The 56,104-nt window shown below is 70.0% G+C and carries 48 protein-coding genes and 5 pseudogenes (2 of these 53 running past the window's edge); 27 read left to right on the top strand and 26 right to left on the bottom strand.

The annotated features are described in order from the left end of the window. Positions 1–555, bottom strand: the 5' portion of a protein-coding gene (locus AC5DRG_RS11885) for an alpha/beta fold hydrolase (RefSeq protein WP_491809991.1). Its footprint begins 336 nt before the window's first position; only the first 555 of its 891 coding nucleotides appear in the window; the start codon lies at positions 553–555; the stop codon falls past the left edge of the window. A 90-nt stretch (positions 556–645) separates the two neighbouring features. Here AC5DRG_RS11885 and AC5DRG_RS11880 point away from each other — a divergent pair, with 90 nt between their 5' ends. Further along, positions 646–1,548, top strand: a complete 903-nt coding sequence (locus AC5DRG_RS11880) for a slipin family protein (protein WP_491809989.1) — start codon at positions 646–648, stop codon at positions 1,546–1,548. Positions 1,549–1,827: 279 nt separating this feature from the next. Beyond that, the gene (locus tag AC5DRG_RS11875) at positions 1,828–2,910 is read left to right on the top strand and encodes a S1 family peptidase (RefSeq protein ID WP_491809987.1); all 1,083 of its coding nucleotides are present in this window, start codon (positions 1,828–1,830) and stop codon (positions 2,908–2,910) included. Positions 2,911–3,040: 130 nt separating this feature from the next. Here AC5DRG_RS11875 and AC5DRG_RS11870 read toward each other — a convergent pair whose 3' ends face one another. After that, the gene (locus tag AC5DRG_RS11870) at positions 3,041–4,087 is read right to left on the bottom strand and encodes an ABC-2 transporter permease (RefSeq protein ID WP_491809985.1); all 1,047 of its coding nucleotides are present in this window, start codon (positions 4,085–4,087) and stop codon (positions 3,041–3,043) included. A 323-nt stretch (positions 4,088–4,410) separates the two neighbouring features. Here AC5DRG_RS11870 and AC5DRG_RS11865 point away from each other — a divergent pair, with 323 nt between their 5' ends. After that, complete coding sequence (locus AC5DRG_RS11865; protein WP_491809983.1) at positions 4,411–7,860, top strand: DNA polymerase III subunit alpha; 3,450 nt, start codon at positions 4,411–4,413, stop codon at positions 7,858–7,860. After that, positions 7,857–8,837 (top strand): DNA polymerase Y family protein, encoded by a 981-nt coding sequence (locus AC5DRG_RS11860; protein ID WP_491809981.1) that lies wholly within the window; start codon positions 7,857–7,859, stop codon positions 8,835–8,837. The genes AC5DRG_RS11865 and AC5DRG_RS11860 overlap by 4 nt, the downstream gene beginning before the upstream one ends. Positions 8,838–8,937: 100 nt before the next feature. Here AC5DRG_RS11860 and AC5DRG_RS11855 read toward each other — a convergent pair whose 3' ends face one another. Continuing rightward, positions 8,938–9,702 (bottom strand): SDR family NAD(P)-dependent oxidoreductase, encoded by a 765-nt coding sequence (locus AC5DRG_RS11855; RefSeq protein WP_491809979.1) that lies wholly within the window; start codon positions 9,700–9,702, stop codon positions 8,938–8,940. A gap of 106 nt (positions 9,703–9,808) precedes the next feature. Between AC5DRG_RS11855 and AC5DRG_RS11850 the strand changes: the two are divergent. Then, a pseudogene (locus AC5DRG_RS11850) lies at positions 9,809–10,717 on the top strand (NADPH:quinone reductase); the annotation flags it as partial. Between the two features lie 168 nt (positions 10,718–10,885). Here the strand turns inward: AC5DRG_RS11850 and AC5DRG_RS11845 are convergent. Next, positions 10,886–11,305, bottom strand: a complete 420-nt coding sequence (locus AC5DRG_RS11845) for a (R)-mandelonitrile lyase (RefSeq protein ID WP_491809978.1) — start codon at positions 11,303–11,305, stop codon at positions 10,886–10,888. A gap of 69 nt (positions 11,306–11,374) precedes the next feature. Next, positions 11,375–12,220 carry an SDR family oxidoreductase gene (locus tag AC5DRG_RS11840; RefSeq protein WP_491809977.1) on the bottom strand — a complete coding sequence of 282 codons (846 nt, stop codon included), beginning with the start codon at positions 12,218–12,220 and terminating at the stop codon, positions 11,375–11,377. A 221-nt stretch (positions 12,221–12,441) separates the two neighbouring features. On the opposite strand from AC5DRG_RS11840, the gene AC5DRG_RS11835 reads away from it, so the two are divergent. From AC5DRG_RS11835 to AC5DRG_RS11825, 3 genes and pseudogenes are all read left to right on the top strand, one after another. Beyond that, on the top strand, positions 12,442–13,311 hold the full coding sequence (locus tag AC5DRG_RS11835) for a helix-turn-helix domain-containing protein (protein ID WP_491809976.1): 870 nt from the start codon (positions 12,442–12,444) through the stop codon (positions 13,309–13,311). Between the two features lie 60 nt (positions 13,312–13,371). Then, complete coding sequence (locus tag AC5DRG_RS11830) at positions 13,372–14,484, top strand: NADH:flavin oxidoreductase/NADH oxidase (RefSeq protein WP_491809975.1); 1,113 nt, start codon at positions 13,372–13,374, stop codon at positions 14,482–14,484. A 42-nt stretch (positions 14,485–14,526) separates the two neighbouring features. After that, positions 14,527–15,401, top strand: a pseudogene (locus AC5DRG_RS11825) (ISL3 family transposase); the annotation flags it as partial. 62 nt (positions 15,402–15,463) lie between these two features. Here the strand turns inward: AC5DRG_RS11825 and AC5DRG_RS11820 are convergent. Continuing rightward, positions 15,464–16,045: a dihydrofolate reductase family protein gene (locus AC5DRG_RS11820; protein ID WP_491809974.1), complete on the bottom strand. Its 582-nt coding sequence runs from the start codon at positions 16,043–16,045 to the stop codon at positions 15,464–15,466. Between the two features lie 66 nt (positions 16,046–16,111). After that, on the bottom strand, positions 16,112–16,951 hold the full coding sequence (locus AC5DRG_RS11815) for a helix-turn-helix domain-containing protein (protein WP_491809973.1): 840 nt from the start codon (positions 16,949–16,951) through the stop codon (positions 16,112–16,114). A 485-nt stretch (positions 16,952–17,436) separates the two neighbouring features. Here AC5DRG_RS11815 and AC5DRG_RS11810 point away from each other — a divergent pair, with 485 nt between their 5' ends. Then, positions 17,437–18,303 carry a helix-turn-helix domain-containing protein gene (locus AC5DRG_RS11810; protein WP_491809972.1) on the top strand — a complete coding sequence of 289 codons (867 nt, stop codon included), beginning with the start codon at positions 17,437–17,439 and terminating at the stop codon, positions 18,301–18,303. A gap of 36 nt (positions 18,304–18,339) precedes the next feature. Here the strand turns inward: AC5DRG_RS11810 and AC5DRG_RS11805 are convergent, their stop codons facing one another. The 4 genes from AC5DRG_RS11805 to AC5DRG_RS11790 form a co-directional block, all read right to left on the bottom strand. Next, positions 18,340–19,488: an XdhC family protein gene (locus tag AC5DRG_RS11805; RefSeq protein ID WP_491809971.1), complete on the bottom strand. Its 1,149-nt coding sequence runs from the start codon at positions 19,486–19,488 to the stop codon at positions 18,340–18,342. Positions 19,489–19,637: 149 nt separating this feature from the next. Continuing rightward, on the bottom strand, positions 19,638–21,830 hold the full coding sequence (locus AC5DRG_RS11800) for a xanthine dehydrogenase family protein molybdopterin-binding subunit (RefSeq protein WP_491809970.1): 2,193 nt from the start codon (positions 21,828–21,830) through the stop codon (positions 19,638–19,640). Beyond that, a complete protein-coding gene (locus tag AC5DRG_RS11795) occupies positions 21,827–22,807 on the bottom strand; it encodes an FAD binding domain-containing protein (protein ID WP_491809969.1) in 981 nt (326 codons plus the stop codon). The genes AC5DRG_RS11800 and AC5DRG_RS11795 overlap by 4 nt, the downstream gene beginning before the upstream one ends. A gap of 12 nt (positions 22,808–22,819) precedes the next feature. Continuing rightward, complete coding sequence (locus AC5DRG_RS11790; protein WP_491809968.1) at positions 22,820–23,470, bottom strand: (2Fe-2S)-binding protein; 651 nt, start codon at positions 23,468–23,470, stop codon at positions 22,820–22,822. Between the two features lie 405 nt (positions 23,471–23,875). Here AC5DRG_RS11790 and moaA point away from each other — a divergent pair, with 405 nt between their 5' ends. The 4 genes and pseudogenes from moaA to AC5DRG_RS11770 all read left to right on the top strand — a co-directional run bounded on the left by moaA (position 23,876) and on the right by AC5DRG_RS11770 (position 26,757). Next, positions 23,876–24,898, top strand: coding sequence for a GTP 3',8-cyclase MoaA (moaA, locus tag AC5DRG_RS11785; RefSeq protein ID WP_491809967.1), 1,023 nt, complete (start codon positions 23,876–23,878; stop codon positions 24,896–24,898). Positions 24,899–25,000: 102 nt separating this feature from the next. Then, a pseudogene (locus tag AC5DRG_RS11780) lies at positions 25,001–25,162 on the top strand (DDE-type integrase/transposase/recombinase); the annotation flags it as partial. 216 nt (positions 25,163–25,378) lie between these two features. Continuing rightward, complete coding sequence (locus tag AC5DRG_RS11775; RefSeq protein WP_491809966.1) at positions 25,379–25,942, top strand: dihydrofolate reductase family protein; 564 nt, start codon at positions 25,379–25,381, stop codon at positions 25,940–25,942. Between the two features lie 509 nt (positions 25,943–26,451). After that, positions 26,452–26,757 (top strand): hypothetical protein, encoded by a 306-nt coding sequence (locus tag AC5DRG_RS11770; protein ID WP_491809965.1) that lies wholly within the window; start codon positions 26,452–26,454, stop codon positions 26,755–26,757. 219 nt (positions 26,758–26,976) lie between these two features. Here AC5DRG_RS11770 and AC5DRG_RS11765 read toward each other — a convergent pair whose 3' ends face one another. Together AC5DRG_RS11765 and AC5DRG_RS11760 are read right to left on the bottom strand one after the other, a co-directional pair. Continuing rightward, positions 26,977–27,708, bottom strand: a complete 732-nt coding sequence (locus AC5DRG_RS11765) for a dienelactone hydrolase family protein (protein ID WP_491809964.1) — start codon at positions 27,706–27,708, stop codon at positions 26,977–26,979. Positions 27,709–27,888: 180 nt separating this feature from the next. Then, the gene (locus AC5DRG_RS11760) at positions 27,889–28,500 is read right to left on the bottom strand and encodes a TetR/AcrR family transcriptional regulator (RefSeq protein WP_491809963.1); all 612 of its coding nucleotides are present in this window, start codon (positions 28,498–28,500) and stop codon (positions 27,889–27,891) included. Positions 28,501–28,575: 75 nt separating this feature from the next. On the opposite strand from AC5DRG_RS11760, the gene AC5DRG_RS11755 reads away from it, so the two are divergent. From AC5DRG_RS11755 to AC5DRG_RS11735, 5 genes are all read left to right on the top strand, one after another. Next, positions 28,576–29,517 carry an aldo/keto reductase gene (locus tag AC5DRG_RS11755; protein WP_491809962.1) on the top strand — a complete coding sequence of 314 codons (942 nt, stop codon included), beginning with the start codon at positions 28,576–28,578 and terminating at the stop codon, positions 29,515–29,517. Between the two features lie 139 nt (positions 29,518–29,656). After that, the gene (locus AC5DRG_RS11750) at positions 29,657–30,625 is read left to right on the top strand and encodes an RNA polymerase sigma factor (RefSeq protein ID WP_491809961.1); all 969 of its coding nucleotides are present in this window, start codon (positions 29,657–29,659) and stop codon (positions 30,623–30,625) included. Between the two features lie 102 nt (positions 30,626–30,727). Continuing rightward, positions 30,728–31,627, top strand: a complete 900-nt coding sequence (locus AC5DRG_RS11745) for an alpha/beta fold hydrolase (protein ID WP_491809960.1) — start codon at positions 30,728–30,730, stop codon at positions 31,625–31,627. Between the two features lie 134 nt (positions 31,628–31,761). Continuing rightward, entirely contained in the window at positions 31,762–32,451 is a 690-nt protein-coding gene (locus tag AC5DRG_RS11740) for an alpha/beta fold hydrolase (RefSeq protein ID WP_491809959.1), read from the top strand. Positions 32,452–32,592: 141 nt separating this feature from the next. Further along, positions 32,593–33,450, top strand: coding sequence for a GNAT family N-acetyltransferase (locus AC5DRG_RS11735; protein ID WP_491809958.1), 858 nt, complete (start codon positions 32,593–32,595; stop codon positions 33,448–33,450). Between the two features lie 30 nt (positions 33,451–33,480). Here the strand turns inward: AC5DRG_RS11735 and AC5DRG_RS11730 are convergent, their stop codons facing one another. Further along, entirely contained in the window at positions 33,481–36,264 is a 2,784-nt protein-coding gene (locus AC5DRG_RS11730) for a helix-turn-helix transcriptional regulator (RefSeq protein ID WP_491809957.1), read from the bottom strand. Then, positions 36,264–37,580, bottom strand: a complete 1,317-nt coding sequence (locus tag AC5DRG_RS11725; RefSeq protein WP_491809956.1) for an amidohydrolase family protein — start codon at positions 37,578–37,580, stop codon at positions 36,264–36,266. Before AC5DRG_RS11725 ends, AC5DRG_RS11730 begins: the two co-directional genes overlap by 1 nt. A gap of 146 nt (positions 37,581–37,726) precedes the next feature. Here AC5DRG_RS11725 and AC5DRG_RS11720 point away from each other — a divergent pair, with 146 nt between their 5' ends. Beyond that, complete coding sequence (locus AC5DRG_RS11720; RefSeq protein ID WP_491809955.1) at positions 37,727–38,668, top strand: AraC family transcriptional regulator; 942 nt, start codon at positions 37,727–37,729, stop codon at positions 38,666–38,668. Here AC5DRG_RS11720 and AC5DRG_RS11715 read toward each other — a convergent pair. Next, positions 38,649–39,626, bottom strand: a complete 978-nt coding sequence (locus AC5DRG_RS11715; RefSeq protein ID WP_491809954.1) for a phosphotriesterase family protein — start codon at positions 39,624–39,626, stop codon at positions 38,649–38,651. The genes AC5DRG_RS11720 and AC5DRG_RS11715 overlap by 20 nt on opposite strands. 255 nt (positions 39,627–39,881) lie before the next feature. Here AC5DRG_RS11715 and AC5DRG_RS11710 point away from each other — a divergent pair, with 255 nt between their 5' ends. Further along, complete coding sequence (locus AC5DRG_RS11710; RefSeq protein ID WP_491809953.1) at positions 39,882–40,721, top strand: DNA polymerase Y family protein; 840 nt, start codon at positions 39,882–39,884, stop codon at positions 40,719–40,721. A 27-nt stretch (positions 40,722–40,748) separates the two neighbouring features. Here AC5DRG_RS11710 and AC5DRG_RS11705 read toward each other — a convergent pair whose 3' ends face one another. After that, positions 40,749–41,123 carry a cupin domain-containing protein gene (locus tag AC5DRG_RS11705; protein WP_491809952.1) on the bottom strand — a complete coding sequence of 125 codons (375 nt, stop codon included), beginning with the start codon at positions 41,121–41,123 and terminating at the stop codon, positions 40,749–40,751. A gap of 96 nt (positions 41,124–41,219) precedes the next feature. Between AC5DRG_RS11705 and AC5DRG_RS11700 the strand changes: the two genes are divergently transcribed. Then, entirely contained in the window at positions 41,220–41,663 is a 444-nt protein-coding gene (locus AC5DRG_RS11700) for a MarR family winged helix-turn-helix transcriptional regulator (protein WP_491809951.1), read from the top strand. Positions 41,664–41,809: 146 nt separating this feature from the next. Beyond that, positions 41,810–42,670 (top strand): esterase/lipase family protein, encoded by an 861-nt coding sequence (locus tag AC5DRG_RS11695; protein ID WP_491809950.1) that lies wholly within the window; start codon positions 41,810–41,812, stop codon positions 42,668–42,670. 57 nt (positions 42,671–42,727) lie between these two features. Here the strand turns inward: AC5DRG_RS11695 and AC5DRG_RS11690 are convergent, their stop codons facing one another. Then, positions 42,728–43,774: a lytic polysaccharide monooxygenase auxiliary activity family 9 protein gene (locus tag AC5DRG_RS11690; RefSeq protein ID WP_491809949.1), complete on the bottom strand. Its 1,047-nt coding sequence runs from the start codon at positions 43,772–43,774 to the stop codon at positions 42,728–42,730. Positions 43,775–43,943: 169 nt separating this feature from the next. Here AC5DRG_RS11690 and AC5DRG_RS11685 point away from each other — a divergent pair. Continuing rightward, a pseudogene (locus AC5DRG_RS11685) lies at positions 43,944–44,126 on the top strand (GNAT family N-acetyltransferase); the annotation flags it as partial. A 251-nt stretch (positions 44,127–44,377) separates the two neighbouring features. Here the strand turns inward: AC5DRG_RS11685 and AC5DRG_RS11680 are convergent. Continuing rightward, complete coding sequence (locus AC5DRG_RS11680; RefSeq protein WP_491809948.1) at positions 44,378–44,512, bottom strand: hypothetical protein; 135 nt, start codon at positions 44,510–44,512, stop codon at positions 44,378–44,380. 139 nt (positions 44,513–44,651) lie between these two features. Here AC5DRG_RS11680 and AC5DRG_RS11675 point away from each other — a divergent pair, with 139 nt between their 5' ends. Then, positions 44,652–45,266: a class I SAM-dependent methyltransferase gene (locus AC5DRG_RS11675; protein ID WP_491809947.1), complete on the top strand. Its 615-nt coding sequence runs from the start codon at positions 44,652–44,654 to the stop codon at positions 45,264–45,266. A gap of 13 nt (positions 45,267–45,279) precedes the next feature. Here AC5DRG_RS11675 and AC5DRG_RS11670 read toward each other — a convergent pair whose 3' ends face one another. Both AC5DRG_RS11670 and AC5DRG_RS11665 read right to left on the bottom strand, forming a co-directional pair. Next, positions 45,280–45,780 (bottom strand): ribonuclease FAU-1 family protein, encoded by a 501-nt coding sequence (locus AC5DRG_RS11670; RefSeq protein ID WP_491809946.1) that lies wholly within the window; start codon positions 45,778–45,780, stop codon positions 45,280–45,282. Further along, a complete protein-coding gene (locus AC5DRG_RS11665; protein ID WP_491809945.1) occupies positions 45,761–46,690 on the bottom strand; it encodes a GNAT family N-acetyltransferase in 930 nt (309 codons plus the stop codon). Before AC5DRG_RS11665 ends, AC5DRG_RS11670 begins: the two co-directional genes overlap by 20 nt. Positions 46,691–46,787: 97 nt before the next feature. Here AC5DRG_RS11665 and AC5DRG_RS11660 point away from each other — a divergent pair, with 97 nt between their 5' ends. Then, entirely contained in the window at positions 46,788–47,168 is a 381-nt protein-coding gene (locus AC5DRG_RS11660) for a GntR family transcriptional regulator (protein ID WP_491809944.1), read from the top strand. On the opposite strand, the gene AC5DRG_RS11655 is transcribed toward AC5DRG_RS11660, so the two are convergent. The 3 genes and pseudogenes from AC5DRG_RS11655 to AC5DRG_RS11645 all read right to left on the bottom strand — a co-directional run bounded on the left by AC5DRG_RS11655 (position 47,157) and on the right by AC5DRG_RS11645 (position 50,295). Then, the gene (locus tag AC5DRG_RS11655; RefSeq protein ID WP_491809943.1) at positions 47,157–47,927 is read right to left on the bottom strand and encodes a DUF72 domain-containing protein; all 771 of its coding nucleotides are present in this window, start codon (positions 47,925–47,927) and stop codon (positions 47,157–47,159) included. The genes AC5DRG_RS11660 and AC5DRG_RS11655 overlap by 12 nt on opposite strands. A gap of 37 nt (positions 47,928–47,964) precedes the next feature. Then, positions 47,965–49,059 carry a DUF5925 domain-containing protein gene (locus tag AC5DRG_RS11650; RefSeq protein WP_491809942.1) on the bottom strand — a complete coding sequence of 365 codons (1,095 nt, stop codon included), beginning with the start codon at positions 49,057–49,059 and terminating at the stop codon, positions 47,965–47,967. Between the two features lie 152 nt (positions 49,060–49,211). Then, positions 49,212–50,295 (bottom strand): annotated as a pseudogene (locus tag AC5DRG_RS11645) (RNA-guided endonuclease InsQ/TnpB family protein). A gap of 126 nt (positions 50,296–50,421) precedes the next feature. Here AC5DRG_RS11645 and AC5DRG_RS11640 point away from each other — a divergent pair. Further along, positions 50,422–50,628, top strand: coding sequence for an Arc family DNA-binding protein (locus AC5DRG_RS11640; protein WP_491809941.1), 207 nt, complete (start codon positions 50,422–50,424; stop codon positions 50,626–50,628). Positions 50,629–50,705: 77 nt separating this feature from the next. After that, positions 50,706–52,130 (top strand): GH39 family glycosyl hydrolase, encoded by a 1,425-nt coding sequence (locus AC5DRG_RS11635; RefSeq protein WP_491809940.1) that lies wholly within the window; start codon positions 50,706–50,708, stop codon positions 52,128–52,130. A gap of 54 nt (positions 52,131–52,184) precedes the next feature. On the opposite strand, the gene AC5DRG_RS11630 is transcribed toward AC5DRG_RS11635, so the two are convergent. Together AC5DRG_RS11630 and AC5DRG_RS11625 are read right to left on the bottom strand one after the other, a co-directional pair. After that, positions 52,185–55,907, bottom strand: a complete 3,723-nt coding sequence (locus AC5DRG_RS11630; protein WP_491809939.1) for a lipopolysaccharide biosynthesis protein — start codon at positions 55,905–55,907, stop codon at positions 52,185–52,187. Beyond that, a protein-coding gene (locus tag AC5DRG_RS11625) for a polysaccharide deacetylase family protein (protein WP_491809938.1) crosses the window boundary here: on the bottom strand, positions 55,900–56,104 show its 3' end. 596 nt of this gene lie beyond the right edge of the window; 205 of the gene's 801 nt are visible here — the last part of the coding sequence; the start codon falls outside the window, past its right edge — the gene reads right to left on this strand; its stop codon occupies positions 55,900–55,902. The genes AC5DRG_RS11630 and AC5DRG_RS11625 overlap by 8 nt, the downstream gene beginning before the upstream one ends.

The following is a 56,104-nucleotide window of genomic DNA, read 5'->3' as shown; positions in this document are numbered from 1 at the left end:
GTCGGCGTCGGTGAGCCCGTCGCGGATCGAAGCGAGCAACTGGGCCGGGTCCGTGCGGATGTCGGCGGCGCGGGCGGTGAGCCGCTCGGCGAACTCCAGCGGGTCGGTCAACGCCCGGGTGTACTCGGTGACGTTCGACTGGGCCATGCCGTCGAACCAGCGCAGGTCCGGGGCGTCCGGTGGCGCCAGGGACGCCAGCGCCGCCGTCCGCCGCACCCGCTTGGGCAGCAGCGCCGCGCAGGCCAGGGCGTGCGGGGCACCGCCCGAGCCGCCGAGCACCGCGAACCGGTCGAGGCCGAGGGCGTCGGCCAACTCGGCCACGTCCTGGGCGGCGTCGGCGATCCGGCGCCCCGGCCGGCGGTCCGAATCCCCGTAGCCGGGACGGTCGTAGGCGATGAAGCGCACTCCGGGGCGCTTCGCCATCACGTCCTCCGGTACGACTCCCGAGCGGCAGCCCGGGGTGCCGTGCAGCAGGACGACCGGCGTGCCCTCCGGATCGCCCCACTCCTGGACCGCCAGCCTCCGGCCGTCCCGCGTTCGTATACCGCTCAGCACCTGTGTCCTCCGTCTCCCCTTCGGGTCCACCCGGGAGTTACCGTCGAAGTACACACCTTGTGCACCTTGTTCGGACCCTGGGGGGCCGCAATGGTCGAGGAGCTGGTGACGGCGGGAGTGACGCTCGCCTCCGTCGGAGCGGTGTACGCGATGTCGGCGGCACGGGTCGTCAAACAGTACGAGCGGGGCGTGGTCTTCCGCCTCGGAAGGCTCAAGTCCAGTGTGCGGGGACCTGGATTCACCATGATCGTCCCGTTCGTGGACAAGCTTCGCAAGGTCAACATGCAGATCGTGACGATGCCCGTGCCCGCGCAGGAGGGCATCACCCGGGACAACGTCACCGTGCGGGTGGACGCGGTCGTCTACTTCAAGGTCGTGGACGCCGCCGACGCCATAGTCCAGGTCGAGGACTACCGCTTCGCCGTCTCGCAGATGGCGCAGACCTCACTGCGTTCGATCATCGGCAAGAGCGATCTCGACGATCTGCTGTCGAACCGGGAAAAGCTCAACCAGGGCCTGGAGTTGATGATCGACAGCCCGGCCATGGGGTGGGGCGTGCAGATCGACCGGGTCGAGATCAAGGACGTGTCCCTGCCCGAGACCATGAAACGGTCGATGGCCCGGCAGGCCGAGGCCGACCGTGAGCGGCGGGCCCGGGTCATCAACGCGGACGCGGAACTCCAGGCGTCGAAGAAGCTGGCCGAGGCGGCCGAGCAGATGTCCGATCAGCCCGCCGCGCTGCAACTGCGGCTGCTGCAGACGGTGGTGGCGGTGGCGGCGGAGAAGAACTCCACCCTGGTTCTGCCCTTCCCGGTGGAGCTGCTGCGGTTCCTGGAGAGGGCGGCACCGGGTGTGGCGCCGCAGCCGCAGCCCGTACAGCAGCCCCTGCCGCAGCCACCCGCTGTGGCGCAGCAACCGGTGCAGGAGCAACTGCCGCCCGCCGCACCGCGTTTGGAATCGGACCCCGAGGGGTCGGATTCAAGACAGGACTAGACCTTACAGGCTGCAGAGGAGTTGTTCGCTCGCAGTGTTTGCAGTGCGAATTCGCCTGGGGTGACAGTGCGCGGTCAAGACATAAGGGGCGTACGGGTGTTGTTCTACGCGCGTCCTGAAGTCCCTCTTGTGGGTTCCCTTTGAGGCTCGGAATAGTAGGCGCCGTTCAACCGGAGCGGACGTGGCCATTTTTTTGCGCTTCGCCTCCGTATCCGTACGCCTTCCGGTCCTTGAGGTCCCCACAACCGCTTGGACCGACCCCCCACAGGAGGACGTAAGTTGAAGCACCGACGCATACCCAAGCGACGTGCGGCCGTGGCAGGTGCGGGCATCGCCGCACTGGTGGCCGCGGGAGTGACCTTGCAGTCTGCGAACGCCAGTGAGGTCGACCAGACCTCCGCGCCCGAGACCCTGTCGATCGCGGCGGCCGGAAAGCTCGCCTCGACGCTCGGCCAGGACCTGGGCGCCGACGCGGCGGGAACGTATTACGACGCGAAGGCCAAGACCCTCGTCGTGAACGTGCTCGACGAGACCGCCGCCGACACCGTCGAGGCGGCCGGCGCCAAGGCCAACATCGTCGAGAACTCCCTCGCCGAACTGAAGAGCGCCCGCAGCACCCTCAAGCAGGACGCGACCATCCCCGGCACCTCCTGGGTGACCGACCCGACGACCAACAAGGTCGTCGTCACCGCCGACCGCACCGTCTCGAAGGCCGAGTTGGCCACGCTGACGAAGGTCGTCGACGGGCTCGGCGCCACGGTCGAACTCCAGCGCACGAAGGGGGAGTTCAAGCCCCTCATCGCGGGTGGTGACGCCATCACCGGCTCCGGCGGGCGCTGCTCGCTCGGCTTCAACGTGGTCAAGGACGGCGAGCCGTACTTCATCACCGCCGGCCACTGCACCGAGTCCATCTCCACCTGGTCGGACTCCGACGGCACCGTCATCGGCGAGAACGAGGAGTCCAGCTTCCCGGACAACGACTACGGCCTGGTCAAGTACACGGCCGACGTCGACCACCCGAGCGAGGTCGACCTCTACAACGGCTCCGCGCAGGCCATCACGGGCGCCTCCGAGGCCACCGTCGGCATGGAGGTCACCCGCAGCGGCTCGACGACCCAGGTGCACGACGGCACCGTCACCGGCCTGGACGCCACCGTGAACTACGGCAACGGCGACATCGTCAACGGGCTCATCCAGACCGACGTCTGCGCCGAGCCCGGCGACAGCGGCGGCTCGCTGTTCTCCGGCGACCAGGCGATCGGACTCACGTCCGGTGGCAGCGGTGACTGCACCTCCGGTGGGGAGACGTTCTTCCAGCCGGTGACCGAGGCGCTGTCCGTATTTGGCGCCGAGATCGGCTGAGGTTTCGTGTGAAGGCCCGCCCCGGTGGGGGCGGGCCTTTTCGATTTCCCACCCGCACCACCCGCACCACTCGTGCGACTTCGTCGTCGGGTGCGGGTGGCGGGGGCTGAGCGCCGTCGGCGGCTGCGGCTCAGCCGGCCTCGCGCTTCTGTCGTAGCCCCGCCGCCCCCAGCGTGACCGCGATCCCGGCCGCCGCCCATGCCGACAGGACCAGCAGCGGGCCGGTTACGTCGTTGCCCTTGAAGTACGCGATCGAGCGGGCGACCCAGGTGCCGGCTCCCGGTGGCAGGGCCGGGCCGATCGCGTTCCAGAACGGTGGCAGCATCGGCAGCGGGAAGGCGCCGCCCGCGCTCGGGTTGCCCGCGATCACCACGAGCAGGATCGCCAGGCCGATGCCGACGACTCCGAAGACGCCCTGGAGGGCGAGTGTCGCGGCCCCGACGGCGAACGTGATCAGGGCGCCGAGCCCCCAGAAGGCGACCACGCTGCCCGGCAGGGCGCCCAGGATCGGCCCGACGATGATCGCGCCGCCAAGTCCGCCGATGATCGCGACCAGCGCCATGACGACCAGCCGGATCGCGGCGCGGCGCGGGTTGGCGGGCCGGGCGCCGGTGCTGATCGCCAGGATCGAGGCGCAGAGGTAGCCGCCGACGCACCAGCCGACGACCAGGTAGAAGGACGACAGACCGTCGAAGTCCTGGGCGGAGGCCGGGGCCACGTCCACCGTCTTCACCGTGCGGCGCTCGGCCTTCTCCAGGGTGCTGGTCAGCGTCTCCAGGGTGGTGGCGAGGACGGTGCCGCCGCCGGACGCGACGAGCAGCGTGTCCGTGGTGCCGGCCGGGTCGATGACCAGCGCCCCGTCGATGTCCCGGTTGAGGATCTGCTCGCGCGCCGTCGCCTCGTCGGCCACCGCGCGCGGGTCGAGGGGCGAGCCGGGCAGCTGCTCCAGCCGGGTCACCGCCTGCTCGGCCGCGACCTGGGGTGCGACCACCCCGAAGGGAACATCTCTCGGCTTCGGATTGTGGAGCGCGCCCACATAGGAGGCGATGAAGAGCAGCTGGAGGGCGAGTGCGCCGATGACGAGCAGCGTGGCCCGCGGAGTGACGGCGTCCTTCACCTCGGCGAGGAAGGACGTACTCGACGTGGGCGGAGTCTCGGCGTCGCCGGTCTGCGTCATGCCCCCACGGTCCGGTCGGCCGGGTGTTCGCGCAGGTGGGACGGGTCCGAACGGATGACGAGCAGATCGCGAGCAGATCGCGAGCAGATCGCGGGCGGATCGCGAGCGGCCCAAGAATCCCCAACTGTCTTGCCCGGCTGGGGAGGTGACGGAGTGGTGCCTTTTCAGCCGCCGCTTCGCCCGCCGCTTCTCTCGTCGAGGAATCGATTTCGCGTTCGAATCTGGTCGCTGACCGGGGTGGATGGGGTTAGAGTAATCGAACGGGCGTACGATGAACATATCGGGCGTATGACTGAAAAGGGGTGGAGTGATGGAGGTGTGGCATGGCGGGCTTCGCCCATCTGCACGTCGCGTCCGGTTACTCCGCCCGCTACGGCGCCTCCCATCCCGAGCAACTCGTCCGGCGGGCGGCCGAGCGAGGCATGTCCACGCTCGCGCTCACCGACCGGGACACGGTCACCGGGTCCGTGCGGTTCGCGCAGGCGTGCGCCAAGGACGGCGTCCGGCCGGTCTTCGGCGTCGACCTCGCGGTGGAGGCCCTCGCACCTCCGCCGCCCGCTCAGCGTCGGCGCACTCCGGCACGTGGTGGCGCGCACGTCGTTGAGCCGCCGCTGCGGTTCACGCTGCTCGCGCAGGACCGGGCAGGCTGGGCGCGGCTGTGCCGCATCACGTCCGCCGCCCACGTCGGTACCGCGTCCGGTGCGGCACAGGTGGTGGTGCCCTGGGAGGCGCTGCGCGAGTACGGCGGTCCCGGGCTGACGGTGCTGCTCGGACCGCTCTCGGAGCCGGTGCGGGCGTTGTCGGTGGGCCGGGAGGATGTCGCGGTGAAGTTGCTGGCGCCGTGGCGGGAGGTCTTCGGGGGAGGGGTTCGGTTGGAAGCTGTCGCGCAGAAACGTTTCGGCACGGGTCCGGGATCCCTGCGTCTGGCCGCCCGCACCCTCGCGCTGGCCGACCGCACCGGCACCACCGCAGTGCTCTCCAACGCCGTCCGCTACGCCGACCCCGACCAGCACCGCCTCGCCGACGTCCTGGACGCCGCGCGGCTGCTGCGACCGATCGACCGGCGCCGCCTGGACAGCGGGCAGCGCTGGCTCAAGGACGAGAGGGAGATGACGGTCGTGGCGCGGATGGTCGCCGAGTGTGCTGGAGCGGATGCCCGGCGGGCCCGCCGCCTGCTGGCGGACACCGCTGCCACGGCGGCCGCGTGCGTCGTCGACCCCCGGGCCGACCTTGGGCTCGGCGCCCGGCACTTCCCGGAACCCTCGCTCTTCGGCGCCGAACGGGACGGAACCGCTGACCTGCTGCGCCGGCAGTGCGAGGCGGGCCTGGCCCGCCGCGGCCTCGACCGAGACCGGGCGGCACTCGACCGGCTGGACGAGGAACTCGCCGTCATCTCCCACCTGAACTACGGCTCGTACTTCCTCGCCATCGGGCAGGTCGTGGCCGACATCCGGGCCAAGGGCATCCGGGTCGCGGCCCGTGGCTCGGGCGCCGGGTCGCTGGTCTGCCACGCGCTGGACATCGCCACCGCCAACCCGCTCGACCACCGCCTGCTGTTCGAACGCTTCCTGAGCGTGCGCCGGGCCTCGCTGCCCGACATCGACATCGACGTGGAGTCCGCACGCCGTCTGGAGTGCTACGACACGATCTTCGAACGGTTCGGGAAGGAGCGGGTCGCGGTCACCGCGATGCCCGAGACCTACCGGGCGCGCAGGGCTCTGCGCGACACCGGCCTCGCGCTGGGGGTCGCCCCGGCCGACGTCGACCGGATCGCCAAGAGCTTCCCGCACCTGCGGGCCTCGGACATCACGAGCGCGCTCGCCGAACTGCCTGAGCTGCGGCAGTTGGCGGGCGAGGCGGACCGTTACGGACCGCTGTGGGAGCTCGCCGAAGGCCTCGACTCCCTGGTCCACGGCATGGCCATGCACCCCTGCGGCGTGGTCATCAGCGACGCGACCCTTCTGGACCGGCTGCCGGTGCAGCCCACCCCGCAGGGCGACTACCCGATGGCGATGGCGGCGAAGGAGGAGATCGAGGCGCTGGGCAACATCAAGCTCGACGTCCTGGGCGTACGTATGCAGTCCGCGATGGCCCATGCCGTCGCCGAGATCGAACGCACGACGGGCAACCACATCGACCTCGACGACCAGCGGCAGGTGCCGCTCGACGACGTCTTCGCCTTCAAGCTCATCCAGGAGAGTCAGACCCTGGGCCTGTTCCAGCTGGAGTCACCCGGTCAGCAGGATCTGCTGTCCCGGCTCCAGCCCCGCGATGTGCAGGACGTCATCGCCGACATCAGTCTCTTCCGGCCTGGTCCGGTCGCGGGCGGCATGCCCGAGCGGTACATCGCCGCCCGGCACGGCGGTACGCCGTCGTACGCCCACCCGGATCTGGAGCCGGTGCTCGCCGACACCTACGGCGTGACCATCTGGCACGAGCAGATCATTGAGACACTGCGTGTGATGACCGGCTGCGACCGGGCCTATGCGGAGATCACCCGGCGGGCGCTCGGCGACAAGGACCAACTGCCCCGGATCAAGGACTGGTTCCACAAGCTGGCACGCGCGCGTGGCTACAGCGCGAGCGTGCGGGACGAGGTCTGGAAGACCGTCGAGGCGTTCGGCGCGTACGGCTTCTGCCGGGCGCACGCGGTCGCCTTCGCCGTACCGGCTCTGCAGAGCGCCTGGCTCAAGGCGCACTATCCGGCGTTCCTGCTGGCGGGCTTGCTCGAACACGATCCCGGGATGTGGCCCAAGCGGGTCCTGGTCTCCGATGCCCGCCGCCGCGGGGTGCAGATCCTGCCCGTCGACATCAACCGCTCCAAGGTGAAGCACACCGTGGAGATGACCGAGAAGGAGGAGTGGGGTGTGCGGCTCGCGCTGTCCGGGGTGCACGGCATCAGCGAGGACGAGTGTGCGCGGATCGAGGAGGGGCAGCCGTACGGATCGCTGTCGGACTTCTGGCAGCGGGCTCGCCCCAGCAGACCGATCGCCGAACGCCTCGCCGAGATCGGCGCCCTGAACTGTCTCCACGACGGCCGCCTCACGCGGCGCGACCTGCTGCTGCAGGTAACGGAGTTGCACCGGGCCTCCCGCACCCGGTCCGCGGGCAAGGGCCAACTGCCCATCGACGCGGGCGCGGTGGGGGGAGCGGAGCCGAGCGGGTTGCCGGAGATGACCGGACGCGAGGTCCTGAGCGCCGAGTTGGGCACCCTCGGCATCGACGTCTCCAAGCATCTGATGGAGCACCATCACCGACTCCTGCGCGAGATCGGCGCGACCGACTCGGCACATCTGGCCGAACTGCGCGCCGGGCAGCAGGTGTTGGTCGCCGGTGTCCGCGCCTCCACCCAGACCCCGCCGATCGCGAGCGGCAAGCGGATCATCTTCGTCACCCTGGAGGACGGCTCCGGCCTGGTCGACCTGGCGTTCTTCGAGGACTCCCACCCGGCCTGCGCGCACACCGTCTTCCACAGCGGCCTGCTGCTGGTCCGCGGCACGGTCCAGGTGCGCGGCACCCGACGTACCGTCGTCGGCGCCATGGCCTGGGACCTGGACGAGATCGCCACCGCCCGCCGCGACAACGGGCCCGAGGCGGCGCTCGCCCTCCTCGGTGAAAGTCGCCCGCATCCGACCCCCGCCCAGCCGCAGCGCACCCTCGCCAACGGAACGACAGGGGCTCGGTTGCACCCGTACGCCGACCTCCAGCCCGCCGGCACCCGCTCGGCCGACCTGAAGAAGTTCGGCCACCGAAGCCCGGGGAGCGCGGGATGAGCACACGTCAGCGGCACATCGCCCATCTCCATCTGCACGCCGGGCTGACCGAGGATCAGTACGCCGACGTAATCGAACTGATGTCCGGTATTACGCCTCACGTCCAGGCCGTACCGCCCAATGCCGTGCAGCTGGACCTGACTTCGGCGCTCCGATACTTCGGCCTCTCTCCCTACGACATGGTCCAGATGGCGATGGTCAGGCTGAAGCTCTTCTACGACATCGACAGCAGCGCCGGGCTCGCGGGCAACCGGATGCTGGCGGCGATGGCGGCCGACGCGTCCGCGCCGGGCGAGACCACCTGGGTCCCCGCCGAACGGGCCGTCGAGTGGCTGTACCCCCGCCCGGTCACCGCCCTGCCGGGGACCGGCCGCGCGACAGCGGAAACGCTCAACAGATATGGGCTGCACACCATCGGCCAGGTCGCCGACATACCCGCGGCAACCCTGCAGCGTCTTCTCGGAGTCGGCTCGGCCCGGCTACTGGCCGAGCGCGCCCGCGGTCACGATCCTCGCCCGGTGAGCCCTTCGGAACCGGCGGCGCACATGGTCGCCGATCTCGTACTGGAGCGGGACTGCCTGGACCCGGCACAACACCACCGAGCCGTTCTGGGACTCGCCGACCGGATCGGCCAACGCCTGCGCGGCGAAAGCCAGATCGCCGGCCGGCTCACGCTCACCGTGCGGTACGCCGACCACAGCTCCACCACACGTACGCGCACGCTGCCGGAACGCACCAGCCACTCGCCTGCCCTTGCCGCGACTGCCCTGGGCCTGCTGACCTCCCTGGGGCTGCAGCGGGCACGAGTCCGGTCCTTCGCCATACGCGCCGACCACTTGCGGCCGGCCAAAAGTGCCTACCGCCAGCTCTCTTTGGACCCTGGTGACGCCCGTGCCCGCGCCGCCGAAGCCGCCGCAGATCGTGCCCGTCGACGCTTCGGGCCGGAAGCCGTGCGGCCGGCAACTCTGGCGGACTGACCGCCCGCGCCAGGAGCCAATGCCGTACCGGATTGTTCGTACAGTCCGCCGGTGCTTCGTCTTCCCTCGGGTTCTGGGTATGGCTGGGTGACGGGTGTGGTCAGGCTTGGTCGGTGGGCATGATCCACAGCTCGCCGATGGAGGTGTGGCGGGGCCGGGTGACCATGTAGGCGACGCCGTCGGCGATGTCGTCGGGGGAGAGGACCTCGGTCGTCTCGTAGAAGGGGTTGATCATCGAGCCCTGAATTTCGGGCTTGTTGTGGGACCCGAGTTCGGTATCCACGCCGCCCGGCTCCAGGACGCCGACCCGTACGTGGCGCTGGGTGACCTCCTGGCGCAGGGACTCGGTGAAGCCGTTGACGCCGAACTTGGTGAGGTTGTAGACGCCGTAACCGTTCCAGGCGACGCGACCGGCGATGGAGCTGATGTTGACGATGTCGGCGACGCGGCGTGGTCCGTCCTCGGCGGCCGTGAGCAGGTGGGGAAGGGCGGCGCGGGTGGTGTAGAGCAGTCCCTGGACGTTGATGGCGAGCATTCGCTCCCATTCGTCGACGTCGGCGCCGACGACGGGGCCCAGGAGCATGAGGCCGGCGTTGTTGACCAGGATGTCGAGGCGTCCGAAGTGTTCGACGGTCTGCTGTACGGCGGTCTCGGCCTGGGCGCGGTCGGTGATGTCCGCCTCCACGGCCACCGCCGTGCCGCCGGCCTTGGCGATCTCGGCGGCGAGGCCGTCGAGGCGGTCCTTGCGCCGGGCCACGAGGGCGACGGAGGCACCGAGTTCGGCGAGTTGGCGGGCGGTGGCGGCGCCGATACCGCTGCTCGCGCCGGTGACGAGAGCGACGGTGCCGGTCAGATTCGTTGCCATGGGGTGGTTCTCTTTCCGGATGTACGACGTGGGGGCAATCGGCGGGATGTCACGGCAGTCGCCGCGGCCGACGGATTACGTAGAGCCCCAGGTCGGGAAGCGATGAGTGCCCGGCCCCGGCGAGGTCCGTGTCCGCGTCACCCTCTCGGGCGTGAATCCCGGCGACACCAAGAAGCGGCGCGGCTGGCTCGGCTCGTCCATGCCCTACCCGCGGGTGATCCCGCACAGCGACGCCGCAGGCGTCATCGACGCGGTCGGCAACGGGGTCGACGCCCGCCGACTCGGGCAGCGGGTCTGGGTGTACGGCGCCCAATCCTACCGTCCCTTCGGCACCGCCGCCCAGTACACCGTCGTACCCGACGGCCAGACGGTGCCCCTGCCCGACCACCTGAGCGACGAACTCGGCGCGAGCCTGGGCATCCCCGGGATCACCGCCCACCGCACCGTCTTCGCCGACGGGCCGGTCGAGGGAAAGCTCGTGCTCGTGCACGGCGTCCTCGGAGGCGTGGGCTCCCTGGCAGCTCAGCTGGCTCGTTGGGCAGGCGCCACCGTGCTTGCCACCGTCCGCCGTGGTACGGACCTCGACCGCGTCGACCCGGCCGTTGTATCCCACGCCGTCGCCCTGGACCAGGAGGACCCGGCGGCGGCGATCCGCGCGTACGCGCCCCAGGGCGTCGACCGGATCATCGAGGTGGCCCTGTCGGACAACGCCGACCTCGACAACGCCGTCGCTGCCAACAACGCCGTCATCGCCGCCTACGCCACTCGCGCCGACCGCACCGAGATCCCGTTCTGGCCCCTGCTGTTCAACAACGTCACCCTGCGGCTGCTCGGCAGCGACGACTTCCCGGCCGAGGCCAGAAACCAGGCCACCCGCGACCTGACCTCCGCAGCCGCTGTCGGCGCCCTCAGCGTCGATGTCTGCGACCGCTACCCGCTGGAAGACATCGCCAAGGCCCACGACCGCGTCGACGCCGGAGGCCGCGGCCGCGTCGTAATCACCATCCCTCAATAGCGCAGAGTCGGAACACTGCCTCCGGGACGGTGACCGGTGCTACCCAGGTGAAGGTGGCAGCGGCCAATGGTTGCGGCACCAGCTTCGTGTGACAGGACGCAGTTGGAGTCGACTCCGGCATGGTGACGCGGTCGGCGGGCTCAACTCGCCGACCGCGAGGGGGCCGGATCAGCGGCGGGTGGTGCGGCGCGGGCCGCTGTACTCGTCGTCGGCCACATGCCCGAACCAGGTGCTTTCCGGGCCCGCGTCGGGGCCGGGGTTCTCCCACAGGGCGAGGTGGGTCATGAAGTGGTCGGGGGCGGCGCCGTGCCAGTGTGCTTCGCCCGGTGGCGTGTAGATGACGTCGCCAGGGCGGGCTTCGAGGATCTCGCCGCCACGGGACTGGATCAGGGCGATGCCCTCGACGATGTACAGGGTCTGGCCCAGGCCGTGACTGTGCCAGGCCGTACGGGCACCGGGCGCAAACCTCACCATGTTCGCCCGCGCCCGCGAGGGCTCCTCACCCTGGTAGATGACGTCGAACCAGACATCACCGGCGAACATGCCCGCCGGGCCCTTGGCGGACGGCGGTTGGTTGAGAATCTCCATCGTGCCTTCTTCGAAGAGTGCCGCTGCCGCTGTTCAGGCGGCAGCGTGACCGGTGTCCGCCAGGGGCTCTCAGGCGGTGGTGTCGTCGTGGGCGAGGTTGCCGCCGAGTTCGCGGGAGGCTTCGGCCTGGGCGAGGAGTTCGTTGGCCTTGGCCTTGACGCCTTCGATGGCGTCGGCGCCGGCGACGAAGCGCTGCAGGGGCTTGTCCTGGTCGGCGATGGCGAGCAGGGCGCGGGCGAGCTTGGCGGGGTCGCCGGTCTGCCGGCCGTTCATGCTCTTCCAGGCGGCGACGGTGGCGGTGGTGCGCTCGGCGTAGTCGTCGATGGTCGGCTCGGGCCAGATGGTGGAGCCGTCGACGAGCAACTCGGTGCGGAAGAAGCCGGGTTCCACGACCGTGGTGTGGATGTTGTACGGCTCGACGTCGTAGCGCAGCGACTCCATCCAGCCCTCGACGCCGAACTTCGACGCGGCGTAGGCGACGCAGAACTCCTGGCCGATGATGCCGGCGGAGGAGGAGAGGGTGATGACATGGCCGGCGCGCTGCTTGCGCAGGACGGGCAGGACGGCGCGGGTGACGTTCATCGGTCCGAAGAGGTTGGTCTCGATCTGCCGGCGCATCTGGTCGGGCGTGATCTCCTCGAAGTAGCCGGCGAAGAAGTTCCCGGCGTTGTTGATGAGGACGTCGATGCGGCCGAAGCGGTCGACGGCCGCCTGGACGGCGGCCTGTGCGTCGTCGAGGCTGGTGACGTCGAGCTTGGTGACCAGCAGGTTGTCCTGCGGTCCGCCGAGGGTCTTCTCGACCTCTTCGGGGCGACGTCCGGTGGCGACGACCCGGTGGCCCGCCTTGAGGGCCTCGCGGGCGATGTCGGTGCCCAGACCGCGTCCGGCACCGGTGACGAGAATGACCTTGCTCATGAGGGATTCCTTTCAGATGCCGAATCCGGCACCCGGAGTTGTGCGGTGATGAGATGCGCGGCGGGCGCTGCCGATGCCCTGGCCGATTTCTGTCTGCTACCTCATCGACTTTGGCACCTTCACACGCATCCGCAAGGGGAGAATTCCTTACCCGTATAAAAGGTTCCAGGTATAAATCCCTACCCCCCAATGTCGGTCCATTCGGTGCCACACTGGCCGGTATGACTCGCAACGCGCATCTCAACGAGCTGGGCGAGTTCCTCAAAACCCGCCGGGCCGAGCTGAGCCCGCGTGCCGTGGGCCTGCCCGAGACGGGCGGCCTGAGGCGGGTCGAGGGACTGCGCCGTGAGGAAGTCGCTCAGCTCGCCGCCATCAGCACCGAGTACTACACGCGCCTTGAGCAGTGCCGCATCCAGGCATCGGGGCCGGTGCTGTCCGCTCTGGCGCGGGTACTACGTCTGGACGACGACCAACGGGACTACCTCTTCGAACTCGCCGGCAAGGACCAGGCCCGGCCTCGTCGCCGTGCCGTGCAGAAAGTGCAGCCGACGCTGCAGCGCCTCCTGGACAACCTGATCGAAACCCCCGCTATTGTTCTGGGCCGCCGTACGGACATCCTCGCCTGGAATTCCCTGGCCGCCGCGCTGATGAGCGATTACGCGGAAATTCCGGAGAAGAAAAGAAACCACACGCGGATTCTTTTCACCGATCCCGCGATGAGGACGCTGTACGCGGACTGGGAGGAGGTCGCTCACACCACCGTGGCGCAGCTGCGGATGCAGGCGGCCAAGTATCCCGACGATCCCCGGCTGGCTGCCCTGGTCGGAGAATTGTCGGTGCAGGATCCGCACTTCCGCCGTTGGTGGGGCGACCACCATGTCGCCGCCCGCACGATGGGCACCAAGACCTTCCGCCACCCCGTGGCCGGCGAGCTGACTCTCGACTGGGACACCCTGACCGCCGGCATTGACGCCGAGCAGCAACTCGTCGTGCTGACCGCCGAACCCGGTAGCCCTTCCCACGACGCGCTGCGCATCCTCGCCTCCTGGGCCACGAGCCACCAGCAGTCCGCACCCGACGCCGCCACCTGACAAGGCCGCGTCCTGGCGCACCATTGCGCCACTACACCCCCAACCGATGAGGACCCACTCGTGAGTGCCCTGTTCACTGCCCTGACCCTGCGGTCACTTGAGATCCCCAACCGCGTCTGGACGTCCCCGATGTGCATGTACTCCGCCGCCTCGGACGGGCCGGAGACCGGGGTGCCGAGCGACTTCCACCTCACCCACCTGTCCAGCCGGGCCGCCGGTGGGGCAGGGCTGGTGATGGCCGAGGCGACCGGGATACGGCCTGACGGGCGCATCACCCCCTGGGACCTGGGGCTGTGGAACGACCGCCAGCAGCAGGCGTTCGCGCGCATCACCGCAGCCATCCGCTCCCACGGGGCGGTTCCGGCCATCCAGCTCTGCCACGCCGGCCGCAAGGCATCCGTCGACAAGCCCTGGCTCACCGGTCGGTACATGCCCGAGGCCGAGGGCGGCTGGCAGGCGGTCGCGCCCAGCCCGGAGCCGTTCGCCGGGCGGTCCGTGCCGCGCGAACTCACGGTGGACGAGATCCAGCAGTTGGTGCGCGACTTCGCCGAGGCGGCAAGGCGTGCCCTGGGCGCGGGCTTCCAGGTGGTCGAGTTGCACGGTGCCCATGGCTTTCTGATCAACTCCTTCCTCTCTCCAGCCTCCAACCGCCGTACCGACTCCTATGGCGGCAGCTTCGAGAACCGTCTGCGTTTTCCCCTCCAGGTGGTCGACGCCGTACGCGAGGTGTGGCCCGACGACCTGCCGGTCTTCTTCCGCACGTCGGCCACGGACTGGCTGACCGAGAATCCGCAGGACGAGCGCGAGGGTTGGACCGGTGACGACACCGTCCGCCTCGCCAAGGAACTGGCCGCCCACGGCGTCGACCTCCTCGACGTGTCCACCGGCGGCATGGTCCCCGACGCCACGATCCCCATCGCGCCCGGCTATCAGGTGCCCTTCGCCGCCCGGGCCCGCGCCGTGACCGGGATCCCCACCGGCGCCGTCGGCCTGATCCTGGAGCCCGCCGAGGCCGAGAACATCGTCGCCACCGGACAGGCCGACGCCGTCCTGCTCGGCCGCGAACTGCTGCGCAACCCCTACTGGCCCCAGCACGCCGCACTCGAACTCGGCGCCGAGCCCCGCTGGCCCGAGCAGTACGACTACGCCGTCCAACGGCGCAGCAAGCGTTGAGGGGATGGAGGTTCCTACGCCGCCCATCTGGAGGGCCTCGACGTGCCTGACGCTACCTGCGGCTGCCCTGCCCTGACCACGCTCTGCCGCCTGGATGAGCTCGGCCTGGTCGTGGTCGGCCTGCGTCTGGAGCCCGATCGCTCGGTCCTGGCGTGCGGGTCCTGGAGGCCGATGACGGCACCGAGGGCTGGTGCCGACGCTGCGGGTGTGCAGGAAGACCCCGGGACACCGTCACGCGGGAGCTGGCGCACGAGCCGCTGGGCCGAGCCGCGGGCCAGGCTGTCGCGTCGTGCCTGGGCGCTGGAGGCGATCGTGTGTCAGCACTTGAGCATCGCTCGCGTCGCCCAAGGGCTTGGCGTCGCGTGGAACACCGCCAACGACGCGGTCCTGGCCGAGGGCCGACGGTGCTGATCAACGATCCCGGCCGGTTGAACGGTGTGAAGGTCATCGGGGTCGATGAGCACGTGTGGCGCCACACCCACCGCGGGGACAAGTACGTCACCGTGATCATCGACCTCACGCCGGTGCGCGCCTGTACGGGTCCGGCGAGGCGGACATGATCCCGGGCCGCTCCAAGGCCGCGTTCAGGGCCTGGCTTACCCAGCGCCCCCAGGCGTGGCGCGAGGCCGTGGAGGTCGTCGCGATGGACGGGTTCACCGGCTTCAGGACCACCGCCGCTGAGGAGATCCCCGCCGCGGTCGCGGTGATGACCCCTTCCACGTGGTGCGCCTGGCCGGCGACGCCCTCAACGACTGCCGCCGCCGCGTTCAGCAGACCGCCGCGGCCGCCGCGGCCGTAAGAACGACCCGCTCCATCGTGCCCGGCGAACCCTGCACACCAGTGCCGACCTGGTCACCGACAAGCAGGCCGCTCGACTCACGGCCCTGTTCGCCATCGACAGCGATGCGCAAACGCAGCCGCAGGCCCGATCTTGTGTCACCGTTCGCAGTGGACTTCTTCGCGTACCCGCTCAGATCGGTCAACGGCGCACCCGATAGCGCAGGTGAAGCACCCGGTTGCTCTGAATCACCACGTCAGGATCTTCCAACAGGTGCTGCGCGTGGACCGACCCGAAGTAGCGCTTGCCGGACCCGAACACGACGGGTACGACGTCCATGCGCACCTCGTCGACCAAGCCCGCGGCAAGCACCTGGCCACCGACGTCGCCGGCGGCGACCTCGACGATGCGGTCACCCGCAAGCTCCTGCGCCTTGGCCACGGCTGCCTCGACGCCGTCGACGAAGTGAAACGGCGCCTCGGGGTCCCAGCCCTCGGGCTGCGGCCGGTGCGTCACGACGACCACGTGGTCGATCCCGCTCGGAGGCTTCCCGTCCCAGCCGTCCGTCATGTCGAAGACGTGGCGGCCGGCGATGGTCACCCCGATCTGGTCCCAGTACGCCCGGGTGTAGTCGTAGGACGTCTGCGACACCTTTAGCGCTCCGCTCTCGTCCAACGGGACGTCACCGCTGGTCAACCAGTCGAACAGCGGTCCGGGCTGGTCGTTCTCGTCCGAGATGAAGCCGTCCACCGACACCGAGGCGTACATGACCACCTTGCCCACGGTGCTCTCCTTTGCTTTGGGGTGGCAACAAATTAGCGTGTCGTGGGCTGTTGCTCTTGTAAGAAATCAATCGGCCGGCAGCGGCCAGCCGTCCAGCGCGTGGCCGGGATGTTCGCGCAGGAACCGCCGCCGGACTTCGACGTACCGGGTCGGCGTGAGCCCGGTGAACGCCCGGAACTCGTGGCCGAAGTGGGCCTGGTCGAAGTAGCCTGCGCTACTGGCGAGGTCGGCCCAGTCGATCGGTTCGGCGGGGTTGATCGAGAGCACGGCGGTGGCGAAGCGGTAGTTGCGGGCCAGCCGCTTCGGCGTGACGCCGATGAGCTCCTTGAACCGCTGTGCCAGATGAGTGCTGCTGACACCGGCTGCCACCCTCAGTTCGTCGATCGCCACCGTCCCGCTGGTCGCCGCGATGACGCTGCTCGTGTGGCGGACCAGCCCCAGGCCGGCGGTGTCGCGCAGCCGTCGCAGTAGCTCCTCCTCAAGCAGCGTCAGCATCTGGTGCGGTCCGTCCGCCGTGGCCAGCCGGTCTCGCAGCTCAGCAATGGCGGGCCGGCCCCAAACCTGCTCTATCGTCACCGGCCGGTCACACAGCTCGGCCGCGGGCATCGGCAGGAACGGCGCCAGCCCCCACGGCTTGACGTGCACGCCGACGGACCGGGTCCCCGGCGGGTAGCCGAACTCGAAGGCGCGGGTGGGCGTGGTGACCACGCAGCCGTCGGCGTACTCGGCCGTCTCGATGTCGGTGCCGGCACGGATGAGGAACGGCGAACCGAGGTTGACGATGAGCAGCGCCGCCGGGCTCGGCGGCAGCGTCAGCCGGGCGTACGGCGGCGCACCCTCCAGGTAGTACAGGTCGTCGATCAGCCCGTCCAGCGGCGGTCGCGGCACTCTGGACACGTACTCCATGCCCACAGCATCGCCGATGCCCCGCCGGCATCGCGCGCCGGGACGGTCCAGCCTCGCTGCCGCCGGCATCGAGCCGGCGCCGATCCCGGACGAGCGCCCGGCCGCGGACATTTGCGTGGGTTACGCGTGCTGCGTGAGCGATGGAGGATTCTCGGCCCTCCAGTGTCGCCCTGCATGGGGGAGGCGCAGCGGCCGCGGGCTGTTCGCCGGTCAGGTAGGGCGAGAGCTGGGCCAGACGCTCAGCGGTCACCTGCCACCCCTCGGCAACCAGCTGCCGGATGACCTCCATTTCGTTGCGGGAAAACTCGGGCCGTTATTTCTGAGACGCCGCCGCCTCGTTTCTGCCCGGTCGCGAATTCAGCGTCACATGTCCGGCAGACCTCTGCAAAGGGGAGGGTTTATTACCGGGAATGAATGTTCCAGGTAGAGATCTCTACCCCCCAGCCGTGCTGTGCCTGAGCGGTTTCCGCAGTACCGTGGCGCGCATGAGCAGGGACGCACACCTCAACGAGCTGGGGGATTTCCTCAAGGCCCGCCGTGCCGAGCTGAGCCCCCAGTCCATGGGGCTGCCCGACAACGGGAGCCTGCGCCGGGTCCCGGGCCTGCGCCGGGAGGAAGTGGCGCTGCTGGCGGCGATCAGTACCGAGTACTACACCCGCCTGGAACAAGGCCGTATAGAGGCATCCGCTCCGGTCCTGATGACCCTGGCCCGGGTACTGCGCCTGGACGACGACCAGCGCGACTACCTGCTCGGACTGGCCGGGAAGGAAAACGCACGGCCACGCCGGCGCGCGGCGCAGAAGGTCCGCCCGCAGATGCGACGGCTCCTCGACAATCTCGTCGACACCCCCGCTCTCGTCCTCGGCCGGCGTATGGACATTCTCGCCTGGAATCCCCTCGCCGCGGCCCTGATGACGGATTACTCGCAGATCCCGGAAAAGCAGCGCAATTCTGTGCGACTCATTTTCACCGACCCCGCGATGAGAAAGCTCTATACGGACTGGGAAGACGTTGCCCGTACCAACGTCGCTTTTCTTCGTATGGAAGCCGCTGACAACCCGGATGATCCCCGGCTCAATGAACTCGTCGAGGAGCTCTCCGTTCAGGATCCTCAGTTCCGCGAGTGGTGGGCCGCTCACGATGTGGCCCACCACGCCATGGGCACCAAGGCCTTCCACCACCCGGTGGCCGGTGACCTCACCCTCGACTGGGAAACCCTCGCCTGCCCCACCGACCCCGACCAGCAGCTCACCGTCCTGACCGCGGAACCCGGCACTCCCTCGCACGAGGCTCTGCGCTTCCTCGCGTCCTGGGCCACCACGCACCAGCCCAGCGCCGGCACCGTCGGCTGACTCCGGGCCGTCCGGTCGAGGCGGTCAGGTCGGTCGTCACGCGGCTGTTCGTGCGGCCGATGAAAGAGCGCCCGGCGCGGGGCGGTGAATGGGTCCGGTACCGCGGGACAGGGGCAGGCCGGTGCCCTGGTGTGCGTGGGCGATGATCTCGGCCGTGATGGAGACGGCTGTTTCTTCCGGCGTGTGGGCGCCGAGATCGAGTCCGATCGGGGAGCGCAGGCGAGCCAACTCGTCCTCGGATACGCCGACTTCACGCAGCGCGCCCAGCCGGTGGTCGTGGGTGCGCCGCGATCCCATCGCGCCGACGTACCCGATCGGGAGGCTGAGTGCGAGCCGGAGCAGGGGGATGTCGAATTTGGCGTCGTGGGTGAGGACGCAGATGGCGGTGCGGGCGTCGACCTCGGTGTCCGCCAGATACCGGTGCGGCCAGTCGACGATCACCTCGTCGGCGTGCGGGAAGCGGGCGGTGGTGGCGAACACGGGGCGGGCGTCGCAGACGGTGACGCGGTAGCCGAGGAAGTGCCCGGCCCGGCTGAGGGCAGCGGCGAAGTCGACGGCGCCGAAGATGAGCATCCGGGGGCGGGTCGCGTAGGTGTGTACGAGGACGGAGAGCCGGTCGGGACAGGTGTCGGCGTCGCCGCCTACCTCGATACGGCCGGTGCGTCCGGCGCGCAGCAGTGCGCGGCTCTGTGCCGTCACCGTCCGGTCCTCGCGTTCGCCGCCGAGGGTTCCGTCGTATGCACTGCCGTCGCCGAGAAGGGAAAGAGTGCGGCCGAGGAACTCTTCGGGGCCGTCGACGACCTGGGCCACGGCGGCGGGACGGCTGTGTACGACCGCGTCGAGGGCCTTGGCGAGATGGGATCGGTCCGTCCGCTCCACGCACTGTACGAGGACGTCGATCTCGCCACCGCAGGTCAGCCCGACGGCGAAGGCGTCATCGTCGGAGTAGCCGAACCGGGCCCGTACGGGAGCGCCGCCGTCGGCCAGCACCTGTTGGCACAGCTGGTAGACGGCTCCTTCCACGCATCCTCCGGAGATGCTGCCGACCACGTTGCCGTCGGCGTCGACCGCGAGCGCGGTGCCGGGCGGCAGGGGTGCGCTGCCGGTGACGTGGATGACGGTGGCGAGGGCGAAGGAGCGGTCTTCGCGGCACCAGTCGTGCAGCGTGTCTGCGATGTTCAGCATGGGTGGTTCTCCGGTGGGTGCGGCAGATGGGGTGGGCCGCCGCCGTGTCGTCGGGGGAGGACATGGCGGCGACCCCGGGGATCCGGCGGCCGGGCATGATCGGCCGCCGGATGGTCGGACGAGTACCTGGGGGTGGGACCGGGCGTGCGTCAGAGCAGGGCTTCGACGGTGATGGGCAGTTCGCGGACGCGGCGGCCGGTGGCGTGGAAGACCGCGTTGGCGATGGCGGGCGCCACGCCGATGTAGACGACCTCGCCGAGGCCCTTGACGCCGATGGGGTCGGCTTCCAGGTCCTTGCCGCCGTCGAGGTAGATCCCCCGCAGGTCAGGGATGTCCGCGTTGACGGGGACGAGGTAGTTGGCGAGGTCGGCGTTGACGATCCGGCCGTCGCGGTGGTCGGTGGCCGTGTGTTCCAGCAGGGCCTGGCCGATGCCGCCCACCATGCCGCCGAGGGCCTGGCTGTCGGCGAGCTTGGGGCTGATGATCCGGCCCGCGTCGTAGACGCCAAGCATGCGCCGCACTCGTACGAGGCCCAGGCGGGCGTCGACGGCGACCTCGGCGAACGTCGCGCTGTAGGTGTACATGGAGAACCGGGACTCGCCGGGTGTCCAGGAGCCGAGGACTTCGAGGTGAGTGCGGTTGTTGCGGGTCAGGAGCTGCTGGTACGTCTCCCCGCGCGTCGGATTGTCCTTGACGTGCAGTCGGCCGGCGCGGACCACGATGACGGAGGCGTCGGCGCCGTACAGCGGCGAGCGCTCGTCCTCCACGGCCAGCTTGACCGCCTGCCGGCGCAGTGTGTCGCAGCCGTCCTGGACGGCGGAGCCGACGTTGGCCATGGTCTGCGATCCGCCGTGGGGCGGGGTCGGGGGCATGGTCGAGTCGCCGAGCCGGAAGGTCACGTTGCGCATGGTCAGGCCGAGGGCGTCGGCGGCCAGTTGGGTCTGGGAGGTGTAGGTGCCGGGTCCCATGTCGCTGGTCGCGGCCTCGACCAGGGCGGTGCCGTCGGCGTCCAGCCTGACCCGGGCCTGGGCCGGGCTGCGCAGGACGTCGTAGGTGCCGGTGGCCATGCCGGTGCCGATGAGCCAGTCGCCGTCGCGGGTGGAGCGGGGCCTTGGATCGCGCCGGTTCCACCCGAACTCGCGGGCGCCGACAGCCAGGCACTCGCGCAACCGCCGGGTGGAGAACGGCAGCCCGTTGGACGGGTCCTCCTCCGGTTCGTTGCGCAGGCGCAGTTCGACGGGGTCGATGCCCAGCTTGTGGGCGAGTTCGTCCATCGCCGATTCGAGGGCGAAGGCGGCGGTGGCGAAGCCGGGGCCGCGCATCCACACCGGCGTGTTCACATCGAGCGGCACCGTCCGGTAGTCCTGTCGGACGTTGGGGGCGTTGTAGAGCATCTGCCCGGCGAACTGGACGCCCTCGGTGAAGTTCTCGTAGGTCGAGGTCTCGGCCTTCAGGTTCTGGACCATGGCGCTCACCCGGCCGCGCCGGTCGCTGCCCAGGCGCACCCGGTACTCGTACGAAGGCCGGAAGCCCGTCCCGAAGTACAGTTGCCTGCGGGTCAGCATGAGTTTGACCGGGCGTCCCGTCTCGCGGGCGGCCAGGGCCGAGATGGTGATGTGCGGCCAGGCACGCATCGAGTTGCCGAACGCGCCACCGACGAACGGCGCGATGACACGCACCGAGTCCTGCGGGATGCCGAACACGGCCGCGAGGTCCTTCTGCGTGCCCTTCGGCCACTGGGACTTGTCCCACAGGGTGAGCTTGTCGCCGTCCCAGCGGGCAATGGTGGCGTGCAGTTCCATCGCGTTGTGATGGGCGCGGGCCTGCTGGTAGGTCGCATCCAGTCGTACGGGGGCGGAGGCGAGCGCCTTGTCCGCGTCACCCCGTGCGTAGTTCACGGGTTCGCCCGTCGGAGCGGAACTCATGTCGGTCGACGACTGCGCGGCGTCGTAGCGGACCTTGACCAGGTGCGCGGCGTGCTGGGCGACTTCCAGCGTGGTGGCGACGACGACGGCGATGGGCTGGCCGTGGAAGAGGACCCGGTCGTCCTGGAAGACGCGCAGCTGCCGGCCCGGCGGATCGAACGACTCCGGGTTGCCACGGTAGGCCAGCCTGGGCACGTTGAGGTGGCTGATCACCTTCAGCACGCCGGGCTGGGCGAGGGCGGCGCGGGTGTCGATGCCGGTGATCCGGCCCCGACCGATACTGCTGTCCACCACGACGGCATGGACGACGCCTTCGATGTCGTGCTCGGCGGCGTAGGCCGCCTTGCCCGTCACCTTCAGCCGCCCGTCCACCCGGGACAGCGGCGCTCCGACGGCTGCCTGCGGCTGCGGGCTCACTTGGTACCTCCTACGATGCGCAGCTGGCGTTCGACGGTGCGCTTCAGCAACTCGACCTTGAAACGGTTGTGTTCCAGGGGGTGGGCTCCGTCGGCCGCCTGCTTCGAGACCTCGGTCCACAGCCGGTCCGAGGGGCGCTCGCCGATGAGGAGGGTCTCGACGGCGGCCAGTTTCCACGGCACCGTGCCCACGCCACCGGCGGCCACCTTCGCCTCACGGATGACTCCGCCGCGTACGTGCAGGGCTACGGCCGCCGACGTGAGGGCGAATTCGTACGACTGCCGGTCACGGACCTTGAGGTAGCCGGACTTGAGGGGGCGCGGATGGGCCGGGATCTCTACGGCGGTGATCAACTCGCCCTGGCGGAGCGCTTGTTCACGGCTCGGGGTGCTGCCCGGCCGCAGCAGGAAGTCGGCGAAGGGGACGGTGCGCTCCCCGTCGGGACCCAGCAGGTGCACGCCGGCCTCCAGCGCCGCGAAGGCGACGGCGGCGTCGGAGGGGTGGGTGGCCACGCAGGACTCGGAGGTGCCCAGAATCGCGTGGGTCCGGTTGTAGCCCTCCAACGCGGCGCAGCCGGAGCCGGGTTCGCGCTTGTTGCAGGCGGCCGTGACATCGCGGAAGTAGGTGCAGCGGGTGCGCTGCATGATGTTGCCGCCGATGGTGGCCATGTTCCGCAACTGTGCCGACGCGCTCAGCTCCAGGGCGTGGGAGACGACCGGGTAGGTGGTGCGGACCTTGGGGTGGGCGGCGGCCTCGGCCATCCGCACCAGCGCGCCGATCCGCAGGCCGCCGCGCTCGGTGATCGTGACCTCGCGCAGCGGAAGACCACTGATGTCGACGAGCGTCTCGGGGCGCTCCACGGTCTCACGCATCAGGTCGACAAGGGTGGTGCCGCCGGCGATGTAACGACCGCCCCTGCGGCCTGCGTTGAGGGCCTCGCGGGTGTCGGAGGCCTTGGTGAAGGAGAAGGGGTACACGGGGACCGGGCCTCATTTCCCGTGGGCGGTCTGCTCGACCGCGCGCACGATCTTCACGTAGCAGCCGCAGCGGCAGATGTTGCCGCTCATCCACTCCCGGATCTCGTCCTTGGAGCCGGTGTGGCCTTCCTGGATGCAGCCGACGCCGGACATGATCTGGCCCGGGGTGCAGTAGCCGCACTGGAAGGCGTCCTGCTCGATGAACGCCTGTTGCAGCGGGTGCAGTTCACCGTCCTCCCCGCCCGGAGCCAGCCCTTCGATCGTGGTGACCTCGGCGCCCTCAAGACGCACCGCCAGCGTCAGACAGGAGTTGACCCGGCGGCCGTCGACCAGGACCGTGCACGCGCCACAGGCACCGGCGTTGCAGCCCTTCTTGGAGCCGGTCAGACCGAGGTGTTCGCGCAGGAGGTCCAGCAGCGACATCCGGTTGTCGATCGCGACGGTGTGCCGTTGACCGTTGACGGTCAACGAGACTTCACTACCGGGCGGCGCTTCGGCGGAGGCCGCCCGCTCGGCACCCAGCGCGGGTGATCCCGCGACCAGGCTGCCCGCCACGACGACACCGCCGATCGCGCTGGTCGTCGCGATGAACGTGCGCCGGGACGGCGCGGATGGGGGCTCAGTGGGGGGAGGAACAGCTGACTCGGTGAGTTCAGTTGACATGCGTACGCTTTCGGATCGGCGGAGAGTCGATGGCCTTACTCATCGGCGTGCCCGGAGGCAGAACCCGCGTGGTCGTCCTCGCCGGTATGCGTCCGGCGGTGTCTGCCAGTTGCGATGGACGACGCGGCGCAGGGCTTCAGGGAATTCGCCCGGCTCGCTCAGATGCGGGGCTGGATTGCCGTCAGTTTGCCAGCACTTGGCAGTCGCGTGGCAGGTAGAGTTTTGTACCTGGATGATTGACTCCCGCGCCGTGACTCTCCCCCTACGCTTATGGACGCGACATGGGGAATCCGGCTGCCGACTTCTTGGGCATCACGTGGGGCGTATCGAGATCAATTCCGCCTTCTGTGGAACCGGTTGCCTGGATTTCTTCATTCGCCCCACCGCAGATGGAGTGACAGCGACGTGACTGGCTTGCCCGAACCGGGCCTTATCGACCTCCGTGGGCGTCCCCTGCGCGACCTGCGTATCTCTCTCACCGACAGGTGCAATTTCCGCTGTCGGTACTGCATGCCCCGGGAGCAATTCGGGTCGGCGCACAGGTATCTCGACCGCGAGGATCTGCTGGCCTTCGACGAGATCGAGCGGTTGGCCCGGTTGTTCGTCTCCCTCGGCGTGCGAAAGATCCGGCTCACGGGCGGGGAGCCCTTGCTGAGACGGGGCGTCGAAGAGGTGGTGCGAGCCCTCGCGTCCATCCCCGAAGTCGATCTCGCCATGACCACCAACGGGGTCCTCTTGCCGGCCCAGGCTCACCATCTCGCCGCAGCCGGCCTGCGACGGGCCACGGTGAGCCTGGACTCGCTGGACGACTCGGTCTTCGCCGAAGTGACCGACACCGCCGTGCCGGTGGCCCGGGTGCTCGCTGGTATCGAGGCTGCGACCAGGGCCGGCCTCACACCCCTCAAGATCAACATGGTGGTGAAGAGAGGGGTCAACGAGTCGTCTGTGCTGCCCATGGCCGAGTATTTCCGCGGCAGCGGGCACATCCTCCGCTTCATCGAGTACATGGATGTCGGCGGTACGAACCACTGGCAGTTGGGCGAAGTGCTGCCTTCGGAAACCGTGGTGCGCATGATCGATGCCCGGCACCCGCTTGTGCCTGTCGCTCCCAGCCACCCCGGCGAAGTCGCCACGCGCTTCCGCTACCGCGACGGGGCAGGCGAAATCGGCGTGATCGGATCAGTGACACAGCCTTTCTGCGGCACCTGCTCCCGCGCCAGGCTTTCCGCCGACGGAAAGCTCCACACCTGCCTGTTCGCATCCGCTGGCACAGACCTCCGAACCCTTCTCCGGACAGGTGCGAGTGATAGAGACCTGCTCGGCACTATTCGCGGGCTCTGGACAGGACGTGACGACAGATATTCCGAACTACGCGGGCAACCCGAAACCTCGACGACGCGCGTGGAGATGTCCTACCTTGGCGGTTGACGGATCCATTTCTATTATCCTATTGGCCGCGGACAGCCGCCGACCGGGCCGCCCGGCAAGTGGACGACGCCCGGTGGGCCGCCCGGATACCGGCGGTGCACGATCGGCCGTGACTTCACCGCCCAGGTCCCGAACACGGAGTACGTCGGCGACATCACCTTCCTGCCCATCGAGGGCGGGAAGTTCTGCTGGCTGGGCACCGTCATCGACCTCGCCTCCCGACGCTTGGCCGGCTGGGCGATCGCCGACCACATGCGCGCGGACCAACGAGCGCGAGGCCCGTCTCGACGCCTTCCGATGGCTCCACCGCTACAACACCCGACGCTGACACTCCCTCCTCGGACGACGATCACCGGTCGCCTTCGAGAACGCCCTCCACCACACACCAACTACGCTCACACCAGCCGCATAACCCGTGTCCAGGATTCGAGGTCAAGGCCCGTCTGGACTTCCGAGACCGACTGACGGAAGACTGGCGCTATGCGGAGACTGCTCTACGGCATGAACCTGACCCTGGACGGCTATATCGCCGCGCCCGGCGACGACATCAGCTGGGGCGGGCCGAGCGACGAGCTGTTCCAGTGGTGGCTCGACGAGGAGCGGGCGGTCAGCCTGTTGCTGTATGGGCGCAAGCTGTGGGAGACCATGAGCGCCTACTGGCCGACCGGCGACCAGCAGCCGGGCGCCACCCCAGCGCAGATCGAGTTCGCGCGGAACTGGCGGGACACGCCGAAGGTGGTGTTCTCCTCGACGGTCGACAAGGTCGACTGGAACACTCGCCTGGTCACCGGCGACGCGGTCGCGGAGATCACTCGACTCAAGGCCGAGGACGGTGGGCCGATGAGGGTCGGTGGCGCAGTGCTCGCCGGGGCGGCGATGCGGGCCGGGCTGATCGACGAGTACACGATCGTCACCCATCCTGCCCTGGTGGGTAGCGGCACGCCGTTCTTCACCGCGCTGGACAGCTGGGTGAACCTGAACCTGGTGGAGACACGGACGTTTCCCGGCGGCGTGGTCCTGACCAGGTACGAGACGAGGCGCTGAACGCGCTGGTCGAGCGGTGGGACATCGACGACGACCAGCGACGGATCGGGTCACGTCCACAGACCGTCGGCGAGCAGTTCGCGGTGGAACAGCCGCTGCGGGTATCGGAGCGGGTGCGGACGCTGCTGCGGGTCACGCTGTACGCGGTCGCCCGTGACGGCGCAGTGCGGGAGCTGGCCTGAGTCGCAGCCGGAGGGGTATTCCCTCGCGCGCCTGCTCGGCCTCGGACAGGACCTGATGATCACCCGCACGCCGGCCCCGCGGACGGGACAGCAGCGCGTCCCGGCCACCCGCCTGCCACCTCGCCCACCACTTGTCCACGGCAGCAGAAGCTGACGGGGCAGCAGGAGGCAGCGGCCAGCCAGTGGCTTCCTCATGGGCGATATCGCTCTTGGTACGTGCGGGCTCGTTGCTCGGGTTGTAGACAGCGACGGTGCAGCAGCCGTAGATGGAACGTGGCGGCGGAAAACGCACCGGGCTGCACGCAATCGAGCTCTCGCAGGCTGTCCATGCCGACCAGCTTCTGCGCGTCGATCACCTCGACACGCAGATGCGCGGCCAACTGGCGGATGTCCGGCGGGCGTCGGAGCGCAGACCGGGCTGTGTGCGTACGCGGTCTGCAAGCCGTTCCGCAGCGGGCACGAGTCCGGGCCTTCGCCGTCCGTGCCGACCACTTGCTGCCGGCGAAAAGTGCCTGTCGCCAGCTCTCCCTGGATCCGGGCGATGCCGGTGCCCGCGTCGCCGAGGCCGCCGCAGATCGTGCCCGCCAGCGCTTCGGGCCGGAGGCCGTACGGCCGGCCGCTCTGGCGGGCTGACCGCTCGTACCAAGAGCCGAGCCGAGCGGTCCTGGCTCCTGTAGGAGGTGAAGGGGGCCATACGAACCAACCCGGCCCGGCCCCGGCGCCGGTGGCCGAGCGCCGCCCCGATCGGCCGGTACCGCCGATGGCCGGTACCGTCGCGATCGGGGCGGTTGTGCAGCTGCCGGCCACCGCTGTCGAGGAGGCCCGGGACCTGTCCTCGATGAGCAGCAGCGACTAGCTCAGATGCCGGGTGAAGAAGCGGGCCGCGGCGTCTCCCGCGGACTGCGGGACGCCGGTGTGGCCGCCCATGTTGGCGTTGAGCGTCTTCTCCTTGGAACCGAAGGCGTCGAACAGGTCCAGGGCCTGCTGCCGGTCGTTCCATTCGTCGTCCCACTGCAGCAGGACGTGCAGCGGAATGGTGACCTGGCGGGCCTCTTCGAGGATGGCGCGAGGCACGAAACTCCCGGCGAAGAGAGCGGCGGCCGAGATGCGCGGCTCGACCACCGCCAGCCGGGTCCCGATGGAGATCACTCCCCCCGAGTACCCGACCGGGCCGCCGATCTCGGGCAGCGAAAGGAGGGCGTCCAGGGCGGCCTGCCATTCGGGGACGGCCTTGTCGACCAGCGGGAGGACGAGCCGGTCCACGATCTCGTCGTCGACGGGTTCGCCGGCCTCCAGCGCCCGGCGCAGGTCGGCGCGAGCCTGCTCGGCGGCGGCGGAACGGGGCCGGTCACCGCTTCCGGGGAGCTCGATGGTGGCCGAGGCGAAGCCCTCCGTCGCGGAGTGCCGGGCCCGAGCCGCCAGTCGGGGGTACATCTTGTCCAGTCCGCCGGGGTGGCCGAGCAGGATCAGCGGGGCCGGTGCGGATGCGGATCCGGGCGTCCACAGGATGCCGGGGATCTCGCCGAGGGTGAATTCGCGTTCGAGGACGCCGTCGTCGAGGCGTTGTTCGGAAGTGAAGTGCACGGTCGTGCCTTTCGGGAGGGCTCGGAGTGGCGCTCCCGGACGACCTATCGCCCTACCGTGGCCCCGGAGGGGAGCACCCATGTCGATACTGCGTTCACGGGTACCACCTCCTCGTTCTCTCGCACGGCCTCCGGAAAAGTAGCAGTGGTCGCCGTGGCCCGCCAACGGGTTTTCGCCGGATCACGCCCCGCCCGTACCGGAGTTGTGCGGATGCGGATGCGTCCCGGCCTGCAAGCCGTCCATGAGGAGTCTGATCTGGCGGTCGGCCTGGGCCTTCCAGTCTCCGGTCACGTCCAGGCGGAGCAGGCCGCTCATGGCCAGCACCACGTCGGAGGTCTCCATGTCGGAGCGGATCGTTCCGGCGGCGACGCCCGCGGAGAAAAGGGCGCCGATCGTGTCGTAGACCTTCGTGTACGACTCCGACCCCCATGCCTCGTCGGCGGGGCCCAGGCTCCGTAGCGCTTCGGACATGTGCTGCTTCGTGACCAGCAGGCTGGCCAGTCGGGCCATCCACTCGCGCAGTGCGCGGTCCGGCGGCAGTGTCGCGAGGAGTTCGTCCGCGGTGGCGCACACCTGGTCCACCTCGTGCTCGTAGGTGGCCAGGACGAGGGCCTCCCGGGTCGGGAAGTGCCGGTAGAGGGTGGCGATGCCCACGCCGGCGGCTCTGGCGATGCCGTCCAGGGGTGCGTCCTTGCCCACCCGGTTGAACTCCTCCAGGGCCGCCGCCAACAGCTTCTCCCGGTTGCGGCGGGCGTTGGCGCGCATGGGCTGCGCGGGTCCTTGGTCGTTCATGCATGCCTCGCTTGCTTAGCGGAGGATCCTCCGGTACGAGTGTCATCGTACAGCCGCATGGAACGGAGACATCCCATGAACAGCACTTCAATCGGTGGTCTCGCCACGTCCGCCCAGGGGCTCGGATGCATGGGAATGAGCGAGGGGTACGGCCCGACCAGCTGGGACGACGCGATCGGCACCATCCATCGCGCCCTCGATCTGGGCGTCACCCTCATCGACACCGCCGACGCCTACGCCTTCGGCCACAACGAGGTGCTGGTGGGCCGGGCGATCGCCGGTCGTCGGGACGAGGTGCAGCTCGCCACGAAGACCGGCATCGACCGCATGGGCAGCGACACCTGGGTGCTGCGCGGCGAGGCGAACTACATCAAGCGCGCGTGCGACGCCTCCCTGCTGCGTCTGGGGGTCGACCACATAGACCTCTACTACCTGCACCGGCCGCCGCAGACCGCCGAGATCGAGGAGTCCGTCGGAGCCATGGCGGAACTCGTCAAGGAGGGAAAGATCCTGCACATCGGCCTCTCCGAGGTCGACGGCACGCTCCTGCGGCGCGCCCACGCCGTCCATCCGATCGCGGCGGTGCAGAGCGAGTACTCGATCTGGTCCCGCGATCCCGAGACGACGGTCGCGGACGCCCTGCGTGAACTGGGTGTGGCCCTGGTGGCGTACTCGCCCCTCGGCCGGGGCTTCCTGACCGGCACGGTCGACGCGACCTCCCTGCCGCCGGGCGACGCCCGCAGGCGGCTTCCCCGGTTCCAGACCTCGGACAACCAGGTCATCGCCGACACCGTCCGCACCCTGGCGGAGCAGAAGGGCGTCACTCCGGCCCAGCTGGCGCTCGCCTGGGTGCACGCGCGCGGTGAACACCTCGGCGTCACCGTCGTGCCCATCCCCGGAACCAAGCGTGTGAAGTGGCTGGAGCAGAACGTGGCCGCCGCCGGCATCGAGCTGACGGCCGACGAGGCCGCCGCGCTCGACGGGCTGGCCGCGCGGACGGTGGGCGGGCGTTACTGAGCGATGCGGGGACCGTCGTACGGGCCGTGGCGAACCGGTCCCTACGACGATCCGCGCACCCGTCGGCCGAACCGGAGGCGTGGTGACCACGTAGTACGGTCGCCACGACGGCGGACGCTCGAAGGGGGACCCCTGCCGGATGAACCGGATCTCGGACGAAGTCACGCGCATCGAGGACGCGGCGCTCACCCGTGCCGCGCAAGCCGGCGAAGTCGCTGCTCTGGGACTGCTGTTGGAGCGGCACCGGGCAGGTATGCGCGCGGTGGCGCTGAGCATTCTGGGGCCGGGGCCCGATGTCGACGACGTGGTGCAGGACGCGGCCGTGACCGCGCTGCGCCGCGTGGGCGACGTACGGGATCCGGCGGCCGTGGGCGCGTGGCTGCGGATGATCGTGCGCAACGCCAGCCGTTCCCTGCTGCGGGCCACCGTCCACGTCCAGCCGATCGACGAACTGCAGCTGCCCGCCCTGGACTCCGGTCCGGAGCGGTGGCTGGAGCGGCACACGATGCGGGACTGGATCTGGGAGGCCGTCGAAGAGCTGACCCCGACGCTGCGTCTGCCCCTGGTGCTGCGTCACTTCAGCACCGGCGTCACCTCCTACGAGCGGATAGCCGACGCCTGCGGGGTCCCGGTCGGCACCGTCCGCAGTCGGCTCAACCAGGCCCGGGCCAAGCTCGCGTCGGCCCTCGCCGCCACGGCGGACGCGCCGCACGGGGACGCCGCGCGGCGTCTGCGGGCCAGCCGCGTCGAGGCGTACGAGACGCTGGCCGCCGCCGAGAGCGGACGCTTCGACGCGCTGATGGCGGAGCGCTGGTCGCCCGAGATCACCCTGCTCAGGGGGAACGACCCCGTGGGCGACCGGGGTGTCCTCGCGCGCGGCATGGACGGCGACCTCGAAGCCGGTGTACGGCAGCGGCTGGCCCATGCCGTGGCAGGACGGTCCCTCGTCGTGTGGGAGATGGATCTGCTCAGTCCCGCCGACAATCCCGACCACTGTCCGCCCTCTGTGGCCTGGCTGATGACCCTGGACGACGCCGGTCGTCCGCACCGGCTGCGGCTCCTGCACCCCCGCCCGGTGCAGGCCCTCCAGTCACTCACTCTGATGTGACCGGCGTCACGTAGCCCGGGTCGAACTTCGCGCTTTCTCCGGCGTCCTGTCCGTGTCTCGACACCTTGTCGTCGACACCTTCTGGATACGGAGAACGACCCCATGACCACCTCTGCGACCCATCCGCTGGCCACCGGAACGCACACCGTCGAGATCGACGGAGTCGTGCAGCGCTATCACGTTCACGGCACGGGACCGGTGTGCGTCGCGCACTCCGGCGGGCCGGGCATCGACTGGGAGTACCTGCGCATGCCCGCGCTGGAGCGGCACCTGACGATCGTCTACCCGGAGCCGGTCGGCAGCGGCGCCTCCGGCCGGCTGCCCTCCCACCCCCACGGCTACACCCGGCCCCGCTACAGCCGGTTCCTCGGGGCGCTGATCGAGCATCTCGACGTCCCCGAGGTGTACCTCCTGGGCCACTCGCACGGCGGCTTCGTCGCCCAGTACCACGCCCTGCACCACCCCGAGTGCGTCGCCGGCGTGATCCTCTACGAGAGCGCGCCGCTGACGGGTCCCGAACACGGCGCCGAGGCCATGCGGTTGGTGCAGGCGTTCGCCGAGCGGCACGCCGACCACCCCGAACTCCCCGAAGTCATGGCGGCGTTCCGGGCCATCCCCACCCTGTCCGAGGACGCCGAGGTGACCGCCGTGGTCAGGGCGCTGGTCCCCGCGTACTTCGCCGACTACTGGGGCCGGGAGAAGGAGTTCGCCGATTTCCGCGCCGCCGTGCGGGCCGCACACATCTCCGGGCTGGACGAGGACCTCTCCCCGCATGTCATCGACGACCGCGCCGACCTCGGCACGCTCGCCGTCCCGACCCTCGTCGTCGTGGGCCGCCACGACCTCATCTGCGGGGTGCGGTGGGCGGAGGAACTGCACCAACTGATCCCTGGATCGGAGCTGTTGATCCTGGAGAACAGCGGGCACTTCGGCCACCTGGAGGAGCCGGAGGCCTTCGCCCGGGCGGTGACGGACTTCGTCCGAGCCCTGGCCGACAACTAGGCCGCTCAACTGGGCCGCTGAACTGAGCCACTCAACCAGGCCGTTGAACTAGGTCATTTGGACGAAGCCCCGGCGGACGGGGCGACCTAGCTTGGAGCTGTCCGGAAGATCTCCGACAAGCAAGGAGAAATCGCATGACTGCCGTGAAGAACGTCGTTCTCGTACATGGGGGATTCGTCGATGGTTCCGGCTGGCAGCCGGTGTACCGCCTTCTCACCCGCGACGGCTTCAACGTCACCGTCGTGCAGAACCCCACCCTCTCCCTCGAAGACGACGTAGCGGTCACCCGGCGGGCCCTCGACGCCCAGGACGGGCCGGCCGTCCTCGTCGGCCACTCCTACGGCGGGGCCGTGATCACCGAGGCCGGCCGGCACGAGCAGGTCGCCGCGCTCGTCTACATCGCGGCGTTCGCACCTGACAAGGGCGAGTCGGTCGGTACGTTGGTCGCCGACCCGGCGCCCGGCGCACCCGTTCCGCCGATCCTCCCGCCCCAGGACGGCTTCCTCTTCCTGGACCGGGAGAAGTTCGCCGACTCCTTCGCCGGCGATCTGCCGTCCGAGGACGCTCAGTTCCTGGCCGACTCGCAGGTTCCCTGGGGCCTCGACGCTCTCGGCGGAGCGATCACGGACCCCGCCTGGGGCGCCAAGCCGAGCTGGTATCTCGTCGCGACCGACGACCGCATGATCCCGCCGCCGGTGCAGCGCACGATGGCCGAGCGTGCCGGAGCCACCGTGACCGAGTCCGCCGGAAGCCACGCCGTCTACGTCTCGCGGCCGGAAGCCGTGGCCGACCTGATCAAGAAGGCCGCCACCCACCAGGCGTGACCCGACCACCAGAAGGACTGAGAGCCGACCGCGCCACGCGCTGATCGCGGTCAACCCGCCGCGGCAGCCCGTCTGTTCCCCCCCCAGGCGGGCTGTCCGCTTCGCTGTCCGACCTACCCACGCCGAAAGAGAACCGGATCCATGACCACCGTCGTTCAGCCGTCCGTCGCCGAACTGTCCGAGGCGGAAGCCCTCTTCCGATTCCAGACAGGGGCTCCCGACACCGTCCGTACCGCGCTGGGCATGAGCGCCACGCGGATCGGCGGGGGAGTGGTGCTCTCGATGCGCAATGACGCCATGCGCTTCTGGAGCAAGGCCCTCGGCTTCGGTGCCACCGCCCCCGTCACCGCCGAACTGATCGCGGAGGCCTGCGACTTCTACAGGGAACAGGGGACTCCGCGGGCCGTCTTCCAGATCGCCCCCGCCTTCCTGCCCGAGGACTGGGACGAGATCCGCGCCCGCGAAGGCATCGTCGCGGATTCTTCCTGGGTCAAGCTCGTCGGCCCGACCGACGAGGCCGTCGCCCGCGCCGACGCCCTGGACCTGCCGCCCGACGGGATCGACGTCGCCCCCTTGGCGGCCGACCAGGCCCTGGAATGGGGAACGGTCATGATGCGGGCCTTCGGCGCGCCGGTCGAGCACTACGCGGAGATGGCCGCCTCGACTGTCACTGGTCCGGGGTGGCATCCCTTCGCGGCCCGGCTCGACGGGGAGATCGTCGGAACCGGCACCATGTACGTCCGCGGTGAGACGGCGCAGATGTTCGCCGGCGCCGTACTGCCCGACGTGCGGGGGCGTGGCGGCCAGACCGCGCTGCTGGCGGCCCGGGTGCGGCTGGCGCGGGAGTTGGGGTGCCGTCTGCTCATCGCCGAGACGGGCGCGGAGGCCCCCGGGACCCACAACACGTCCCTGCACAACATGCTCCGCCTCGGCTTCCGGGTGGCCTACGAACGCCGCAACTGGGGCTGGCAGCCGACTCCGGTCACGTCACAGTCGTAGAAGTGAGGCTGCTGCCACCGAACTTCGGAACTACGGAGTCGGACCGGTCAGCGCGTCCCGCAGTCCCGCACGCGAAGTGACGTTCACCTTCCGGAAAATGCCCCGCAGATGGGCGGCCACCGTGCGGGGAGACAGGAAGAGCCGTGCGGCGATCTGCTTGTTGGTGAGCCCGGTGGCCGCCAGGTGCGCCACCCGGCGTTCCTGCGGGGTCAGCAGGGGGTGCGGGTCGTGCGTGTCGTCGCCGGGGACGACGGTCTTGGTGGGGATGCCGCTCGCCCGCAGTTCGTTGGCCGCCCGCGCACTCCATGGGACCGCTCCCAGGCGTTCGAACGTGCTGAGCGCGGCGTCCAGGTGGACGCGGGCCGCGGTGCCCGCTCTGGCTCTGCGCAGCCGTTCGCCGTAGGCGAGGCAGATCCGGGCCCAGTCGAACGGCCAGCGCTCGGCGCCGGGTGTGGCGATGGCCGCCTCGAACCGTTCGTGGTCGATGAAGTCCGGGACGGACATGGCCTCGGCGGCGTCGGTCAGCATGGCCAGGCGTGGCGAGATCGACGGGATGTCGGTCTTCCTGACCGCCGCCACGTGCTCGGCGGCCTCGCTGTGGTGGTCGGTCCGGGACGCGGCTTCGGCGAAGTCCAGCAGGAGCCAGAGAGCGTGGGGCGAGTACCGCGGCACCTCGCCGGGTGTGCCGAGGGCCCGCAAGAGGCGGTAGGCGGCGTCGAAGTCGGCGCTGCCGAGTGCCGAGAGGGCGCGGATGTGGGAGGCGTAGACCCGTAGCGCCCCCAGCCCTCGGGGATTGCCCCAGGAGACGAGGCGGTCCGCGACCTCGCGGGCGGTGGTGCCTTCGCCTCGCGCGGCGGCCAGCATCCCCCGCAGGAAGTGGCCCGACGAGGCCAGCAGGCGGTAGTCGTAGGTCGCGCACCAGCCGAGGGCCTCGTCGGTCATCGCCGGCAGGTCGTCCCACTGGCCGCTGGTGTAGGCGTCGTTCGCCAGCAGGAACTGTGCCTGGATCGCCAGGGCGATGGCTCCTCCGTCGCGGCCGTCCTCGACGGCGTGCCGCAACGCGCCGCGGCAGCCCGGCAGTCGGTCGACGTACGTGGCCGAGACCGCGATCCCGAAGACGCGTACGGGGTCGGACTCCTGGTGCAGGCCCGAGACGAGTTCGTCGAGACGGTCGAGCACGGACAGCGCCGTGTGGGCCGGATCGCCGAAGGCGCCCAGGATCACCGGCAGCAGGCGTTTCGAGGAGCGTGGTCGGCAGCGCGTCACGACGCTGTCGAAGGAGTGCCACAGCTCCGGCCGGCCGCTGAAGAAGCACACCATGAGGAGGGTGTTCAGCGCCTCGCGGAGGATGTCGTCGTCGGTCCCCTCGGGCCGGGCGTGGGCGTCGATGGCGCAGACGAGCAGCCGGTGGGCGGTGTCCACGTCGCCTTCGCCGTTGAGGAGTTGGCTCGCCGCCGCGGTGGCGGCCGCCAGGGAGTCGGCTCCGGCCGGATCGGCGTGGCTGGCGTTCTCCAGCAGGGCGCGTACGTTGCCGAGGTCACCGGTGATGTTGGCGCCCAGGCAGGCCGCCTCGGCCAGCCTCCGTGCCTTGGCCGTCCCGGTACCGCTCAACTCCGAGGCGCGCAGCAGGGCGGTGATGGCGCCGACGGCGTCACCGCGGTGCAGGGTGCGGTAGGCCACCTCGTGCAGGAGGTCGGCCGCCTGGTCGTCGGGGCCCACGGACGCGTCGGCGAGGTGCCGGGCCCGGCGTTCGGATCCTTCCGGGAGCTGTCCGGCGAGCGCCCGGTGTCCCCACCGGCGTTCGGCGCTGGTCGACAGGTCCATGACCGCGGAACGGGTGAGCGGGTGCCGGAAGACCAGCCGACCCGTGAGGGTGTCGACCCGCACAACTCCGGCCCGCTCGGCGGGAGACAGCCCGCCGAGGCCGTCCGAGCCGCCCATGGCCCGCTGCAGGACGTGCAGTTCGCCCGAGCCGTCCAGGACGGCGAGCAGGAGCAGTCTGCGGGTGGCGTCCGGGAGCGCGACGACCCGGGTGGAGAAGATCTCCTTGAGGCGCTCGGTCAACGGCAGCACGGTCGGCAGCGGTCCGCGCTCCGTCTGCTGCGCGTCATTGAGCGGCACGGGCAGCTCCAGCAGCGCCAGGGGGTTTCCCCGGGCCTCCTCGACGAGACGCCGGCGCACTCGGGCCGCCATGCCGGGGAACCGCTCGGCCACCAACTCGTTCGCCGCCGCGTCGTCCAGGGGCCGGACCTTGTACGTGGGTATCCCGACGCTGCTCAGGAAGGACTCGTCCCCGGTCCGGGACGCGCCCAGCAGGGCGAGCGGTTCGGCGCGCGGGGAGCGGGCGATCGTACACAGAACCGTGGCGCTGGGCCGGTCCACCCACGCCACGTCGTCGATGAGCAGCGCGAGCGGACTGCCCTCGGTCGCGGACCGTGTCAGCAGGGCGTGCAAGGCGTTCGCGATGGCGAGCAGCTCGGTCGGCTGTTCGTCGGACCGTCCGCGGACCGCCTGGAGTGTCTCCGCCTGCCGTGCGGGCAGAGCGGGAATCCCTTCGGCCAGCGGCCGCAGTATCTGGTTCAGTGCGGAGAAGCCGACCCCTTTCTCGAGCGGCGAGCCGACGATCCGCAGCACCCGGAAGCCGGCCCCGGACGCGCGCAGCGCCGCGGCGTCCAGCAGCGCGCTCTTGCCCACCCCGGCCTCTCCGGTCAGCATCAGGGCGGCTCCCCGCGCGGAGGCGGTGCCCAAGAGCCGGTCGATGACGGCCAGTTCGGCCGAGCGTCCGATGAGAGCAGGCGGCGTAGGAGCTGTCATCACGCCAGGCGCGCCGCGGCGTCGGCGGCGGCGTGCTGGGCGGCGACGCGGTCGACACGGACGGTCTCACCGTTCACGACGACGGCCTCGCCCGCGACCCAGACGTCGCTGACCGCGCGAGAACCGGCCGCCCACATGAGATTGGCGAGCAGACGGGTGCCGTCGACATTCAGGCCCGCGGTGAAGTGCGGGCCGTCCACGGAGACATGGATCATGTCGGCCCAGTTTCCCGGAGCGAGGGATCCGATGTCCGTTCTGCCCAGGGCCGCGGCTCCGCCCGAGGTCGCCATGAGGAAGGCGTCCACGGCGGTGAGGGCCAAGGGGTCGGCCGTGGCGAGGCGGGCGAACATCATCGCGAGACGTGCCTCCTCCCACAGGTCGAGATCGTCGTTGCTCGCGGGCCCGTCGGTACCGAGTCCGACGGCGACGGACGCGGCGCGCAGGGCGTGCAACTGGGCGGTTCCGGAGGCGAGTTTGGCGTTCGAGCCCGGACAGTGCGCTACGCCCGCCCCCGCCTCGGCGAGCAGTTGGATGTCGCCGTCGGAGAGGTGCACGGCATGGGCGGCGAGCAACCGTCCGTCCAAGAGCCCACTCTCCTGAAGCAGTTGGGGCACCGAACCGTGCAACTCCCGCTGCGTGACGTCCTCGGCGAGGGTCTCCGCGACATGGATGTGCACCAGGGCCCCGCGTTGCGCGGCCTCCTCAGCCGTCGCGTGCAGCGCCTCGGGAGGCAGGGTGTAGGCGGAGTGCGGCCCGTAACAGAGTTCTACGCGTTCACCCGGGCCGAAGCGCAGGCCGTCGGCGTCGATCCACTTGCCTATGGCCGCGAGATCGGCGCGCCAGTCGCCGCCGGGCCGGTCGAAGTAGGCGGGGGCGACCAGGACACGACTCCCCGCTTGCAGTGCCGCGTCCGCCACCTGCTCGGCGTGCGCGTACATCTCGGCGCTGGTCGTCACGCCGTAGCGGAGCATCTCGACGCAGCCGAGGAGCATGCCCGCGTGTGCGTCCCGCGGGCTCATGCGGGCCTCGGCCGGCCAGATGGCGTCCTGCAGCCAGGTCAGCAGCGGGAGGTCGCCGCCGAGTCCGCGCAGCAGGGTCATCGGGGAGTGCGCGTGGGTGTTGACCAGGCCGGGAGCGAGGATGCCGGTCAGGAAGGTGCGCGGGAGGTCATCCGGGGCCGGGGGAGCGGACAGGGCCGGACCGCAGTAGGTGATACGTCCCTCGGGGCCGACGTCGACCACCGCGTTCCGCAGCACGGAACAGGACGGGTCGGCCGGCAGAACGACCGGGGCGAAGAAGCGTCGTGACAGTGACATGGCGCGGGTGAGTCCTAAGCATCGTGGGGGCGGGGGCATGCTGACGCAGACAAGACGTAGGGCGGGTCCACGAGTTCGAACCGCACGGCGTGAGCTCGATCACAGAGGCGTCACGGAGACGGACGGGCCGGCGGATAGGATGAGGTGTGTCTTCGTGGAGCCAAGCTCTCACCACCTCCTCGGCGAATGCCTGGGACGAGGTCTTCTCCGGCCTTCACGGAGCGAGCCGTATCGCCTCGCCGGATCGCTCCGTGCCGATGACCGGACGTCTGGAGTGGCAGCAGTCGAAGGCGTACAGCCTGGCCCTCTGCCAGGGCGGCCCCGAAGCGGTCAGCAGGGATGCCCGGCACATCCGGTCCGATCCCCGGGGCACGTACGAACTTCTCGTCCCCCTCGCCGGCACGGCCTGGGTGGAGCAGGGGCCCGCGTCCGCCGAACTCCGGCCCGGCAGCATGGCGTTGTGCGACATCGACCGCCCCCTCACGTTCGCGCACGACTCCGACTTCCTCTCGCTCGCCTTCATCGTGCCCGGCCAGGATCTCGCCGCGCGCAGCCCCGTCGCCGCCGGCGGAGCGATGCTGAGCGGTGCCCGTGGACTGGGCCGAATCGTCCGGCAGTTGACCACCACCCTGCACGAGGAGCGCGAGCAACTCTCCGAGGCCACCTTCGACATCGCCTGCGACCGACTGCTCGACCTGGTGTGTCTGGCCGCGGAGGGCGGCGACGACTCGGCGCCCACCGGACAACGGGCCACGGTCGAGGCCGAGATCCGACGTTACGTACGTCAACACGCCTGCGACCGTGAGCTGGACGTCGTCGGCATCGCGCGGGCGCTCGGCTGGTCCGTGCGCTACGTCCAGCAGGTGCTGCGGGCCGCCAACACCACCTCGCGCGATCTCATCCGCCGCGAACGGCTGGACGTCGCCCGCAGCCGCCTGGTCGGCGCGAGCTGGTCCACGTACTCGATCGCGGAGATCGCCCACTCCTGCGGCTTCGGCTCTCACGCCTCCTTCGCCACCGCGTTCCGGGCCGAGTTCGGCGTGACACCGCGCGAGGCCAGACAGGGCGTCAGCCGGCGGAAAGGCTGAAGTAGCGGCGCGGGTTGTCGACCAGCATCGTGGTCAGCTGCTTCTCTGTGACGCCGGCGGCGCGCAGTGCCGGGAGTACCTCGTCGTGCAGGTGGGTGTAGTGCCAGTTCGGCGCGATCTGCTCCCGTACGCCGGGCGGGAACCAGTCGATGTGGCAGGACGCGTCGTGCGACAGGACCATCCGGTCCGCGAACCCCTCGCGGGCGAGCGTCGCGACCGTCGCCACCCGCTGGTCGGTGGGCAGCAGGATGTCGAGGCCGAAGCGGTCCATACCGACGTAACTGCCGTTCGCGATGAGCTGGTGCAGATAGTCCAGGTCGGCGCTGTCACCGCTGTGGCCGATGACGACCGCGCCGAGGTCCACGCCCTCGCTGCGCAGCACCTCCTGCGCGACCAGCCCGGTACGAGCGTTCGCGTTGGTGTGGACCGTGATCGGGGCGCCCGTGCGCAGATGGGCCTGGGCGACCGCGCGCATCACCCGCTCCACACCCGGAGTGAGTACGTCCTCGATCGCGCACTTCAGGAACGCGGCCCTGATGCCGGTGTCCGCGATGCCCTCGGTGAGTTCCCGGACGAACAGCTCGGTCATGCCCTCGGCGCCGCCGAGCATCGTGCCCGGCCCGTGGTAGCGGAAGTAGTCCGGGACATCGGCCAGCGTGTAGAGGCCGGTGGCCGCGACGATGTTGAGGTCGACCTGCCGGTTCACCTCGGCGACCCGCGCCACATTGCGTCCGAGCCCGATGACGGTGGGGTCGACGATCGTGGTCACGCCGGTCGCGGCCAGGGCCTTCAGCCGGGCCACGGCGTCGCTGACGCGCTCCTGTTCGTCCCAGGTCTCCGGCAGGCTCTGCCGGAGTTCCTCGCTGAGGACGAAGACGTGCTCGTGCATCAGCACAGTGCCGAGGTCACTCACCGGCACGGGGCCGTTGACGGTCTGTACCTGCGGTGTCGGGGTCATGCGGATCCTTCGATGGTCGTGCTTGCCGGAGCGGCATGGAGCGGCATGGAGCTGGATGGAACGGCGGCGCTGAGCCGACGCGGAGACGACTCTTCCAAGCCGGGGCGCTGCCGTCTTTCGCGCGGACGCGCATTTCTTTCGCGCCGCCGCGATGTCCGCAGATTCGGTGCGCGGTTGGTGAATCCAGATGCCCATCGGGCACGAAGTGCACTCGTGGGTACGGAAGTTGTGGCATCGAAGTCCGGGGAGTGCGGGATGACCATCCTCTGCGTACGTTTTCAGCAGCCGTCGATGGACGAGGCCGCCCTGCCCGAGCTGCTCGGACTGCTGGAGGAGTTCACGCCCGTCGTCGAGGCGCTGCCGCCGGACGGTGCGCTCGTCGATCTGCGGGCCGGCGAACGGCACTTCGGGCGGGACGCCGTCGAGTTGGCGTCGCTGATCCGGGCGCGGGCGATCGCCTTGCACGGGGTCGACTGTGCGATCGGCGCCGGACCCGGACCGACGCTGGCCCGCGTGGCACTGCGCGAGGCGGCGCCCGGGGTGACCCCGCTCGTCCCCGAACAGCCGGACGCCATCGCCGAGTTCCTCGCCGAACGACCGGTCGCAGCGCTCCCCGGCGTCGGCGCCACGACCGCCCGCACCCTGCGCGAGCACGGCCTCGACACCCTCGGCCGGATCGCCGCCGCGCCCCTGTCCACGCTGCAACGCCTCGTCGGCGCCGAAGTCGGCCGCGAGCTGCACGAGAAGGCGAGCGGCATCGACCGCGGCCGGGTCGTACCGAGCGCCGCGTCCCGCTCGCAGGCCACCGAACGCCCTTTCAACGGCGATGAGTTGGACCCCGACTCGCACCGCCGCGCCCTGTTCTCCGCCGCCGGGGAACTGGGTGCCCGGCTGCGCGCCCTGGACAAGGCCTGCGGCACGCTGACCCTCACCGTGCGCTACGCCGACCGCCCCTCGACCACCCACACCCACACCCTCAAGGAACCGACCGCCCACCCCGCGGAACTCACCACCGTCGCCCGCGACTTGTACGAGGCGCTCGGCCTCCGGCGCGCCCGGGTACGCTCGCTCGGCCTGCGCGCGGAAGCGCTTTGACTGGATGCGCCGGCTGCTGGAGTCGGATCAGTTGGCCCATGGCGCGCTGATGCGGGTGCCGTCGGCGAGCTCCGCCGACAGACCGATGGACGTGGTGACCCAGATGGTCGTGGTCTCGTCGGTCGGGTTCTCGGCACCGAAGGCCGACCCCGGGTTGATGATCAGCGTGTCGCCGGCGGTGATCCGCTCGCTGCGGCCGTCGAGCGTGATCAGCAGTACGCCGTGGAGCAGATGAAGGATCTCCTCGTGGCTGACGGTGTGCACGGGCGCCTTGGTCCCGGCCGGGAGCTCGGCTCTCCATGCGCACAACTGCTGGCTACCGGTGCGGGGATGGGCGTAGGAGACGAAGCGGGCGCCGTGCAGCTCGTGGGTGACGGCTTCGGAGGAGCGGACGACGGGCATGGTGTGCCTCCATATCGGCAGATGGTCAAGCTGCTTGACTACATGGAACATGGTCAAGCAGCTTGACCAAACCGTCAAGGGTGTTTCAATGACCGCGTGCAGAACTCCGAGGCCCTGGCCCTGACCGCCGCCCTGCTCTCTGCCGCGGGTGACCTGACGAAGCGCATCAATGACGGGGTTGTCGCCCGCGGATTCGAGGTGCGGCCGGCGCACGGCTTCGCCTTCGCGCGCCTCGCGCCGGACGGTGCGACGGTCACCGACCTCGCCGCCCATCTCGGGGTCACCAAACAGGCCGCCAGTCAGCTCGTCGACGAGCTCGTGCGCAAGGGGTACGTGGAGCGGCATCCTCACCCTGATGACGCGCGTGCCCGGCTGGTCGTGCTCACTGAGCGCGGCTGGGCCTGTACGCGGGCCGCCGAGGACGCGGCTGTGGAGGCCGTGCGGCCCTGGGTTGAACTGTTGGGCGAAGGTGAAGTGCGCGTGTTGTGTGAATATTTGGTGCGAATTGCACCCTTCGGTCCCCTCAGGTCCGCCTGGTGACCGGTTATCACTGGAAGTTTTTACTGACGCGTAACTTCACACGTGAGCTACTCGCTCGTAACTTGACGAGTGAACAGCATCCTCGTGATCCGGATCACAGGGCGTAAGGCCGTCGCAACTCCCTTGAGCCGCAAGGAGATCACACGATGCTGCCCTGGAAACGACTGCTCAGACCCCTCACCGCGCTCCTTCTGACCGCCGCGCTCGCCCTCGTCCCCGCCGCCACCGCACACGCGGCCGGCGCGCCGAGCAGCGGCTGGAACGACTACTCCTGCAATCCGTCCGCCGCTCATCCCCGCCCCGTCGTCCTCGTCCACGGCACCTTCGGGAACTCCGTCGACAACTGGCTCGGCCTCGCGCCGTATCTGAAAGCCCGCGACTACTGCGTCTTCTCCCTCGACTACGGCCAACTCCCGGGCGTCCCGCTCTTCTACGGGCTCGGCCCCGTCGACAAGTCGGCAGAGCAACTCCAGACTTACGTCGACAAGGTGCTCACCGCGACCGGTGCCGCCAAGGCCGACCTCGTCGGCCACTCGCAGGGCGGCATGATGCCCCGCTACTACCTCAGGTTCCTCGGCGGAGCCGCCAAGGTGAACGCCCTCGTCGGCCTCGCCCCCGACAACCACGGCACCACCCTGGGCGGACTCGCCAACCTGCTGCCGTACTTCCCGGGAGCCGAGGACCTGCTCTCCGCCGCCACCCCCGGCCTCGCCGACCAGGTCGCCGGCTCCGCCCTCCTCACCAAGCTCAACGAGGGCGGCGACACCGTGCCCGGCGTCCACTACACCGTCATCGCCACCAAGTACGACGAGGTGGTCACCCCGTGGCAGAGCGGGTACCTGAGCGGGTCGGACGTCAACAACGTCCTGCTCCAGGACCTGTGCCCGCTCGACCTCTCCGAGCACGTGGCGATCGGACTGCTCGACCGGATCGCCTTCCACGAGGTGGCCAACGCCCTCGACCCGGCCCACGCCACCGCCACCACCTGCGCGTCGGCGTTCAGCTGACCGTCGCCGGGGCCTGTCCGGCCTGAGCCGCCGGTCAGGCCCCGGAGATCAGGGTGCTCAGCGACCGTGCCGACCGCCGCTCACCGCACGCCGGCGGACCGACGCGAACAGGGCCACCGCGCCGAGCGCCAGAGCGGCCGCACCACCCATCGCCATGTACCGCGTGCCGGCGTCACCGCCGGTCTCGGCGAGGTCCTCCGAGGCACCGGCCGCCTGCGGCTCGTTGTCGTCGGCCGCCGCGACCGGCTCCGCCGAGGTACCGGCGTCGTCGTCACCATGACCGTGGTGCTCGACGGTCGACTTGTCGGCACCGTCCTCGATCTGCTCCTCGGAGGGGGTGGAGGCGCTGGGGGCGGCGGAGGTACTGGGGGTAGCGGAGGCACCACTTCCCGCGCTGCTCCCGCTCCCGCTCCCACTGCTGCTCCCGCTCCCGCTCCCACTGCTGCTCCCGTTACCGCTGTCGCTGCCGCCGAACGACACATCCGAGCAGGAGTAGAAGGCCTCCGGGCTGTCCGAGCGCTGCCAGATCGCGTACAGGAGCTGCTTGCCGGAGCGCTCCGGCAGGGTGCCGGAGAAGGTGTAGAAACCGTCCGAGGCGATCGGGTCGGTGGCCGACGCGACCGGGTTGTCCAGGTCCAGATCGTCCCAGGCGAGCGGCTGCGTCGGGTCGTAGCCGGCCTTGGTGACGTAGACCTTGAACGTGCCCTTGTGCGGGGCGGTCACGCGGTACTTGAAGGTGTACGACCCACTGCTCACGCTGGTCGCCGGCCAGTCCGCGCGGGCCAGGTCGAGCCCCTTGAACTCGTCGCTGTTCGCGCTGCACAGCTTGCCGTCCGGGATCAGCGCCTGGTGCTGCCCGTTCGCGTCGCCGATGCGTATGCCGTTCCAGTCGTACAGCGCCTGCGTACCACCGCCCGCGACCGCCGCCTTGCACGCGTCCGACATCGGGCTCTCGGGGTTCTCCCCGTAGCACTGGAACACCCGGCTGACCGGGTCGCCCATCGTGCCGTGCGCGGACGCCGGGGCGGCGGCCAGCGCGGTCAGGGCGAGCGGGGCGATGCCGACGGCGGCGACGACGGTGACCCTGCGGCGACGTGCGGGCATGGAGAACTCCTCGGAAGGGTCACTGGATTGCTGGGCTGATCCCGTGGGGGCGATCAGCAAGCTAGCCCGAAGAAACCGCGAAATCGCCTGCTGGAGGCGGGTGGAGGAGATCCTTATGGTCGCCTTAAGGGAGTGCTCAGACTGCGCTGAGGTGGGTAGCGTCCGAGGCATGACAGACGACGAGATCCGGCTCGCCGGTGCCGCGGACGTGCCGGCCGTGAAGTCGGTGACCGACGCGGCGTACCACCACTACATCGAGCGCATCGGGGTGGTGCCGCAGCCCATGGAGGCCGACCACGCGGCGAACGTGGCCGCCGGGCGGGTGTTCATCACGGTGGATCCCGTGGCCGGTTGGTGGTGGTCGTCGAGGAGCGCTTGCTCCGACGGCAGCGCCGTCCGCCCCGACGCCCTGGCGAGGGCGTAGAGGCGGACGCTGCGGCGTTCAAGGCTCTATACGAACGCGATGATTTGACATCCTCTCCCGTCTGATGAACGAGAGATTCCAGCTCCTGTGAGCTGAGGTTCACGGGCGCTCGACCGGTTGCCTGGTGTCACCCCTCCGGCGTGTCCCGCCGCGACGCGGGCAGCATACCGGAAGGGACGTCAGCCGTCCGGCCACCACGTGCGTGCGATGTCCTTTCGGATCTCCGGACGCTCCGCAGGGCGCTCGTCGGCCTCGTCGCGCACTCGGCGGACGTCCGACTTCTTCAGGGGCTTCTGCACGGTTACTCGGCGCATGGCTGCCTCCTCGTGTCTACCCGGGTCCCGCGTTTGTCACGGAGGTAGACCGTTCCCGGGAGGGTGACTCATCGGCGCCGGTCTGTCAGTGGCGGCGGTCACGATTCGATTGTCAGTGGTGGCTGTCACTCTTGGCCGCATGACGAACCACAGTGATGACAGGACCTCGGTAGTCGTCGACTGGGACGCCGAGGCCGCCTCCTTCGACGACGAGCCCGACCACGGGCTTCGTGACCCCGAAGTCCGTGCTGCCTGGGCGGCGCGGCTGCGGGCCTGGCTGCCGGAGCGCCCCGCCGACGTCCTCGACCTCGGCTGCGGCACCGGCAGCCTGTCGCTCCTCGCGGCCGAGCGGGGACACCACGTCACCGGCGTCGACCGGTCCCCGGCGATGGTGGATCTCGCCCGCGCCAAGCTCGCCGGACGTGACGCGGTGTTCCTGCTCGGTGACGCGGCGGCACCGCCGGTGGGGGAGCAGCGCTTCGACGTCGTGCTCGTACGGCATGTGCTGTGGGCGCTGCCCGCCCCGGACCGTGTCCTGCGGCACTGGCGGGAGCTGCTGCGGCCCGGAGGGCGGTTCGTGCTGATCGAGGGGGTGTGGGGGACGGTCACCCCGGTCGGCATACCGGCCGACCGGCTCACCGCCCTCCTCGCGCCCCTCGCCGAGCAGGTGAGCGTGGAGAGCCTGTCCGGTGAGTCGGTGCTGTGGGGGAAGGACGTGGACGACGAGCGGTACGTGGCGGTGGCCCGGCTGTGACTGTCGCATCAGGTCACGCCAGTAGCGCGTCGAAGGCGCCTTCCCTGGCCAGCCGCTCCAGCTCGTCCAGGGCTGCCACCGCCGCTGCCGCCGCCTCCGGGTCCGTCTCCCTCAGACCGCTCGCCTCGAACTCTTCCTCGTCCAGCCGTCGTACGTCCGTGCCGTCGGCCGAACGCCACAGGTCCAGGTCGAGATCCTCTACGACCAGCTCGGTGCCGGACAGCGTCGCCGGGCGGGTGACGTCGCAGTACCAGCCCTTGAGCCTGCCCGAGGCGTCACGGACCTCCTTCACCGCGTACCAGCGGTCGCGCCAGAAGTACTCCGTGAAGACGTCGCCGGACTCGAAGCGTACGAAGCCGAAGTCACGGGTGACGTCGCCGGCCCAGGGGGCGCGCACGGCGATCCTCACGCCGTCGTCGGAGAGCAACTCCGCCGCGTAACGGATCTTCGTGCGGCCCGCCTTGACCAGGACGACGTCCAAGTGGGCCGCCGGATCAGCCGAGTTCGCGGACATACCGCACCTCCGTCGCGCAGATCTCGTACCCGAACCACTTGTTGATGGCGATCATCGGCCCGTTCCCGGAGTCGTTGCCCGTGAACGCCTCCGTGAAGCCGGCGGCGCGGGCGCGGTGCAGGGAGTCGTTCTTGGCGAGCTTGGCCAGGCCCCGGCCGCGGAAGGCGCGGGCGGTGCCGGTCATGACGGTGCCGTAGCGGGTGCCGCCGTTCGTGCGGGCCGCGCTGAAGGCGGCGGGGCGGCCGTCGACGACCGTGACGGAGGTGAGCTCGGGGCTGAACAGGGGGTGGTTCCAGGTCTCGTCCAGCCAGGCCTCGTAGTTGGTGAACTCGTAGTCGACATCGCTCGGTTCGTCCGATGAGGTCTCCGCGTCCAGGTCGAACAGCGGGCGCGGGTCCGCGGCGAAGTCCGACGCCTTGAGCACCTCGACGCCGGGCGGAGGGCTCTGGAGCGGCGGCAGGGTGCCGTTCGCCAGGTCCAGGCGGAGGAAGTGCGCGGAGCGGCTGGCGCGGTAGCCGTGCCGCTCGGCGAAGGCACGGTTGCCCGGCTCGTCCAGGACCCAGGAGAAGAGCTTGGTCGCGCCCTGGGCGGCCAGGTACTCCTCGGCCGTACGGACGAGGGAGGTACCGGCGCCGCGGCCCGTCCGCTCCGGGTGCACGTACACGTTGATATAGCCCTGGCCGGGCTCCGTGCTCTCGTGGACCAGGCCGACATTGGCCGTGCCGATCACCTCGCCGTCCTCCTCGGCGACCAGGGGGCGGTAGCGGGCGTCGGGGTGGGTGTGAGCGGTGTCGTAGGAGATGGACTCCGGGGTGTGCAGCATGAACGGAAGGGCGAGATGCCGGACCCGGGCGAAGCCCTCGGCGTCGGCCCGGACTTCGGGGCGCAGGGTACGAACAGTGAGAGTCATGAAGGCCCACGCTAGGGCGGGACGTGCCGGGCTGCCTCTCATTTTCCGGCGGGCGGACCGGCGGGTCATTTCCCGGCCGGTACGGGACAATCACCCCGTGACCTTGAAGATCCACATCGATGAGAGTGCCCCGCCCTACGAGCAGGTGCGCGCACAGATCTCCGAGCAGGCGCGGGCCGGGGTGCTGCCGGTCGGGTACCGGCTGCCGACCGTGCGCGGGCTCGCCGAGTCGCTCGGGCTGGCGGCGAACACGGTCGCCAAGGCGTACCGGGCCCTGGAGACGGACGGCGTGATCGAGACGCGGGGGCGCAACGGCACGTTCGTCGCCGCGGCGGGTTCGGCGGCGGAACGGGAAGCGGCGTCGGCCGCGCAGGCCTACGCCGAGCGGGTGCGCCGGCTCGGGCTGGGAGAGGGCGATGCGCTGGCGGCCGTACGGGAGGCTCTGCGGGCGGCTTACGGGGACCGGTCAGCGACGTGAGGAAGCGCGGGGAGTGCGGGTCACCGTCAACCCCGTTGCCCTCGCCACCCTCGCGAAGACCACAGCGTCCTCCACGGCCGCCCCACCCGGGTCGTTGTTGAAGTACGCGTACACGTCCCGCTCGTCGGGCCATGTGTCCGCGATGCGCCGCACCCATGTCTCCAGGGCCCGCCGACCGTAGTGCGGCCATGCCTCGGCCCTGCCCTCGTGGAAGCGGACGTAGCCCCAGTCGGTGGTCCGCCACAGCGGGGTCACCGGGCGGGAGTCCGCGTCGGCCCAGCACAGGGCCGCGCCCCGGGACTCCAGTACCTCGCGCACCGCATCCGTCCACCAGGAGGCGTGGCGCGGCTCGACTGCGAGGCGGGTGCCGCGCGGGAAGCAGGCCAGGCAGGCATCCAGGAGCTCCGGGGCGGCGCGCAGGGTTGGCGGCAGCTGCAGCAGCACCGGGCCCAGCCGGTCGCCGAGGCCCGCCGCGTGGGTCATCAGACGGTTCACCGGCTCCTGGGGGTCCCGCAGCCGCTTGATGTGGGTCAGGTAGCGGCTCGCCTTGACCGCGACGACGAAATCCGGCGGTGTCCGCTCGCGCCAGGCCTCGAAGGTCTCCCGCGTCGGCAGCCGGTAGAAGGCGTTGTTGACCTCGACCGTGGCGAAGTGCGCCCCGTACTCCTCCAGCCAGAGGCGCATGGGGCACTCCGTCGGGTAGAGGACGCCCCGCCAGTCCTTGTACTGCCACCCCGACGTGCCGACAAACAGGGTCATACCCACATCAAAACACCGGCTGCCGAGAGCGGGCCAACTATAGGTACAGCCCCGCGTCCGCCCCGCCCCGAGGCCCCGGCACGGACGTCGGGGACGTGCCCCGGCGCAGCGCGTACAGCTCTGCCAAAGTCGCGCCCTCGCGGCCCACTCCCTCCTCCGTGCCCAGCCAGCTCACCGCCTCCGCACGTGTCAGCGCGCCTACCTCGATGCGGGCCAGGCAGCGGCCGGGGCGGACGACGGCGGGGTGGAGGCGTTCCAGGTCTTCGTTGGTGGTGACACCGACCAGGACGTTGCGGCCCTGGCCCAGGAGACCGTCCGTGAGGTTCAGGAGCCTCGACAGGGCCTGGCCCGCCGTGTGCTTGGCCTCGCCGCGGATCAGTTCGTCGCAGTCCTCCAGGAGGAGCAGGCGCCAGCGGCCCTTGCCCGTGCCGTCCTCCTCGCCGATCGCGATGTCCATCAGATAACCGACGTCCGAGAAGAGACGCTCGGGGTCCAGGACGCAGTCCACCTGGCACCAGTCCCGCCAGGAGCGTGCCAGGGTGCGCAGCGCGGACGTCTTGCCGGTGCCGGGCGGGCCGTGCAGCAGGAGCAGGCGGCCCGCGATGTCCTCCGGGGTCGTCTTCATCAGGCGGTCCATCGCGTCCGCGACCGGTCCCGTGTAGTTGGCGCGGACCTCCTCCCACGTACCGGCCGAGATCTGCCGGGTCGTGCGGTGCGGGCCGCGCCTGGGCGACACGTACCAGAAGCCCATCGTCACGTTCTCCGGCTGGGGTTCGGGCTCGTCCGCCGCGCCGTCCGTGGCCTGGTCGAGAACCTTCTCGGCGAGTTCGGGGCTGGTCGCCGTGACCGTGACGTCGGCGCCCCTGTTCCAGCGGGAGATCAGCAGGGTCCAGCCGTCGCCCTCGGCGAGCGTGGCGCTGCGGTCGTCGTCGCGGGCGGAGCGCAGTACGCGGGCGTCCGGCGGCAGGAGCGTCGCCCCGGACCGGACGCGGTCGATGTTCGCCGCGTGGGAGTGCGGCTGCTCGCCCGTCGCGAAGCGGCCGAGGAACAGCGCGTCGACGACATCGGACGGTGAGTCGCTGTCGTCGACGTTGAGCCGGATCGGCAGAGCGTCGTGCGGGTTGGCAGACATGGGGCCATGATCCGGCACTCGGGCCCGGTGTGCACCCGTTTTCCTCGGTGCGTCCGGGGTGTAGCCCGCGCCCGCTCCTTCGGGTGTATCCCGCCCGTCCTGTTACAGACTCGTTTGAATCCTCCCCCCCATGGACGTGGGGGATTCCTGGCTCAGGCCGCCTCCTGGAGCAGCGCTCCAGGAGGTCTTCCGCCATCGGCACCAGCCGGGTTGAGACCAGCCCGGATCAGCATCACGCGTGCGGAGTTCTTGTCCCGTGGGCTCGTGGTTCCGCAGGCGGTGCAGGTGTAGGTGCGCATCCCCAGCGGCAGTGCGTGCTTGGCTCTCGCTCCGCAGTGCGCGCAGTCCATCGTGGTGTGCGCGGGGTGTACCAGGTGCACGGCGCGGCCGTGCTTGCGGCCCATCTCGATCAGGGCCTGCTTGGTGGCGCCGATGGCGGCGTCAGCGGCCTTTCTGGCCATGGTGGTCTTGGCGAGGAACTTCGGCTTGAAGTCCTCGATGGCCAACGCGTCGTGGTCACGGACGACCGTCTTGGCCCATTTGCGGGCGGTGTCCTGCCGTTGTCCGGCGAGCTTCTTATGCGCTTTGGCGCGCAGTCGCTTCACCTCGCGGTAGCCCTTCGAGGCGGACTGCCCCTTCTTGGGCTTGCGCCGGGCCATCATCCGGTCGTACCGGCTCAGCTTGGTCTTGGCCTTCTTGCCGTGCTCGGCGTGGGGGAGGTCGTGTGTGTTGGATGTGGTGGTCGGACCTCGGCGGGAACGACGAACGAGCAGTACCAGTGCCCGACGCTGTCCTGGTAGACGCGCACGGAGGATGGGGCGGCGGGGAGTTCCCGCGACCACACCACCGTCAGCACGATGCCCCCGGCCAAGTGCAGCTTGCCGCCCTGAGACGGAACCCGCGCTGGGTGTAGTTCAGGCTCGGCCGCGCCTCACGCTTCTTCTTGTACTTCGGCATTCCCGCTCGGCGCTGCTGCGGGACGCGTTCGCGGACGTCCTTCTGGGCCTTGGCCCTGGACTTGCCGAAGTCCCGTACGAGCTGCTGCTGCGGGACCGAGGAGCCCTCACGCAGCCACGCCGTGCGGGCGCGGGCCTCGGTCAGCATCTTGTCGAGCTGCGCCGGGCCACACGTCCGCTTGTCCACCCCTTCGGAGCGGGTCTTGTTCCGGGCGTGGACCTGCTTGGACTTGGCCACGCACTCATTCCAGACCCAGCGGCACCGGTCCCACTCATCCATCAGGGCGGTACGGGCGGTGGACGACACGCGGAGCCGGAACGTCCACCGGGCACTCCCGGCATCCCCGACTCTCCCCGATGTCGTCACGATGTCGTCACGATGTCGTCACGATGTCAAAATAGCATCATGATTCGCTTCGCGTTGCGCATTCCCGAAGACCTGCACGCCCGGCTGACCGCTCAGGCAGCCGCCGACCGGCGATCCATCAACTCCGAGATCCTGCACCTGCTTGAGGTCGCCCTCGCCACCGCCGCTCCGGACCCCGGATCGTCCGGCAGCGATCCGGCTACCCCTGCCCCGCTAGGCGGGAAGCCGGATTCCTCCCCGGCCTGAGGACCGGGACATGCTCCGGTTATCGGGTGATGACGGGACCTGCCCCACGCCCGGTTCCCCCGTTACTGTTGCCCATGATGGGACGTCATGGGTGGAATTCGGGGGTACGGCGGTGGCGGCTCACCGCGCTGCTCGGCGTGGGTGTGGCCGCGCTGGCCCTGGTGGTGACGCTGCTCAACACGCTTCCCGGGGGCGGCACAAGCACCGAGGGCACCTCGCGCGACGGCGACAAGGTGCACGGCACACCGGCGGCCCCGCACGACACGACGGGGCCGGACGTGGGCTGGGGGTTCACCCACACCCAGTTCAGCGCCGACGAGGGCAGCGGCACGGCCGTCCAGCGTGTCGAGGGGCTGCTGTCGAAGACCGAGGGGATGGCGCAGAACCAGCACATCATGGGCTGGGGCGCGGACAACCCCGAGCCGGTCAAGGGGCGTTACGACTTCGAGGACCTGGACCGCCGCATCGACTTCGCGCGTACGTCCGGCGCCACCCCGGTCATCACGCTGTGCTGCGCCCCGGACTGGATGAAGGGCGGCAAGGCCGGCGTCGGCAACACGGACTGGAGCCAGTCCGCCCTGGAGACCGCGCCGGAACCCGAGCACTTCGCGGACTACGCCGCGCTCGCCGCGACCGTCGCCAAACGCTATCCGGACGTACGCCACTTCATCGTCTGGAACGAGTTCAAGGGGTTCTGGAACGACTCCGCGGCCCGCTGGGACTACGAGGGGTACACCAAGCTCTACAACCTCGTCTACAAGGCGTTGAAGAAGGTCAACAAAGACATCATGGTGGGCGGCCCCTACCTGGTCATGGACAGCTTCGACCCGCGCCAGACGCAGGACGCCTCGACGACGGTGAAGGGCACCTGGGGTGTCATGGACCAGCGGGTCCTCGACGCCTTCGACTACTGGAACAAGAACAAGGTGGGCGCCGACTTCGTCGTCGTGGACGGCTCCAGCTACACCGAGGACGACGAACTCCTGCCCGACGAGTTCGCGGCCACCGACAAGCTCACCGCGGTCGGCGAGTGGGTGCGGCAGCAGACCGGCGACCTGCCGCTGTGGTGGGCCGAGTACTACGTCGAACCCGCCGACAGCAGGGACGAGCGCGACGGCTGGTCCGAGCCCCACCGCGTCGCCGTCCAGGCCGCCGGAATGATGGCCATGGTCAAGGGCGGCGCCTCCTCCGGCTTCTACTGGAACCCGGAGAACGAGAAGGGCACGGACTGCCCCGGCTGCCTGTGGACGCCCACCGACAGCGGTGATGGTGGCAGGCAACTGCCCATGTACGACCTGGTCTCCAGGTTCAGCCAGGCGTTCCCGCCCGGCACCGCGTACGAGACCGTGTCCGTCGCCGCCGACGACGTGCCCAACGTCCGTGTCCTCGCCACCGACAAGAAGCTCCTCGTCGTCAACACCCTCGACCGGAAGATCAGCGCGCAGGTCGACGGGAAGCGGTTCGACATGCAGGCGTACGAGGTGAAGTGGCTCGACCGGTAGGACCGGTGAGCCACCGCACCTCGAAGTCCCTTGAAGAGACGCCTACTTCATCGCTTACTTCATCGTCAGGAACCGCTGAACCAGCGAGGCCAGCAGCACCGCAAGGAGTGGAAGCGAGAACCAGAAGCTGCTCTGCAGCCACCGCAGCTGCCGCACGCTCGGCCGCATCGCGACCCGGACGACCTCGCGTGCCGTGAGCATCACGATCAGCGCCAGCGCCGCGAGGGCGCCCACGACCGACCAGGGTGTCCACGTCACCTGCGGACCGATCGGGCCCGGATCGGCCTTCGGGACCTTGCCCTCGGGCTGCTCGCGCAGCGCGTACATGGTCACGTCCTCGTTGACGAAGACCTTCTTCAACTCCTTGCGCGCGTCCAGGTTCTGGACGAGCCGCGGCTCCCAGGACGCCGAGTAGCCCACGTCAAGCCGGAGATACGTGACCTGCCCTGCGTTGATCATCAGATACGAGTTCGGGCCCGCGTCCTTGAGCGCCTTGACCAGCCCGGACACCAGGACCGGGTCGGCCGGCGCGAGCGTGGGCACGTACTCGACCTTCTCCATGTCCTTCGCGCCCCACGGCATCGCCGGTGTCACGTTGTTCACCGTGTCGTTGCTCAGCCACAGCAGGCGGACCGTCGGATCGTCGTGGGCGTACACGTAGTTCATGGCGGCGACCTCGCCGGGCCGGATCCGTTCGAACGGCTCGTTGCCCCAACGGGCCACCAGGAAGCCGCCCATGAGGACAAGGCCCGCCATCAGCGCCGCCAGCGGGGCGAGGCTGACCCGGTCCTTCTCGCGTTCCTTCGCGGTGACACCGGTGCGCGGGAAGAGGGCGAGAGCAGCGAGCAGGGCCGCGCCCGGCAGGGCGAACATGAAGACGCGCAACGCCATTTCGCCGCCGTACGACTGCATGCCGAAGCCCAGGAACGGGACGAGGGCGAGGACCAGCAGTGAGCGCTCGCGGTACTTGTGGTCGCGCCTGCGCCACCAGCCCCAGCAGGCGAAGGCGAGCACGCCGCCGGCCAGCAGCACACGGGTGTACAGGACGAGCTTGTGCGTCGAACTGCCGCCCTCGATACGGCCGGAGACGGACGACGACACATTGCCGCCGACGCCGCCGATCCCGCCGAAGAGGTCGTTGAAGTGCCCGGACCAGTACGGCTCGGCCATGAAGCCGATCCAGACGGCGACCAGCACGCCGAACAGGATGGGCAGGCCGCGCAGTTCGGACTTGCCGATCAGGACCAGGGCCGCCAGCACGCCCAGCATCATGAACGGCGTGAGCTGGTGGGCCGGGACCGTCGCCGCGAACAGACCGATCAACACCGCGAGCAGGACCGCCTGTTGGCGGCGGTTCGTCGGCTCGACCTCCGCCTCGCCCGGGCGGGCCTTGGTCCAGATGACGCGCGGTGCCCGGAACCAGACGAGCAGGATCGCCACGAAGGCGAGGTAGAGGAGGTAGGTGAAGCCCTGTGGTGAGAAGTAGTCCTGGCCGACCCAGCCGCTGAGCACGAACACCCAGATGCCGGTCCACTTGGCGCGCCAGCTTGCCCGCATCGAGCGTACGAGCAGGAACATCGGGGCCAGGTAGAGGAGTTGGATGGCTGTCGGCCACCAGCGGATGATCTCCGTGAAGTCGGTGACCCCGCAGGCCTTCGCCACGAACGCGGCCGCCGCGAAGAAGCCGGGCCAGCTCCAGCGGGCGTCCAGGTCGGGTACGGCCGCGCCGTTCCGGTCGATGTAGTCGATGAATCCCAGGTGCTGCCAGGCTGTTGCGAACCGGGGTTCGCTCTCGATCACGGCCGGTAGCGCGTGCAAGGACACTACCGTTGCGAGCAGGGTCACCAGGAGCAGTGACTTGTGTTCGCGGCCCAGCCACAGGAGGGAGGCGAAGACGGTCACCAGGAGCGCGGCGCCGATCAGTGTGGGCAGGGGCAGGACCGAGATCAGGCCCAGGCCGCCCATGTTGTCCAGGGAGGCGTCGTTGAGACTCAGTGCGGGGAACCAGTAGAGGACCAGGGCGGCGATCAGTAGGAAGCCCAGGACCACGCCTGGTTTGGATGGGTATCGGGTTTCTTGCGGCTGCGGGTTCGTTGTGGCTGGTCGCGCCCCGGCGGCGGAGCCGCTTGATGTCACGCCCCGCGCCCCTGGAGGGGCGCCTTCGGCTTCCTCCGGTTTGAAGGGGGCGTCTGTCTTCGTCGCCCATGTCGGGCGGTGTGCCGTCGGCACGCCCGTGGGTGGGGTGCCCGGGCCCGGGCGGACGTCTGGGCGGCGTTCCTGGTGGTCGAAGTCGACGTGGATGCCCAGGGCCAGGGTGTCGGAGTCCAGGGCCCAGCCGGGGCCGCGCCTGCGCGGGCCGGGGGTGGTTGTGGTCTCGCGTGCTCCCAGGTCGGCCAAGTCGCCGTCGGGGGCCGCGTGTTCGGGGACGGCGGGGGTCGGTGCGGCCCGGACCGTCTTGTACAGCTTGGGTGCGGCGATCGCGACGATCACCGCGAGGCTGGAGATCTCGGCCACGCCCGCGCCGATCAGGCCCATGCGGGGGAGCAGCACCAGCGTCAGACCGAGCACCAGGACGCACAACAGGCCCTGCAGCCAGGCGAGTCCGGCGGTGCGGCTCTGGGCGCGCAGCACGGCGAAGTACGTCTCCATGACGACCCGCAGCACCGCGCCGACCGCGAACCAGCGCAGCAGCCCGGTCGCCGCGTGCGCGTAGCCGTCGCCGAACACGTGCAGGATCCACGGCGCCCCGACGAACAGCACCCCGCACACCGGCAGCATGATCCGCGCCATGCGCTTCAGCGCGGCCCGGGTGTTGGCGGACAGCCGCCCCGGGTCGTGCGAGCCCTCGACCGTCAGTGAGGCGCCCATGTTGATGGCGAGCAGGTTGACGGTGCCGCCGATTGTCGTGGTGATGTAGAAGTACGCGTTGTCCTCGGAGCTGACCTGCGCGGCCACGATCACCGGGACGAGGTAGACGACGGCGAGGGAGAACAGCGAGCCGGTGTAGTCGCCGGCCAGGAACCTGCCGATCTCCTTCAGCGTCGGCGGTTGCGCGTGCTCCTCGGTCGCCTTGATGTGCCGGGGCACAAGGCGCCGGAACACCAGCCAGCCCAGCGGCAGCACGGACGTGGCGATCGCCGCCACCCAGGACACGAAGACGCCCATCGTGGGGATCGCCACCGCGAACGCGACCAGCAGCGCCAGCTTCACCGCCGAGAACACGGTGTTGCCGACCGGCACCCACAACGCGCTGCGCAGCCCGGTCAGCACCCCGTCCTGGAGCGTGAGCACCGACCAGCCCACGACCGCGACGACGAAGACGAGCGCGTTGACCGGGTCGTAGAGGAAGCGGTACGACGGCCCCCACACCCCCAGCGTGAGCAGGAAGACGCCCGCGGCCGCCGCCACGATCACCGAACTGCCCGCGTACGTACGGAAGATCAGCCGTCCCGTCGCTCGCCCGGCCACCGGTATGAAGCGGGCCAGGGCGCCCGTCAGCGTCACCGCGGTCAGGCCCGCGAGGAGTTTCATCGCGGCGATCGCGGCGGAGCCCTGGCCGACCGACGACTCCGAGTAGTAGCGGGCAGCGGCCAGCCAGAAGCCGAGTCCGAGCACCGCGGAGATACCGGTGTTGAGCATCAGCGCGTACGCGTTGCGGAACAGCTGGTTGCCGCCCGAGGACTTGCCCCTTCCGGGCAGGCGCAGGCGGCGCCCCGACTGCTCGGGCGCCGCTGGTGCGGTCGACGATTCCTGCGTCGTGGTCGTCGTGTCAGACACGGGAACGGATGGCCTTCCGGCGGACCTGTCGTGCTCTGCGAACCACGGAGTAGCCCTTGGTGAGGGCATGGTCCCTGGCGAAGTTGAGGGCGATGGCACGCCCCTCGATCAGCCGCGCGAACTCGTCGATGCCGGTGCTGCGCCGCACCGTGACGCGCTGCAGGGCGTACGGCCCCTGGGGGCGGCGGGCGAGCCGG

This window comes from Streptomyces sp. JLBG701 (assembly GCF_058544905.1).
The sequence above is the reverse complement of the archived record's forward strand: the minus strand, read 5'-3'. Positions and strand labels throughout refer to the sequence as shown.

What these genes read in the sequence shown, in the direction of transcription:
- AC5DRG_RS11755 (WP_491809962.1), top strand. Translation starts at nt 28,576, where the DNA reads ATGAACAGCACTTCAATCGGTGGTCTCGCCACGTCCGCCCAGGGGCTC.
- AC5DRG_RS11860 (WP_491809981.1), top strand. Translation starts at nt 7,857, where the DNA reads ATGAGCACACGTCAGCGGCACATCGCCCATCTCCATCTGCACGCCGGG.
- AC5DRG_RS11690 (WP_491809949.1), bottom strand. Translation starts at nt 43,774, where the DNA reads ATGCCCGCACGTCGCCGCAGGGTCACCGTCGTCGCCGCCGTCGGCATC.
- AC5DRG_RS11715 (WP_491809954.1), bottom strand. Translation starts at nt 39,626, where the DNA reads ATGACCCCGACACCGCAGGTACAGACCGTCAACGGCCCCGTGCCGGTG.
- AC5DRG_RS11675 (WP_491809947.1), top strand. Translation starts at nt 44,652, where the DNA reads ATGACGAACCACAGTGATGACAGGACCTCGGTAGTCGTCGACTGGGAC.
- AC5DRG_RS11880 (WP_491809989.1), top strand. Translation starts at nt 646, where the DNA reads ATGGTCGAGGAGCTGGTGACGGCGGGAGTGACGCTCGCCTCCGTCGGA.
- AC5DRG_RS11710 (WP_491809953.1), top strand. Translation starts at nt 39,882, where the DNA reads ATGACCATCCTCTGCGTACGTTTTCAGCAGCCGTCGATGGACGAGGCC.
- AC5DRG_RS11665 (WP_491809945.1), bottom strand. Translation starts at nt 46,690, where the DNA reads ATGACTCTCACTGTTCGTACCCTGCGCCCCGAAGTCCGGGCCGACGCC.
- AC5DRG_RS11735 (WP_491809958.1), top strand. Translation starts at nt 32,593, where the DNA reads ATGACCACCGTCGTTCAGCCGTCCGTCGCCGAACTGTCCGAGGCGGAA.
- AC5DRG_RS11815 (WP_491809973.1), bottom strand. Translation starts at nt 16,951, where the DNA reads ATGGAGTACGTGTCCAGAGTGCCGCGACCGCCGCTGGACGGGCTGATC.
- AC5DRG_RS11655 (WP_491809943.1), bottom strand. Translation starts at nt 47,927, where the DNA reads ATGACCCTGTTTGTCGGCACGTCGGGGTGGCAGTACAAGGACTGGCGG.
- AC5DRG_RS11750 (WP_491809961.1), top strand. Translation starts at nt 29,657, where the DNA reads ATGAACCGGATCTCGGACGAAGTCACGCGCATCGAGGACGCGGCGCTC.
- AC5DRG_RS11695 (WP_491809950.1), top strand. Translation starts at nt 41,810, where the DNA reads ATGCTGCCCTGGAAACGACTGCTCAGACCCCTCACCGCGCTCCTTCTG.
- AC5DRG_RS11670 (WP_491809946.1), bottom strand. Translation starts at nt 45,780, where the DNA reads ATGTCCGCGAACTCGGCTGATCCGGCGGCCCACTTGGACGTCGTCCTG.
- AC5DRG_RS11835 (WP_491809976.1), top strand. Translation starts at nt 12,442, where the DNA reads ATGACTCGCAACGCGCATCTCAACGAGCTGGGCGAGTTCCTCAAAACC.
- AC5DRG_RS11775 (WP_491809966.1), top strand. Translation starts at nt 25,379, where the DNA reads ATGCGGAGACTGCTCTACGGCATGAACCTGACCCTGGACGGCTATATC.
- AC5DRG_RS11725 (WP_491809956.1), bottom strand. Translation starts at nt 37,580, where the DNA reads ATGTCACTGTCACGACGCTTCTTCGCCCCGGTCGTTCTGCCGGCCGAC.
- AC5DRG_RS11810 (WP_491809972.1), top strand. Translation starts at nt 17,437, where the DNA reads ATGAGCAGGGACGCACACCTCAACGAGCTGGGGGATTTCCTCAAGGCC.
- AC5DRG_RS11760 (WP_491809963.1), bottom strand. Translation starts at nt 28,500, where the DNA reads ATGAACGACCAAGGACCCGCGCAGCCCATGCGCGCCAACGCCCGCCGC.
- AC5DRG_RS11845 (WP_491809978.1), bottom strand. Translation starts at nt 11,305, where the DNA reads ATGGAGATTCTCAACCAACCGCCGTCCGCCAAGGGCCCGGCGGGCATG.
- AC5DRG_RS11770 (WP_491809965.1), top strand. Translation starts at nt 26,452, where the DNA reads ATGCCGACCAGCTTCTGCGCGTCGATCACCTCGACACGCAGATGCGCG.
- AC5DRG_RS11840 (WP_491809977.1), bottom strand. Translation starts at nt 12,220, where the DNA reads ATGAGCAAGGTCATTCTCGTCACCGGTGCCGGACGCGGTCTGGGCACC.
- AC5DRG_RS11790 (WP_491809968.1), bottom strand. Translation starts at nt 23,470, where the DNA reads ATGTCAACTGAACTCACCGAGTCAGCTGTTCCTCCCCCCACTGAGCCC.
- AC5DRG_RS11650 (WP_491809942.1), bottom strand. Translation starts at nt 49,059, where the DNA reads ATGTCTGCCAACCCGCACGACGCTCTGCCGATCCGGCTCAACGTCGAC.
- AC5DRG_RS11870 (WP_491809985.1), bottom strand. Translation starts at nt 4,087, where the DNA reads ATGACGCAGACCGGCGACGCCGAGACTCCGCCCACGTCGAGTACGTCC.
- AC5DRG_RS11855 (WP_491809979.1), bottom strand. Translation starts at nt 9,702, where the DNA reads ATGGCAACGAATCTGACCGGCACCGTCGCTCTCGTCACCGGCGCGAGC.
- AC5DRG_RS11680 (WP_491809948.1), bottom strand. Translation starts at nt 44,512, where the DNA reads ATGCGCCGAGTAACCGTGCAGAAGCCCCTGAAGAAGTCGGACGTCCGC.
- AC5DRG_RS11745 (WP_491809960.1), top strand. Translation starts at nt 30,728, where the DNA reads ATGACCACCTCTGCGACCCATCCGCTGGCCACCGGAACGCACACCGTC.
- AC5DRG_RS11640 (WP_491809941.1), top strand. Translation starts at nt 50,422, where the DNA reads ATGATTCGCTTCGCGTTGCGCATTCCCGAAGACCTGCACGCCCGGCTG.
- AC5DRG_RS11635 (WP_491809940.1), top strand. Translation starts at nt 50,706, where the DNA reads ATGGGACGTCATGGGTGGAATTCGGGGGTACGGCGGTGGCGGCTCACC.
- AC5DRG_RS11740 (WP_491809959.1), top strand. Translation starts at nt 31,762, where the DNA reads ATGACTGCCGTGAAGAACGTCGTTCTCGTACATGGGGGATTCGTCGAT.
- AC5DRG_RS11730 (WP_491809957.1), bottom strand. Translation starts at nt 36,264, where the DNA reads ATGACAGCTCCTACGCCGCCTGCTCTCATCGGACGCTCGGCCGAACTG.
- AC5DRG_RS11865 (WP_491809983.1), top strand. Translation starts at nt 4,411, where the DNA reads ATGGCGGGCTTCGCCCATCTGCACGTCGCGTCCGGTTACTCCGCCCGC.
- AC5DRG_RS11705 (WP_491809952.1), bottom strand. Translation starts at nt 41,123, where the DNA reads ATGCCCGTCGTCCGCTCCTCCGAAGCCGTCACCCACGAGCTGCACGGC.
- AC5DRG_RS11805 (WP_491809971.1), bottom strand. Translation starts at nt 19,488, where the DNA reads ATGCTGAACATCGCAGACACGCTGCACGACTGGTGCCGCGAAGACCGC.